45 protein-coding genes (1 of these 45 running past the window's edge) are annotated in these 57,671 nt (G+C 72.9%); 30 read left to right on the top strand and 15 right to left on the bottom strand.

The features are described 5' to 3' along the window. The 13 genes from ACIPPS_RS32120 to ACIPPS_RS32060 all read left to right on the top strand — a co-directional run. A protein-coding gene (locus tag ACIPPS_RS32120; protein ID WP_401439566.1) for a nucleotide disphospho-sugar-binding domain-containing protein crosses the window boundary here: on the top strand, positions 1 to 867 show its 3' portion. 423 nt of this gene lie to the left of the window's left edge; only the last 867 of its 1,290 coding nucleotides appear in the window; its start codon lies off the left edge, out of view; it ends in the stop codon at positions 865 to 867. Between the two features lie 70 nt (positions 868 to 937). Continuing rightward, positions 938 to 2,116: an acyl-CoA dehydrogenase family protein gene (locus ACIPPS_RS32115; RefSeq protein WP_401439563.1), complete on the top strand. Its 1,179-nt coding sequence runs from the start codon at positions 938 to 940 to the stop codon at positions 2,114 to 2,116. Positions 2,117 to 2,217: 101 nt separating this feature from the next. Beyond that, positions 2,218 to 3,678, top strand: a complete 1,461-nt coding sequence (locus ACIPPS_RS32110; protein WP_401439561.1) for a flavin monoamine oxidase family protein — start codon at positions 2,218 to 2,220, stop codon at positions 3,676 to 3,678. Between the two features lie 119 nt (positions 3,679 to 3,797). Next, positions 3,798 to 4,733, top strand: a complete 936-nt coding sequence (locus tag ACIPPS_RS32105) for an NAD(P)-dependent oxidoreductase (protein ID WP_401439558.1) — start codon at positions 3,798 to 3,800, stop codon at positions 4,731 to 4,733. Positions 4,734 to 4,906: 173 nt separating this feature from the next. Continuing rightward, on the top strand, positions 4,907 to 6,247 hold the full coding sequence (locus ACIPPS_RS32100) for a nucleotide disphospho-sugar-binding domain-containing protein (protein ID WP_401439556.1): 1,341 nt from the start codon (positions 4,907 to 4,909) through the stop codon (positions 6,245 to 6,247). A gap of 11 nt (positions 6,248 to 6,258) precedes the next feature. Continuing rightward, complete coding sequence (locus ACIPPS_RS32095; protein WP_401439554.1) at positions 6,259 to 6,867, top strand: dTDP-4-dehydrorhamnose 3,5-epimerase family protein; 609 nt, start codon at positions 6,259 to 6,261, stop codon at positions 6,865 to 6,867. A 2-nt stretch (positions 6,868 to 6,869) separates the two neighbouring features. Continuing rightward, entirely contained in the window at positions 6,870 to 7,937 is a 1,068-nt protein-coding gene (locus ACIPPS_RS32090; RefSeq protein WP_401439551.1) for a glucose-1-phosphate thymidylyltransferase, read from the top strand. Further along, positions 7,934 to 8,914, top strand: coding sequence for a dTDP-glucose 4,6-dehydratase (gene rfbB, locus ACIPPS_RS32085; protein WP_401439549.1), 981 nt, complete (start codon positions 7,934 to 7,936; stop codon positions 8,912 to 8,914). The genes ACIPPS_RS32090 and rfbB overlap by 4 nt, the downstream gene beginning before the upstream one ends. Further along, positions 8,911 to 9,816 carry an NAD-dependent epimerase/dehydratase family protein gene (locus ACIPPS_RS32080; RefSeq protein ID WP_401439547.1) on the top strand — a complete coding sequence of 302 codons (906 nt, stop codon included), beginning with the start codon at positions 8,911 to 8,913 and terminating at the stop codon, positions 9,814 to 9,816. Before rfbB ends, ACIPPS_RS32080 begins: the two co-directional genes overlap by 4 nt. Positions 9,817 to 9,851: 35 nt before the next feature. Then, entirely contained in the window at positions 9,852 to 11,156 is a 1,305-nt protein-coding gene (rfbH, locus tag ACIPPS_RS32075) for a lipopolysaccharide biosynthesis protein RfbH (RefSeq protein ID WP_401439545.1), read from the top strand. After that, positions 11,153 to 12,541 (top strand): NDP-hexose 2,3-dehydratase family protein, encoded by a 1,389-nt coding sequence (locus tag ACIPPS_RS32070; protein ID WP_401439543.1) that lies wholly within the window; start codon positions 11,153 to 11,155, stop codon positions 12,539 to 12,541. The genes rfbH and ACIPPS_RS32070 overlap by 4 nt, the downstream gene beginning before the upstream one ends. Beyond that, complete coding sequence (locus ACIPPS_RS32065; protein ID WP_401439541.1) at positions 12,538 to 13,563, top strand: Gfo/Idh/MocA family protein; 1,026 nt, start codon at positions 12,538 to 12,540, stop codon at positions 13,561 to 13,563. The genes ACIPPS_RS32070 and ACIPPS_RS32065 overlap by 4 nt, the downstream gene beginning before the upstream one ends. Continuing rightward, the gene (locus ACIPPS_RS32060; protein WP_401439539.1) at positions 13,560 to 14,918 is read left to right on the top strand and encodes an FAD-dependent oxidoreductase; all 1,359 of its coding nucleotides are present in this window, start codon (positions 13,560 to 13,562) and stop codon (positions 14,916 to 14,918) included. Before ACIPPS_RS32065 ends, ACIPPS_RS32060 begins: the two co-directional genes overlap by 4 nt. 79 nt (positions 14,919 to 14,997) lie before the next feature. Here ACIPPS_RS32060 and ACIPPS_RS32055 read toward each other — a convergent pair whose 3' ends face one another. The 3 genes from ACIPPS_RS32055 to ACIPPS_RS32045 form a co-directional block, all read right to left on the bottom strand. Then, positions 14,998 to 15,414, bottom strand: coding sequence for a YybH family protein (locus ACIPPS_RS32055; RefSeq protein ID WP_401439537.1), 417 nt, complete (start codon positions 15,412 to 15,414; stop codon positions 14,998 to 15,000). Between the two features lie 69 nt (positions 15,415 to 15,483). Continuing rightward, on the bottom strand, positions 15,484 to 17,076 hold the full coding sequence (locus ACIPPS_RS32050) for an aspartate aminotransferase family protein (RefSeq protein ID WP_401439535.1): 1,593 nt from the start codon (positions 17,074 to 17,076) through the stop codon (positions 15,484 to 15,486). A gap of 139 nt (positions 17,077 to 17,215) precedes the next feature. Further along, entirely contained in the window at positions 17,216 to 19,543 is a 2,328-nt protein-coding gene (locus tag ACIPPS_RS32045) for a BTAD domain-containing putative transcriptional regulator (protein ID WP_401439532.1), read from the bottom strand. A 337-nt stretch (positions 19,544 to 19,880) separates the two neighbouring features. Here ACIPPS_RS32045 and ACIPPS_RS32040 point away from each other — a divergent pair, with 337 nt between their 5' ends. Beyond that, positions 19,881 to 20,768 (top strand): NAD(P)-dependent oxidoreductase, encoded by an 888-nt coding sequence (locus ACIPPS_RS32040; RefSeq protein WP_401439529.1) that lies wholly within the window; start codon positions 19,881 to 19,883, stop codon positions 20,766 to 20,768. Positions 20,769 to 20,783: 15 nt separating this feature from the next. On the opposite strand, the gene ACIPPS_RS32035 is transcribed toward ACIPPS_RS32040, so the two are convergent. From ACIPPS_RS32035 to ACIPPS_RS32020, 4 genes are all read right to left on the bottom strand, one after another. After that, positions 20,784 to 21,779, bottom strand: coding sequence for a 3-oxoacyl-[acyl-carrier-protein] synthase III C-terminal domain-containing protein (locus ACIPPS_RS32035; RefSeq protein ID WP_401439527.1), 996 nt, complete (start codon positions 21,777 to 21,779; stop codon positions 20,784 to 20,786). Positions 21,780 to 21,809: 30 nt separating this feature from the next. After that, complete coding sequence (locus tag ACIPPS_RS32030) at positions 21,810 to 22,592, bottom strand: thioesterase II family protein (protein WP_401439524.1); 783 nt, start codon at positions 22,590 to 22,592, stop codon at positions 21,810 to 21,812. 133 nt (positions 22,593 to 22,725) lie between these two features. Continuing rightward, entirely contained in the window at positions 22,726 to 23,967 is a 1,242-nt protein-coding gene (locus tag ACIPPS_RS32025) for an IS701 family transposase (protein ID WP_401439521.1), read from the bottom strand. 204 nt (positions 23,968 to 24,171) lie between these two features. Then, positions 24,172 to 24,921: a ScbR family autoregulator-binding transcription factor gene (locus tag ACIPPS_RS32020; RefSeq protein ID WP_401439519.1), complete on the bottom strand. Its 750-nt coding sequence runs from the start codon at positions 24,919 to 24,921 to the stop codon at positions 24,172 to 24,174. Between the two features lie 307 nt (positions 24,922 to 25,228). Between ACIPPS_RS32020 and ACIPPS_RS32015 the strand changes: the two genes are divergently transcribed. The 4 genes from ACIPPS_RS32015 (at position 25,229) to ACIPPS_RS32000 (ending at position 28,214) form a co-directional block, all read left to right on the top strand. Next, positions 25,229 to 25,729: a peptidylprolyl isomerase gene (locus tag ACIPPS_RS32015; protein WP_401439516.1), complete on the top strand. Its 501-nt coding sequence runs from the start codon at positions 25,229 to 25,231 to the stop codon at positions 25,727 to 25,729. A 171-nt stretch (positions 25,730 to 25,900) separates the two neighbouring features. Beyond that, positions 25,901 to 26,701 carry a thioesterase II family protein gene (locus tag ACIPPS_RS32010; RefSeq protein WP_401439514.1) on the top strand — a complete coding sequence of 267 codons (801 nt, stop codon included), beginning with the start codon at positions 25,901 to 25,903 and terminating at the stop codon, positions 26,699 to 26,701. Beyond that, positions 26,698 to 27,546: a metallophosphoesterase family protein gene (locus ACIPPS_RS32005; RefSeq protein ID WP_401439511.1), complete on the top strand. Its 849-nt coding sequence runs from the start codon at positions 26,698 to 26,700 to the stop codon at positions 27,544 to 27,546. The genes ACIPPS_RS32010 and ACIPPS_RS32005 overlap by 4 nt, the downstream gene beginning before the upstream one ends. Next, the gene (locus tag ACIPPS_RS32000) at positions 27,543 to 28,214 is read left to right on the top strand and encodes a 4'-phosphopantetheinyl transferase (RefSeq protein ID WP_401439508.1); all 672 of its coding nucleotides are present in this window, start codon (positions 27,543 to 27,545) and stop codon (positions 28,212 to 28,214) included. The genes ACIPPS_RS32005 and ACIPPS_RS32000 overlap by 4 nt, the downstream gene beginning before the upstream one ends. A 27-nt stretch (positions 28,215 to 28,241) precedes the next feature. Here the strand turns inward: ACIPPS_RS32000 and ACIPPS_RS31995 are convergent, their stop codons facing one another. From ACIPPS_RS31995 to ACIPPS_RS31980, 4 genes are read right to left on the bottom strand one after another with little or no spacing between them, the layout of a single operon-like run. Beyond that, complete coding sequence (locus tag ACIPPS_RS31995) at positions 28,242 to 29,426, bottom strand: amidohydrolase family protein (protein WP_401439505.1); 1,185 nt, start codon at positions 29,424 to 29,426, stop codon at positions 28,242 to 28,244. A gap of 14 nt (positions 29,427 to 29,440) precedes the next feature. Then, complete coding sequence (locus ACIPPS_RS31990) at positions 29,441 to 30,571, bottom strand: MAB_1171c family putative transporter (protein ID WP_401439502.1); 1,131 nt, start codon at positions 30,569 to 30,571, stop codon at positions 29,441 to 29,443. Positions 30,572 to 30,573: 2 nt separating this feature from the next. Next, on the bottom strand, positions 30,574 to 31,089 hold the full coding sequence (locus tag ACIPPS_RS31985; protein WP_401439500.1) for a hypothetical protein: 516 nt from the start codon (positions 31,087 to 31,089) through the stop codon (positions 30,574 to 30,576). A 60-nt stretch (positions 31,090 to 31,149) separates the two neighbouring features. After that, positions 31,150 to 31,626: a helix-turn-helix domain-containing protein gene (locus ACIPPS_RS31980; RefSeq protein ID WP_401439497.1), complete on the bottom strand. Its 477-nt coding sequence runs from the start codon at positions 31,624 to 31,626 to the stop codon at positions 31,150 to 31,152. A gap of 443 nt (positions 31,627 to 32,069) precedes the next feature. On the opposite strand from ACIPPS_RS31980, the gene ACIPPS_RS31975 reads away from it, so the two are divergent. Then, entirely contained in the window at positions 32,070 to 33,518 is a 1,449-nt protein-coding gene (locus ACIPPS_RS31975) for a helix-turn-helix domain-containing protein (RefSeq protein WP_401439495.1), read from the top strand. An 85-nt stretch (positions 33,519 to 33,603) separates the two neighbouring features. Here ACIPPS_RS31975 and ACIPPS_RS31970 read toward each other — a convergent pair whose 3' ends face one another. The 4 genes from ACIPPS_RS31970 to ACIPPS_RS31955 all read right to left on the bottom strand — a co-directional run bounded on the left by ACIPPS_RS31970 (position 33,604) and on the right by ACIPPS_RS31955 (position 37,951). Further along, complete coding sequence (locus ACIPPS_RS31970; RefSeq protein ID WP_401439492.1) at positions 33,604 to 34,590, bottom strand: aldo/keto reductase; 987 nt, start codon at positions 34,588 to 34,590, stop codon at positions 33,604 to 33,606. Positions 34,591 to 34,618: 28 nt separating this feature from the next. Further along, positions 34,619 to 35,446, bottom strand: coding sequence for a thioesterase II family protein (locus tag ACIPPS_RS31965; protein ID WP_401439489.1), 828 nt, complete (start codon positions 35,444 to 35,446; stop codon positions 34,619 to 34,621). Then, positions 35,443 to 36,852: a cytochrome P450 gene (locus ACIPPS_RS31960; RefSeq protein ID WP_401439486.1), complete on the bottom strand. Its 1,410-nt coding sequence runs from the start codon at positions 36,850 to 36,852 to the stop codon at positions 35,443 to 35,445. The genes ACIPPS_RS31965 and ACIPPS_RS31960 overlap by 4 nt, the downstream gene beginning before the upstream one ends. A 319-nt stretch (positions 36,853 to 37,171) precedes the next feature. After that, positions 37,172 to 37,951 carry a LuxR C-terminal-related transcriptional regulator gene (locus ACIPPS_RS31955; RefSeq protein WP_401439483.1) on the bottom strand — a complete coding sequence of 260 codons (780 nt, stop codon included), beginning with the start codon at positions 37,949 to 37,951 and terminating at the stop codon, positions 37,172 to 37,174. A 355-nt stretch (positions 37,952 to 38,306) separates the two neighbouring features. Between ACIPPS_RS31955 and ACIPPS_RS31950 the strand changes: the two genes are divergently transcribed. From ACIPPS_RS31950 to ACIPPS_RS31900, 11 genes are all read left to right on the top strand, one after another. Further along, a complete protein-coding gene (locus ACIPPS_RS31950) occupies positions 38,307 to 38,492 on the top strand; it encodes a hypothetical protein (RefSeq protein WP_401439480.1) in 186 nt (61 codons plus the stop codon). 120 nt (positions 38,493 to 38,612) lie between these two features. After that, positions 38,613 to 40,313 (top strand): condensation domain-containing protein, encoded by a 1,701-nt coding sequence (locus ACIPPS_RS31945; RefSeq protein ID WP_401439478.1) that lies wholly within the window; start codon positions 38,613 to 38,615, stop codon positions 40,311 to 40,313. Beyond that, on the top strand, positions 40,310 to 43,807 hold the full coding sequence (locus tag ACIPPS_RS31940; RefSeq protein ID WP_401439476.1) for an amino acid adenylation domain-containing protein: 3,498 nt from the start codon (positions 40,310 to 40,312) through the stop codon (positions 43,805 to 43,807). The genes ACIPPS_RS31945 and ACIPPS_RS31940 overlap by 4 nt, the downstream gene beginning before the upstream one ends. Further along, complete coding sequence (locus ACIPPS_RS31935; RefSeq protein WP_401439473.1) at positions 43,804 to 45,096, top strand: cytochrome P450; 1,293 nt, start codon at positions 43,804 to 43,806, stop codon at positions 45,094 to 45,096. Before ACIPPS_RS31940 ends, ACIPPS_RS31935 begins: the two co-directional genes overlap by 4 nt. Position 45,097: 1 nt before the next feature. Next, entirely contained in the window at positions 45,098 to 49,222 is a 4,125-nt protein-coding gene (locus ACIPPS_RS31930) for a type I polyketide synthase (protein WP_401439471.1), read from the top strand. After that, entirely contained in the window at positions 49,219 to 50,658 is a 1,440-nt protein-coding gene (locus tag ACIPPS_RS31925; protein ID WP_401439469.1) for an MFS transporter, read from the top strand. Before ACIPPS_RS31930 ends, ACIPPS_RS31925 begins: the two co-directional genes overlap by 4 nt. Next, on the top strand, positions 50,655 to 52,106 hold the full coding sequence (locus ACIPPS_RS31920; RefSeq protein WP_401439467.1) for a cytochrome P450: 1,452 nt from the start codon (positions 50,655 to 50,657) through the stop codon (positions 52,104 to 52,106). Before ACIPPS_RS31925 ends, ACIPPS_RS31920 begins: the two co-directional genes overlap by 4 nt. 1 nt (position 52,107) lies before the next feature. Further along, positions 52,108 to 52,851 carry a thioesterase II family protein gene (locus tag ACIPPS_RS31915; protein ID WP_401439465.1) on the top strand — a complete coding sequence of 248 codons (744 nt, stop codon included), beginning with the start codon at positions 52,108 to 52,110 and terminating at the stop codon, positions 52,849 to 52,851. Beyond that, the gene (locus ACIPPS_RS31910; RefSeq protein WP_401439463.1) at positions 52,842 to 53,666 is read left to right on the top strand and encodes an SDR family oxidoreductase; all 825 of its coding nucleotides are present in this window, start codon (positions 52,842 to 52,844) and stop codon (positions 53,664 to 53,666) included. Before ACIPPS_RS31915 ends, ACIPPS_RS31910 begins: the two co-directional genes overlap by 10 nt. Positions 53,667 to 53,723: 57 nt before the next feature. Then, the gene (locus ACIPPS_RS31905; protein ID WP_401439459.1) at positions 53,724 to 56,624 is read left to right on the top strand and encodes an amino acid adenylation domain-containing protein; all 2,901 of its coding nucleotides are present in this window, start codon (positions 53,724 to 53,726) and stop codon (positions 56,622 to 56,624) included. After that, positions 56,617 to 57,354 (top strand): 4'-phosphopantetheinyl transferase family protein, encoded by a 738-nt coding sequence (locus ACIPPS_RS31900; protein ID WP_401439457.1) that lies wholly within the window; start codon positions 56,617 to 56,619, stop codon positions 57,352 to 57,354. Before ACIPPS_RS31905 ends, ACIPPS_RS31900 begins: the two co-directional genes overlap by 8 nt. Positions 57,355 to 57,671 lie beyond the last annotated feature (317 nt).

The raw sequence follows: 57,671 nt of genomic DNA, 5'->3' as shown, positions 1-57,671 counted from the left end.
GCCGGTCCGGTGGCGGCCCGGGTCAGCGGCGCCGCCCACGCACGGCTGATGTGGGGGGAGGACTACTTCGGCTGGGTCAAGGACCGCTTCGACGAGCGCCCCGAACTGGCCGAGCAGGGCCTGCGCGACCCGCTGGTCGAGATGGCCGAGCCGGTCGCCGCGCGGTACGGCCTCACCGTGGACGACGAGCTGCTGCTGGGGCAGTGGACCGTCGACCCCATCCCCCCGGGGATGAGGCTTCCGACGAGCACCAGGACCGTGTCCGTCCAGGCGCTCCCCTACGGCGGCGCGGACGTCCTGCCCGAGTGGCTGTACGGCCCCCCGGAGCGCCCGCGGGTGGCGCTGACGCTTGGCACCACCTCCCGGGACTACGAGTTCGGGGCGGACGAGCAGGCACGGCTGGTCGCGACGATGCTGGAGGTCGCCGGTGGCCTCGACGTCGAGGTGGTGGCGGCGCTCAACAGCCGGCAGTTGGCGGGCCAGCGGGTGCCGGACAACTTCCGGGTGGTCGACTACGTCCCGTACACCGCCTTGCTGCCCACCTGCTCCGCGGTGATCCACCACGGCGGGTACGGCATCTCCGCGGCCGCCGCGGCCTTCGGCGTGCCCCAGCTGCTCCTGCTCCAGGACCACAACTGGTGGCACTCCCGGTCGACCGCGCGGTACGTGACGGAGCGCGGCGCCGGTCTCGCGCTCGACCCGGCGAACTCGACCGTGGCGGACATGCGCGGGCAGCTGCTGCGTGTGCTGCGGGAGCCGGGATTCCGCGCCGGCGCGGAATCGGTCCGCCGCGACCTCCTGGCGACACCCACCCCGAACGACATCGTTCCGCAGCTGGAACGGCTGACCGCGGAGCACACGAAGTAGCCGTGGAGCACATCCCGCACGATCCCCACCCCCTCGTCTTTCCGCCACACCAACCGCAAGGAGAAACAGGATGACCGCGGCTGACACGGAGACCGCAGCTGTACTGAAGGCAGTGACGGACCTCGTCCCGAAGCTGAGGGAGAATGGCCTCGCGGCCGAGGAGCGTCGCTGGGTCCCGGAGGAGAACGTCGAGCTCCTGGAGAAGGCCGGGGTGTTCCGGGCCGCGGTGCCCCGGCGCTTCGGGGGCCTCGACCTGCCGCTGGCCGACCAGGTCGAGATCTTCACCGAGATCGCGCGCGGCTGCGGCTCGACCGGCTGGCTGTCGGTCGCCTGGGTGACCAGCGGGTGGATGGCCACGCTCTACCCCGACCGCACCCAGGAGGAGGTGTTCGCCGAGCCTTCGGTGCGGATCTCCGGCGGCTTCACCCCCAGTGGAATGGTGACGCCGACCGAGGGCGGCTACCTCCTCAACGGCAGCTGGCGCTTCAACTCGGGTTGCCGAGCCGCTCATTGGGACCTCCTGGCCGCGCTCCTGGAGCATCCGGACGGCCAGTACGAGCAGGTCTTCGCGATCGTGCCGATGGCGGAGCTGTCCATCGCCGACGACTGGGACGTGACGGCCGCGCAGGGTACCGGCAGCTCCACGGTGACCGCCGAGAACGTCTTCGTCCCCGCGCACCGGGTCGCCAGTGGCGAGGACGCCGTCAACGGCACGTCCGGGGACCGGTCCAACACCGGCGCCACCGGCCGGAACTACGGGCTCGTCGGGGTCGTCATGGCCGCCTCCGTGGGGGCGTACATCGGTATGGCCAAGGCCGCCCTGGAGCTGTTCGTCGGCCAGGTCAAGGGCCGGCCGATCGCGTACACGCACCACGAGGACCAGTCGCAGCACCCGCTGACCCAGATCAAGGTCGCCACCGCGGCCAACAAGATCGCCGCGGCGGAGGGGCTCGCCGCCGGATACCTGAAGGTCCTCCAGGACCGTGCCGACGCCGGCGAGCAGCCCACCCTCGAGGAGCGGGCCGCGATCCGCGGTCAGTGCGGTTACGCGCTCCAGCTCACCAAGGAGGCCGTGGCGGAGCTGCACTCGGTGAGCGGGGCGTCGGCCATCGCCCGCAAGGCCCCGTTCCAGCGGTTCTACCGGGACATGATGGGCCTCTCCCTGCACGGGATGATGGCGCCCCACACCAACCTGGAAGTGCACGGCCGCGTGCTGCTCGGGCTCGACCCGGACACCGAACTCCTCTGAAACCGGCCGCCGTCGGCGGTAGCGGACCTCATACCTCCGGAACCCCCAGCCGGGCCCGTCAGGCGGCCCGCCCGGGGGTTTCGGCGACCTGGGAAGGAATCATGGATACTGCACGGAATTTGCTCGCTCCGATACCCGGCCGGCGTCCCTCGCGGCGCTCGCTGCTCAAGGTTGCGGCCGGCTCCGCAGTGGCCGCCGGGGCCGGGGCGGTCGGCCTCGGGGCCGCGTCGGCTGCCGCGGCCGACGGTACGCCGGGATACGACGCCATCGTGATCGGCGCGGGATTCGCGGGGGTCACCGCCGCTCGCGAGCTGCAGGCGAACGGCCTGCGGACGCTGCTGGTCGAGGCGCGCAATCGGATCGGGGGGCGCACCTGGACCAGCACGTTTCTGGGCAAGCAGGTCGAGTTCGGCGGCACCTGGATCGACGAGATCCAGGTCAACGTCTGGCGCGAGGCGCAGCGTTACAGGATTCCGATCGTGTCGGACACCGATCCGATGGACCGGGCCATCTACCCCGGCCCCGAGGGCGTGGCGACGTACACGCCCGACGAGGTCTTCGCTCGCGAGGCGACCCTGCTCGGCAAGGTGATGGAGGGGACCGAGGGCTTCTTCCCGCGTCCGTACGAACCGTTCTTCAACCAGGCGGGCCTCATCGAGCCGGACAAGCTGTCGCTGCGCGACCGGCTCGACCAGCTGCGGCTCAGCGAGGAGGACGACCGCTGGGTCAGCGCCATCACCGGCGGCTACTCCGGCGGCAGCAGCACGTACGGCGCGTACACCATGCTGGCCCACTGGTGGGCGCTGTCCGGGCGGAACTACGGCGGGTTCATGGGGGTCAACGTGGACCGCCCCGCCACCGGGATGAAGGGCCTCCTGCAGGCCATGCTCGACGATGCGAAGCTCTCCGGGTTCCAGCTGAGCACCCCGGTCTCGCGCATCGAGAACACCAACGCGGGTGTGCAGATCACCACCCGTGCGGGGCAGCGCATTTCGGCCAAGGTCGCTGTGGTGGCGCTGCCGGCGAACGTGTGGAAGAACATCAACTTCGGGACGGCGGGGCTGCCGAGCGAGTTCCTCACCCTGTCCAAGGAAGGCATGGCGGTCCAGTCCGCCCAGAAGATCTACATGCAGCTGCGCGGCGCGAACATCGGCCGCTTCGTGGCCCAGGCGCCCGAGGGCTACAAGCTCGTGTCGATGCTGACCCAGCACATCCTGCCCGACGGGCAGATCGCGGTGGGGTTCAGTGCCGATCCGACGCTGGACGGAAACAACCTGGAGCAGGTGCGTGCGGCGGTGCGCCAGCTCGACCCGACCCTGAACGTGGTGTCGGTGAAGGCGCAGCACTGGGGCCGCGACGAGTTCTCGCTCGGCGGCTGGACGTTCCGCCGGCCGGGCCAGCTCACCACGAAGCTGCGTGCTGTGCAGCAGCCGGTCGGCCGGCTGACGTTCGCCACCAGCGACATCGCCACCGGCTGGGCGGGGTACGTGGACGGCGCGGTCGAGTCGGGTTTCCGAGCGGCGAAGCAGGCGCTGGAACTGGCCAGGAGAGTGGCCGTATAACGCCCTGGTGCCGACCTCCGACGTCAATCCAGGATGACCTGAAATCTCTCCAGGGCGCCTCACTTACTTTTTTGTAAGTACTTGAGGGGCGGCGAAAGCGCTGCCTACGATCTCAACGAATGGCGTCCGGATACCAATTTTCCACTAGGAGACATCGCTCTATGTCCAACAACAACGCTCCTGTGTCAGTCGTCGGTCTCGGTCTCATGGGCCAGGCGCTTGCCGCGACTGTTCTGAAGAATGGTCACCCGACCACGGTGTGGAACCGGTCCGCCGACAAGGCCGACGCGCTCGTCGCCGAGGGTGCGAAGCTCGCCGGCTCCGTCGCCGAAGCGGTCGCCGCGAGCGACGTCGTCATCGTGTGCGTGTCCACGTACGAGGTCACGCGCGACCTGATCGACCCGCTGGCCGCCGAGCTGGCGGGCAAGACCCTCATCAACCTCACCACGGGTACGCCCGACGACGCCCGGTCGACGGCCGCCTGGGCCGCCGAGCACGGCATCTCCTACCTCGACGGTGCGATCATGGCGATCCCGCCGCTGGTCGGTACGCCGATGGGGCAGTTCTTCTACGGCGGCAAGAAGGCGGTCTTCGAGGCCCACGAGCCGCTGCTGCTGGAGCTCGGTGGCGCGTCCGTCCACGTCAGCGAGGACACCGGGGTCCCCCTGATCTTCGACCTGGCGCTGCTCACCGTCCTGTACGCCGCCGGCCAGGGCTGGGGCCACGCGCACGCGCTGGTCAACACCGCGGGCATCTCCGCCCAGGAGTTCCAGCCCTACGTCAACACGTGGGTGCAGTACGTCGTCTCCGCCGCCATCGCGAGCCAGGACCAGGCGCGCGTCATCGACGAGGCCGACTACGCGACCGAGATCTCCAACGTCAACACCAACCAGCTCGCGCTCGGTCACATCCTCCAGGCGAGCAAGGAACTGGGCGTCGACGCCTCCTGGCTGGAGCCGGTCAAGGCGGCCGCCGACGAGCTCGTCGCCGAGGGCTACGGCAACGACTCCTTCGCCCGCACCTTCGAGAAGGTGAAGGCAAAGAACAAGAAGTAGCCTCAATCGGCCTTCTCCTGGGTCGGCTCGTCGCGTCGGAATTCGTTCCGGCGCGACGAGCCGACCCCTTTTTCGTTCTTATTCAAGCCCTTCTTCCTGATTACTCACCGATTACTCAGGGGTGCCGCCCGCTCGACTAGTTTGCAGATATGACGAGGGAACGGGGGAGGGTCATGCGGGTGTTGTTCACGGTGTGGCCCGCACAGGCACATCTTTTACCGACCTACTCACTCGCCGCGGCACTGCAGGCGGCGGGGCACGACGTACGCGTGGCGGGTCTGCGCACGACGGCCGAGAGCGCCAGGGCGATCGGCCTCACCGGGGTGTCGCTCGGCGGCCCGGAACTCTCGGTGGGATCTCTGGAGGAAATCCGCGCCCGGGAAACGTCCGCCGAGCGCTTCGAGGGGGAACTCGATCACCTGGAGAAGGAGTTGGCGCTCGACGAGGCCGACGGCCGGCACTGGCAGACCTTCCGTCAGTTCCCCCTGTCGGCGGCACGCATGTTCCACCCCGCCCACGGTGGCCCACACGACCACCCGGCCCTGCTGGACGAGCTGATCGACTTCGCCGACCGCTGGCAGCCCGACCTCGTCCTGTGGGACCCCATCTGGCCCTCCTCCGCGATCGCGGCACGGCTGACCGGCGCCGCGCACGCACGGCTGCTGTGGGGCCAGGACTACCACGCCTGGGCCCAGGACCGGATCGACGCCCGTACGGGGCCGGGCGCCCACGGGCCGCACGGCCCCCGAGGACCGCTCGCCGACCTGGTGCGGGGCCTGGCCGACCACCACGGCGTGCAGGTCGACGAGGAGCTGCTGTTCGGGCAGTGGAGCGTCGACCCGATGCCGGCCGCGATGCGCCTGTCGACCCGTACCCGGACCGTCCCGATGCGCTGGATCCCGTACACCGGGCCGGCCTCCCTCCCCACGTGGATGCGCGAGTCCCCCACGCGGCCGAGGGTGGCCGTGACCCTGGGATCCTCGGTCCGCACCTTCGCGCCCGGCAGCTGGACGCGGTGGGTGGACAACCTGCTGGAGACGGTCGACGGCCTGGACATCGACGTCGTCGCCACCTTCGACGACGAGCAGCTCGCCGGGCGCAAGGTCCCCGACAACGTCAGGGCGCTCGCCTACGTCCCGCTCGCGCCGCTGCTGCCGACCTGCTCGGCGCTGATCCACCACGGCGGCAGCGGCACGCACGGCGCCGCCGTCGCCCACGGCGTACCGCAACTGATCACGCTGGCGGACCGCGGGCCGGGGACCCCCGTCACCGACAACACGATGGGCGCGTGGAGCTTCGCGCGCCACATCGAGGAGCGCGGCGCGGGGCTGATCCTCAACCAGGACCTGCACAGCGTCTCCGAGATGCGTGAGCGGCTGGACCGGGTGGTCCACGACCCGTCGTTCCGCGAGGGTGCCCGCGCGTTGCGGCGGGACGCGCTGGCCGTGCCGTCCCCCATGGACCTCGTGCCCACACTCGAAGAACTCACCGCCCGCCATCGGGTCCCGGCGTAGGGGAGGGGCACATGCGGATCACTCCGACCAAGGTGCCCGGGGCCTTCCTCGTCACCCCGGACGCCCTGCGCGACGAGCGCGGAAGCTTTTACGAGGGATGGCGCGCCGACGAACTGGAACGCGCGACCGGATACCCGTTCATCCCGCGGCAGATCAATTACTCGGTGTCCCGCCGCAATACGCTGCGGGGAATTCACAGCGTGTCCCGACCTCCCGGACAGGCGAAGTTCGTGACGTGTGTCCGAGGAGCGCTGCGGGATGTCGTCGTCGACCTTCGAGTCGACTCACCCACGTTCGGCCGGTACGACTCGACCGTGCTCGACGCCGACTCGGGCACATCCGTCTTCGTGCCGGAAGGCGTCGGCCACGGATTTCTCACGCTCACCGATGACGCCTGTATCTGCTATGTGCTCTCCAGCGCCCATGTCCCGGGCACGCAGATCGACATCAACCCGCTCGATCCCGACCTCGACCTTCCCTGGGGTTTCACGGAACCACCGTTGATATCCGAGAAGGATGCGCATGCGATGAGCGTCGCCGACGGAATATCCCTCGGCACCTTCGCCCACTGGAAAGACACCAGCCCGGATGCGCTGTCCGCCGCCGCGAGGAGAACGTGACCATGAAAGCTCTCGTACTGTCCGGGGGCGCAGGCACACGGCTGCGTCCGTTCAGCTATTCCATGCCGAAGCAGCTCATCCCCGTCGCCAACAAGCCCGTCCTCGAACACGTCCTGGAGAACGTGGCCGCGCTCGGCGTGACCGAGATCGGGGTCATCGTCGGTGACTGGGGCGACGAGATCGCCGATGCCATCGGAGACGGCCTCCGATTCGGCTGCCGCATCACCTACATCCCGCAGGAGAAGCCGCTCGGCCTCGCCCACTGCGTGACGCTGGCCCGTCCGTTCCTCGGGGACGACGACTTCGTGATGTACCTCGGGGACAACATGCTGCCCGACGGGATCCAGGACATCGCCGACGCGTTCGCGGATCACCGACCCGCCGCCCACGTCGTGGTGCACAAGGTGCCCGACCCGACCGCCTTCGGCGTCGCCGAGCTCGACGCGGACGGCGCGGTACGCCGGCTGGTGGAGAAGCCCAAGGAGCCGCAGAGCGATCTGGCGCTGATCGGTGTCTACTTCTTCACGCCCGCCATCCACGAGGCGGTGGACTCCATCGTCCCCAGCGCCCGCGGCGAGCTGGAGATCACCGACGCCATCCAGTGGCTGGTCAGCTCCGGCGCCGACGTCCGGGCCAGCGAGTACGACGGCTACTGGAAGGACACCGGACGCGTCGACGACGTCCTGGCGTGCAACCGCAAGCTGCTCGCCGACCGGGTGCCGAAGGTGCTGGGTGACGTCGACGGCGCCAGCGAGCTGATCGGCCCGGTGACCGTCGAGGTGGGCGCCCGCGTGGTGCGGTCGCGTATCGAGGGCCCGGCGGTCATCGGCGCGGGCACGCTCGTCGAGGACTCCCAGATCGGCCCGTACACGGCCATCGGGCGCGGGTGCACGCTGCGCGCCACCCGGCTGGCCGACTCGATCGTGATGGACGACGCCTCCATCTCGCGGGTGCCCGGCCTGCACGGCTCGCTGATCGGCCGCTCCGCGGTCATCGGACCCAGCGAGCACGAGGAGTCCCACCACCGGCTCGTGGTGGGCGACCACACCCGAATCGAGGTCGCGGCATGAGGATCCTGGTCACCGGCGGCGCCGGCTTCATCGGCTCGCACTACGTGCGCACCCTCCTCGCGGGCGGATACCCGGGATACGAGGACACCCGCGTCACCGTCCTGGACAAGCTCACCTACGCGGGCCACCTGAGCAACCTGCCCATGGACGACCCCCGGCTCGACTTCGTCCGGGGCGACATCTGCGACCTGCCGCTCCTGCTCGACCTGCTGCCCGGCCACGACGCCGTGGTGCACTTCGCCGCCGAGTCCCACGTCGACCGCTCCCTCGAGGCGGCGGCCGACTTCGTGCGTACCAACGTCGGCGGTACGCAGAGCGTCCTCGAGGCATGCCTGCGCACCGGCGTCGAGCGGGTGGTGCACGTGTCGACCGACGAGGTGTACGGCTCGATCGCCGAAGGCTCGTGGACCGAGACGTGGCCGCTGGAGCCCAACACCCCCTATGCGGCGTCCAAGGCGGGCTCCGACCTGGTCGCCCGCTCCTACAGGCGTACCCACGGCCTCAACGTCTCCATCACCCGGTGCTCCAACAACTACGGGCCGTACCAGCACCCGGAGAAGCTCATCCCGCTGTTCATCACCAACCTGCTCGCGGGGGAGTCCGTTCCGCTGTACGGCGATGGGCGCAACATTCGCGAGTGGCTGCATGTCGACGACCACTGCCGGGCCATCCACACCGTCCTGACGCGCGGCCGCGCCGGCGAGATCTACAACATCGGCGGCGGCAACGAGCAGACCAACCGGCAGATCACCGATCGGCTCCTGGAGCTGTGCGGCGCGGACGAGTCGATGGTCCGGTGGGTCGCCGACCGGAAGGGCCACGACCTGCGCTATTCGATCGACGAGTCCAAGATCCGTGACGAACTGGGCTACGAGCCGCGGATCTCCTTCGAGGACGGCCTCGGCGCGACGGTGGCCTGGTACCGGGACAACCCCGGCTGGTGGAAGGCGATCAAGCACCAGCAGGACGCGGCATGACCGCCGTCGTCCTCGGCGGATCCGGATTCTTGGGGCAGCACATCGCCGCCGAGCTCCGTTCCACCGGGCGCCGGGTCGTCTCCGTCTCACGGACCGGAGACGCGGGCATCGACCTGACGGCCGACGAAGGGCAGCACCGGTTCGCCGAGCTGCTCGCCGCCGAGCGGGCCACCCTCGTGGTCAACGCCGCGGGGCGGGCGTGGCGGGCGACCGAGGAGGACATGGTCCGCGGCAACGCCGAGCTCGTCGAGCGGCTCGTCGCGGCCGTCCTGGCCGTGCCCGCACGGCCCCGCCTCGTCCAGCTCGGCTCCGTGCACGAGTACGGGCCGGGCACGCGGGGGACCAGCACCCCCGAGGACCACGCCGCGGCGCCGGTCACCCCCTACGGACGCACCAAGCTGCGCGCGACCGAGTCGGTCGCCAGGGCCTGCGCCGACTCCGGCCTGGAGGCCGTGGTGCTCCGGGTCGCCAACGTGGCCGGGCCCGGGGCTCCCGTCGGCAGCCTGCTGCGCACCGTGGCCGACCAGTTGGTCGACGTCGCCTCCGGCGCCCTCTCCGAGCTGCGGTACGGACCCCTTCGGGCGGAGCGGGACTTCGTCGACGTACGGGACGTGGCCGACGCCGTGCTGGCCGCCGCCGACGCCCCGAGCGAGGCGGTCGGCGGTCACGTGATCAACATCGGCAGGGGCGAGGCGGTGCGGGCCCGGTATCTCGTCGACCGTCTCATAGCGCTCAGCGGCCTGGCCGTTCCGGTCGTCGAGGAGACGGCCACCACCGGTGCCACCGCCCGGTCCGACGTCGAGTGGCAGCAGCTCGACATAGCCAAAGCACACCGCGTACTGGGCTGGAAGCCGGCCCGTGACCTGGACACGTCGCTGCGCGATCTGCTCCTGAGCCGCTGACGACGCAGACGCATTCGAGGAAGAGGAAGACGGACATGAGCGATCACAAGGCGCTGGTCCTGGAATACGCCCGGAAGTATCACCACGACGTCCATCCGTCGGGGCCGTTCGAGCCCGGGGTCACCGAGATCTGGCCCTCGGGCGCCGTCCTGGACGAGGAGGACCGGGCCGCGCTGGTCGAGGCCGCCCTGGAGATGCGTATCGCCGCGGGGCCCAGCTCCCGCAAGTTCGAGTCGGCCTTCGCCCGGAAGCTCGGGCGGCGCAAGGCGCATCTCACCAACTCCGGCTCGTCGGCGAACCTGCTCGCCCTGACCGCGCTGACCTCGCACGTCATGGGCGAGCGGCGGCTGAAGCCGGGCGACGAGGTGATCACCGTCGCGGCGGGCTTCCCCACCACGGTCAACCCCATCGTGCAGAACAACCTGGTGCCCGTCTTCGTCGACGTCGAGCTGGGCACGTACAACACCACGGCGGACCGGGTGGCGCGGGCGATCGGCCCGAAGACCCGGGCCATCATGATCGCCCACGCGCTCGGCAACCCCTTCGAGGTCGCCGAGGTCGCCCAACTCGCCAAGGACCACGACCTGTTCTTCGTCGAGGACAACTGCGACGCGGTGGGGACGCTCTACGACGGCAAGCTGACCGGCAGCTTCGGCGACCTGACGACGGTCAGCTTCTATCCCGCGCACCACCTCACCATGGGGGAGGGAGGCTGTGTGCTGACCTCCAACCTCCAGCTCGCGCGCGTGGTGGAGTCGCTGCGCGACTGGGGCCGGGACTGCTGGTGCGAGCCGGGCAAGAACAACACCTGCCTCAAGCGCTTCGAGTACCAGCTGGGCAACCTGCCCAAGGGGTACGACCACAAGTACATCTTCTCGCACGTCGGTTACAACCTGAAGGCCACCGACCTCCAGGCGGCGCTCGGCCTGACCCAGCTGACCAAGCTCGACGACTTCTGCGCCGCGCGGCGGCGCAACTGGCGCCAGCTGCGCGAGGGCCTGGCGGACGTGCCGCACCTGCTGCTGCCCGAGGCCACCCCGCGCAGCGACCCGAGCTGGTTCGGCTTCGTCATCACGGTCCAGCCGGACGCCCCGTTCAGCCGGGCCGCGCTGGTGGACTTCCTCGAAGGCCGCAAGATCGGTACGCGGCGGCTGTTCGCCGGCAACCTGACCCGTCAGCCCGCCTACGTCGACCAGCCGCACCGGGTGGTCGGCGACCTCGCCAACAGCGACCTCATCACCGACCAGACGTTCTGGATCGGGGTCTACCCCGGGCTCACCGAGGAGATGCTCCAGTACGTCATCGCCTCCATCAAGGAATTCGTGGGGTCCCACACGTGAGCGCACCCGCCGTGCTGCGGCCACGCGAGGACGACTCGGTCGCCACCCGGCTCACCCGCTCCGCCGCCGCGAAGGAGTCGGGTGCCTTCCTGCGTACCGGCGACTTCGCCGACTGGCTCGGCGCCCGGGGCCGGGCGCACCACTTCCGGGTGGACCGGATCCCCTTCGAGGACCTGGACGGCTGGTCGTTCGCCCCGGAGACGGGCAACCTGGTGCACCGCAGCGGACGGTTCTTCACCGTCGAGGGGCTGCGCGTCACCCGCGACGAAGGCCCGTTCCGCGCATGGGAGCAGCCGATCATCAAACAGCCCGAGGTCGGCATCCTCGGGATCCTGGCCAAGGAGTTCGACGGCGTCCTGCACTTCCTGATGCAGGCCAAGATGGAGCCGGGCAACCGGAACCTGCTCCAGCTCTCGCCCACCGTGCAGGCCACGCGGAGCAACTACACCAAGGCCCACCAGGGCGCCGACGTCAAGTACATCGACCACTTCATCCACCGCTCCGCGCGGCGCCGGGTGCTCGCCGACGCGCTCCAGTCGGAGCACGGCTCGTGGTTCCACCAGAAGTCCAACCGGAACATGATCGTCGAGACGGACGAGGACATCCCCGTCGACGAGGACTTCTGCTGGCTCACCCTGGGCCAGATCGGCGAACTGCTGCGCGCGGACAACGTGGTGAACATGGACGCGCGGACCGTGCTCGCCTGCGCCCCGGTGGCGTACGACGAGCCCGGCGCGCTGCGGTCGGACACCGAACTGCTGTCGTGGTTCACCGCCGAACGCTCCCGCCACCAGGTGACCACCGAGCGCATCCCGCTGCGGGACGTCGCCGAGTGGAAGCGCGGCGACATGGCCATCGAGCACGCCGGCGGCGGGTACTTCCAGGTCGTCGCGGTCTCCGTGGCCGCCGGCAACCGCGAGGTCACCGGCTGGACGCAGCCGCTCTTCGAACCGGTGGGCCTGGGCGTGACCGCCTTCCTCACCCGCCGCGTGGACGGGGTGCCGCACCTGCTGGCGCACGCGCGCGTGGAGGGCGGGTTCCTCGACACGGTGGAGCTCGGCCCGACCGTCCAGTACACGCCGGACAACTACGCGCACGTGGCCGGCTCCGGCTGGCCGCCGTACCTGGAATCGGTGCTCGCCGCCGATCCCTCGCGCGTCCGCTACGAGGCGGTGCACTCGGAGGAGGGCGGCCGCTTCCTGAACGCCGAGAGCCGTTACCTCTTCGTCGACGCGGACGAGGAGACGGCGCGCACCGACCCGCCTCCCGGCTACCACTGGGTCACCCCCGGCCAGCTCACCTCCCTGGTCCGGCACGGCCACTACGTCAACGTGCAGGCCCGCACCCTGCTGTCGCTCCTCAACTCCGGCTGCGTACGCCTGTGAACGCCGCCGCCCGCCCCGATCCCGTACGCGTCGCGGTCCTCGGCTGCGCCGACATCGCCCGCCGGCGCATGCTGCCCGCCTTCGCCGCCTCGCCGGACGTCGAGATCACCGCCGTCGCCGGTCGCGACGGCGACCGGGCGAAGGAGCTCGCCGCGCGGTTCGGCTGCCGGGCGATGACCGGATACGACACGGCCCTGGCCGACGACGAGGTACGGGCCGTCTACGTGCCGCTGCCCGCCGCGCTGCACGCGACCTGGGTGGAACGCGCGCTGCTCGCGGGCAAGCACGTGCTGGCCGAGAAACCGCTGACGCTCTCCCTGGCCGAGTCACGGGCGCTCACCCGGCTGGCCGTGGAGCGGGGGCTGGCGCTGATGGAGAACGTCATGTTCGTCCACCACGCACAGCACGACGCGGTCCGGGAACTCCTCGCCGACGGAGCCATCGGCGAACTACGCGCCTTCCAGGCGGCGTTCACCGTACCCCGGCTGGACGCGGACGACATCCGCTACCGCCCGGAGCTCGGCGGTGGCGCCCTGACGGACACCGGCGTGTATCCGCTACGGGCCGCGCTGCATCTGCTCGCACCGGAGCTGGAGGGGCCGGAGCTGGAGGGACCGGACCTGGAGGTGGTCGGCGCCCACCTCGTCCGCGGCGCCGGATTCGCCGTGGACACGGCGGGCGCGGCGCTGCTGCGCGACGCCCGCGGAACCACCGTGCAGCTGGCCTTCGGCCTGGACCACGGCTACCGCAACACCTACGAGCTGTCCGGGTCGACGGGCCGGATCACCGTCGACCGCGCCTTCACCCCGCCCCCCGACCACCGGCCGGTGATCCGCCTGGAGAACCGCGACGGCGCCCGGGACGTGGTCCTGGCCCCGGACGACCAGGTGGCCAACACCGTCGCCGCCTTCGTCGCCGCCGTACGGGCGCAGGCACCACCGGACGCCGCGATCCTCCGGCAGGCCCGCCTGCTGGACGACATACGCAGGCACGCAACCCCGCAGGAGGGGATCGAGCGATGACCGACCACGTCGGAGACCACGCCGTGGTGCTGGGCGCGGGGATGTCGGGGCTGCTGACGGCCCGCGTCCTGGCCGACGCCTTCGCCCGGGTGACCGTGGTGGACCGGGACGAGCTGCGGGACATGCGCGAGCCCCGCAGGGGAGTGCCGCAGGGCCGCCAGGTGCACGGGCTGCAGCCCCGAGGTGGTGAGATCCTCGAGGAGCTGTTCCCCGGCTTCACCGACGAGACGGTGGCCCTGGGGGCACAGCTCCAGGACACCGTGAACGACGCGCACTGGCACTTCGACGGGCGGCGCCTGAGCAAGGCGCCCAGCACGATGGCGACCGTGGCCGCCGGGCGTCCCTTCCTGGAGTGGTACGTCCGGGGCCGGGTCGAGACGCTGCCGAACGTGACGTTCCTCGAACGTCACGACGTCGTCGGCCTCGACACGACGCCGGACCGCGGCCGGGTCGTCGGCGTACGGGTGCAGCCCCATGGCGAGGAGACCGCCACCGAGCCGACCGTGCTGGCGGCCGACCTGGTGGTGGACGCCACCGGCCGGGGCTCGCGCACCCCCGTATGGCTGGAGGAGCTCGGCTATCCCGCGGTGCCCGAGGACCGGGCCAGGATCGGCCTGGGATACGCGACCCGCCACTACCGGATGCGCCCCGGCTCCTCCCACGACGGCCGCACGCTGGTCGTCGTCGCCTCCGCCGAGCAGCCGCGTGGCGCGGTCTGCACGAGGATCGAGGGCGACCGGTTCGTCCTGACCGCGTACGGCATCCTCGGTGACCATCCGCCCACCGACCCGGCGGGCTTCGACAGCTTCCTCACGTCCCTGGCCGTCCCGGACGTGGCCGCGTTCGCGCGGTCGGCGGAGCCGCTGGACGCGCCCGTGGCGTACCGCTTCCCGGTCAGCCTGCGGCGGCGGTACGAACACCTGGAGCGTTTCCCCGCCGGCCTGCTGGTGGCCGGCGACGGCGTGTGCAGCTTCAACCCGACCTACGCGCAGGGCATGACCGTCGCCGCCCTGGGCGCCCTCACCCTGCGCCGCCACCTCCGGCGCGGCACGGCGCCCCGGGCCCGCGCCTACTTCCGCGACCTCGCCCGCGACGCCGTCGACCCGTCGTGGGAGGCGATGAACCTCAACGACCTCGCCTTCCCCGGCGTCGAGGGTGAGCGCACCCTCAGGATCCGGGTCGCCCACGCCTATGTGGCGCTCGTCCAGAAGGCCGCGGCACGTGACGCGACCGTCGCGGACGCCTTCATCAGGGTGGTCTCCCTCATGAGCGGTCCCGGCTCGCTCATGCGTCCCCGCATCCTGCTCCGGGTGCTGCGCCACGCCGGCGGCGGCGCCGGCCCGGCGACCGGCTGATCGGGCCGCCCACGGCAGAGGCCCCGCACCCCCAGCGTTCTGCGGGGAGTGCGGGGCCTCTGCCGTGGCCCGTGCCCGACTACCAGGGCAGCTGGTCCTCGTCCTTCAGGACCGGGCGGTCGACCGCCATGTACCAGACGCCGTCCTCGTCCTCGCGCAGGACATCCGTGCAGCTGCCCTCCAGATGGACGTCCTGCCCGTCCGGCGTGGTGAAGTCGAGCGTGAACGCGACGACGACGAGCGCGGTGTCACCGGCCCGGTAGGCGTAGCGGACGCTGGAGTCCAGGCGGGGTCCCAGGGACAGCAGTTCCTTGATGGCCGCGGTCCGCGCCTCGCCGCTGAGCGGGGCTCCGGTGAGGTTCGAGATCGAGTCCTCGTGGTAGAGGGAGTCGAAGATCGCGCCATCGCCTGAGTTGAACGCCTTGAGGAAGACCTCGTTCTGCGTCTCGGCCTCAGCGGTGAGCACCAGACCGTACGGGTTGGGGCTGGCTGCCATGACGAATGCTCCAATGTTCGGTGACGGTGACGGTGACGGTGTGGGGTGGGGCGGGATGACGGTGAGACGTCAGGGCTGGAAGAACCGCTGCTCGTCCTGGTCCCGGAGAATGGCCGCGACGCTGCGCAGCCCCGTTTCGAGCTGCTGGATCTCCGCGTCGCTCAGGTACACGGACGGCTCGAAGCGCAGGGTGTTCACGGCGCTCGCCGTCGGGAACGTGCGGATCCGATGGCCGCGCAGCAGATGGCCGGAGAGCGCGTAGCCGAGGAAGCCCGCCTGGGCGATGCCCGCGATGCCCGGGGCCGAGGCCGTCGCCTGGTCGTGGAACTCCATCCCGAGCATCAGGCCCCGGCCCCGCACGTCCTTGACCACCTCGGGGAAGTCCGCGCGGACGCCCTCCAGCATCGACTTCAGCGCGTTCCCGCGCTCGGCGGCGACGCCGTACAGCCGTCCGCCGTCGGCCTCCAGCAGGTCCAGGACCCGATGGGCGACGAGACCGGAGAAGCCGTCCTTGGCGAAGGTCGAGCTGTGCAGCAGCTCGAACTCCTTGCGGTAGCGGGTCTGGCGCACGAGCATCACGGAGATCTTCGCGAGACCGCCGCCCAGGCTCTTGGCGAGCGTGTAGTAGTCGCCGCGCAGCCCGATCGACGAGGCGGCGAGGAACGCTCCCGTCCGGCCCATGCCGCTCTGGATCTCGTCCACGACGACGGGGCAGTCGATCGCCGCGCACTCGCGCTGGATCTCCTGCGCCAGCTCGGGTGTCACCTCCACGATGCCGCCCTCGCCCTGGATCGGCTCCAAGAGGAAGGCGCACACCGAGGGGAAGTCCCGCTCGACGACCCTGACCACACCGCCGTCGACCACCAGGTCGAGGACGGTCGCCCGCTCGGCCTCGATCGCCTCCCGGACGGCGCCCGGACGTCCCAGCGGTACGAAACGGGCCTGCGCGCCGAGCGCGGCGAACGGGGTCCGGTAGGCCGGGTTGTGGGTGAGCTGGACGCTGCCCATGAGCTTGCCGTGGAAGCCGCCCTCCAGGGTCAGGAAGACCGGAGGGCCGGTCAGTCGCTGCTCGTTGTGGCGCGACACCGCGGCGAGCAGCTCCTCGATCCCACCGGCGCCGCCGGCCGCCGCGGAGGCCGGCAGGCCGACACGGGCCCAGGCGTCGTCGCCGATCTTCGCCTCGCCACCGGCGACGGCCGCGCGCACGGCGCCGAGGTGGGCGCCGATCTCCTCGGCGAGCGCCTGCACCCGCAGGACACGGTCCAGTTCGGCGTGTTTCACGGCGGCCTCGATGGCCTCGGCGCCACTGTTGGCGAAGATCGCCAGATAGGGCTCGTCGGTCCCGGCCTCCCGCTGGACGATGTCGTTCAGGCGGGCCGCGAGCGTACTCGCGTGGGAATTCCTGGAGAACTGCGCGTGCACCGGCGCCCGGGCGTCGAGTATTTCTTTCGCGCGCGCCACTATCTCCGGGTTGTTGTGCCCGAGGAGAAGGGAACCGTAGCCGCCCGCGAAGTCGGTGACGGGAATTTCGTTGCCGCTCTCGTCCAGGTGGTAGAGCGTGTTCCCCTCGGCCCTCACATAGTCGACGTCCAGGCCGGCGGTGCCGAGCGTCTCACGCAGATGTGGCTCCGCCAGATCGCGTTCAGTGGACACGGTGCTCATGGAATCCCCATTCTCGACTGCCGGAAGAAAGACATCCTGATTCGGGCCGACGGGCCCCTCATGGCGGACCGTTGCGACCGTACCAACGCCTTTCTCGGCTCCTCTCATCGCGCAGTCATGACGGGGTAACCAGGAATTCTCAGACCGCGGAGAACTCCCCGTGCCGGGCGGGGCGGGACCTCTCGTTGCGTGACGTCGACAGCAGAAGATCCACCAGTTTCTCCGTGGTGAGCCGCTCCGGCCGGTGCAGCGTGACCGTCGTCATCCGGCTCTTGCCGCCCGCCCAGGCAGGGCGGCGCAGCAACAGCTCCGGCCCCGCCGAGGCGACGACGAACAGCGGCACCGGACCCACCGACTCGGCCAGGTCCTCCACGGCGTCCAGGACGAAGTCGGCCGCGCGATGCAGGTCGTCGACGCAGAGAACCACGGGCTGCCGCCTCGCCGCCTCGCCGAAGAAGACGCGCCATGCCTCCAGCGTCTCCCCCTCGTCCGCCACGTCGTAGCAGGACGCGACGGTGGCGGCGACGAGCGGCATGAGCCGGTACAGCAGCCGGTCGGCCGTGTCCCCGGACGGGAAGAGCGAGCGCACCGTGGCGGCGACTCGGCGCCGGGCGTGCTCCGCGGTGTCACCGGGCCCGACGCCGCAGTACGCGGAGAGGATCTGAGCCTGGGCCGTGAGGGGATCGTCGTGCGGGGTGGCGGGAGCGCGGCCGGTCAGGAAGACCGCCTGGCCGGACCCGGCCGGGCCCGTGACCCGGCGTGCCAGGGACCGCAGGAACCGGTCCCGGTCCGCTCCCGGATCCGAGAGCACGGTGACGAGATGGGGCACGGCGCGTCGCCTGGTCCGTTCGAACAGGCCCAGCAGGGCGTCCAGTTCGTGCGCCTGCTCGGGACCTCCCGCGCCGTCCCCCTCCTGCGACGGCTCACTCGGCCCGAGTGCCTGCCGGCCGGACGGCGCGTCACCGGGGGCGTACGCGATGGCGTGCCGCGTCTCCCGCCATACCGCCTCGCTGACGCGGACCTCACCGGCCGGTACGTGGGCGAGGAGCGCCTGCGACTCGTCCAGGACCGCGCCGACGACGACCGGCGGCGCGCCGTCCCCGTGTCGGGCCCGCAGCAGCACCTCGCCCCTGTTCACGGCGGCGTGCACGGTCAGCTGCGCGCCGTCGTGTCCGTCCCCCGGGGGAAGGTTGAGCACATCCCGGACGGCCAGGGCCGCCAGGACCGCCTGGTGGGTGTCGCCGTGGTCCGACTCGTCGAGGCCGAACAGGGCCAAGGAGGTGGACCCCAGGGAAGCCGTCATCGTCCCGCCGCGCCGCTCGATCTGTTCCCGTACCACCAGGGTGGCGCCGTCGAGCAGGTCGTCGAGGTGCCGGTCGCCCTCGCCGGCGAGCTCCGGCGCCAGCCGGGTCCGTACCGACAGCACGGTGACCTGCCGGCGCTCGGCGGCGGCCGGGTCCTCTCCGACGCGGTCCCGGGCCCCCGGCCCGGGGGTGGTGCGGGGGGCGGCCGGCGTCACCTCGGCGGGCGCGGCGGGCATCGGACTCGGCGTCATGGTCGACGGCGCAGTGGATGCGGCGGCGGACGGCGGAGGGGAGATCGGAGGGGACGTCGGCGGGGAGAGCCGCAGGGCGTCCCGGTGGCCGTCCGCGCCGGTCGCCGCCTCGCCGAGGAGGTCGCAGGTGGCGGTGGCGTCCCCGGCCAGGGACAGCGCGGGATCCTGCGTCAGGATCGCCTGCTGGAGCCGCTGGAGGCCGCGGCCGGGCTCCAGGCCGAGGTCCTCGACCAGTACCGAACGGGTACGGCTGTACAGGTTCAACGCGTCGGCCTGCCGCCCGCACCGGTAGAGGGCGAGCATCAGCTGCCCGCAGGAGCGCTCCCTGAGCGGCTCGTTCTGGACCATGGTCTCCAGCTCGGACAGGACCGCGTGATGGTGGCCGGAGGCCAGTTGCGCCTCGCAGTAGTCCTCCATCACGTCCAACCGCGTGTTCTGGACCGCCGTCAGCTCCGGCCAGTCGATCCCGGTCTCCACCAGGTCCGCCAGGACGGGCCCGCGCCACAGGCCGAGCGCGTCCTGCAGGAGCCGCGCCGCCGACGTCGCGTCGCCCTGGGCCAGCCTGTCCCGGCCGCGGGCGACCCGTTCGTTGAAGAGGTACAGGTCCACCTGGCCGGGGTCCACCCGCATCATGTAGCCGGGGGCCTGGGTCAGCAGGGTGGTGGCGGCATCGCCGTCGTGGGGGCAGGAAAGCACCCCGCGCAGACCGGAGATCGCGTTCTGGAGGATCTTGCGCGCGGTGGCCGGCGCGTCCTCCACCGACCACAGGGCTCTCAGCAGCTCGCTGGTGGCGACCACACGATTCGCCTGGAGCAGCAGGAAGCTCAGAGTGGCCCGCTGCTTGGTGCCTCCCAGCGCGACCGGACGCTCCTCGGTGACGACCTCCATCGGCCCCAACAACCGGAACTGCATGAATTCCCCCCACGATCCGCACGCTTGCCAAGATCCTCGGTCCATCGTGCCCGTGTGCACTCGAAGCCCACACAAACGACGGCCAAGGACGAGTCACAGCAGCGGAGTTCGGCCACCGTCCGGCGCCGAGGCGGCGACTCCGCTCCGATCTTGGGCAAGTCGCGCTTGTGCGTGACACGGCGGGCCAAGCAGGGTCGACAGACGTACGAACCACGGGAGGACGGCTTCACGGACCTGCGGACCTGCGGGCCCCGCGGCTTACGGACCTACGAACTCACACAGGGAGAGCACACATGACGCGCACGCACACCACCACGGAACACCGGAGCCCGGTTCTGTGACGGCCGCCGAGAACACCGGAGCGGTCACCGTCATCGGCCTCGGGCTCATGGGCTCCGCGCTGGCGCGCGCCTTCCTCGCGGGCGGCCACCCGACCACCGTCTGGAACCGGACGGTCCGCAAGGCGGATCCCCTCGTGGCCGAAGGCGCGGTCCGCGCGGACTCCGTCGCCGAGGCCGTCGCGGCGGGCGGTGTGGTGGTCCTCTCCCTCATCGACTACACCGCGGTCCGGGAGGTCCTCGCCACCGCGGGTGACGCACTGCGCTCCACGACCGTGGTGAACCTCAGCTCCGGAACGGTGCGGGAGGCGCGGGAGCTGGCCGCCTGGGCCGCCGAACGGAACATCCGCTACCTCGACGGCTCCGTCATGGCGGTCCCGCAGACGGTCGGGGGACCCGACGCCGTCGTCGTCTACAGCGGCCCCGGAGAGCTGCTCGACGAGCACCGCCCGGTGCTCGGGCGGCTCGCGGCCACCAGCCTCCACCTGGGCGACGACCCGGGCCTCGCCCTGCTGTACGAGAACGCGCTGGCCGGCATGCTCTGGACCACGCTCGGCGGCTTCCTCCAGGCGCTGGCCCTGGTCGGCACCGAGAAGGTCCCGGCGGCCGACTTCCTCGCGTTCGCGGCGCAGTGGCACACCACCCTGGGCGCGCTCCTGCCGGTCGTCGCCGAGGAGGTCGACGCCGGGAGGTACACGACCGACGTGTCGACCCTCGACATGAACAAGCGGGCGATCGCCCACCTGATCGAGACGAGCAGGGCCCAGGGCATCGGTGTCGACGCCCTGGGCGGCATGCGCTCCCTGATCGAGCGGCGCGTGGCCGACGGGCACGGCAGCGAGAGCCTCAGCGGTCTGATCGAGGTGATCAGGAACCCCCGCGGCTGACGGTGGGGCCAGGCGTCAGGTCATCTCCAGGACGGCGCAGCCCAGGCTTCGCCCGCACACACCGCCGACCAGCACCACCAGGTCCCCGGAGGAGAGCTCACCCGCCTCCAGCAGGTGTGCGAGCCCCGCCGTCTGGTCGCCCGAGCGCAGATGGCCGACGCCCGTGCCCCAGCCCCAGGTGGTCCGGTCCTCGTGGATGCCGAGGGCGGCACGCCGGCTCCACCCCTGGAGGTGGCGGCCGAGGTTGGGGAAGACGAAGCGCACGACGTCCGCCGGGCGGGCGCCCGCCTCGCTCAGGGCCAGCTCCAGCACCTCCCGCTCCCGCTCGGCGAGGACGGGCGCCGGGGCGTGCGGCGCGGGCCGGCCGCCGCCTCCTCCGGCGCGCTTCCACCGACGCGCGGGGGGCTTCGGCACCCGCCAGGCCAGATCGGCCCGCACCAGAGCGCCCTCGGGCGCGTCTCCGAGGACGGTCGTCGACAGCACCCGCGCCACACCGGTTCCCGTGGTGACCACGAGCCCCGTCGCACCGTCGCCGAGCACCGTGCCCCGCTCCGTGCGGTAGCTGTCGGTGCCGGGGCCGGCGGCGCAGTCGACCGTGGTCAGCAGTGCGGCCCGCATGGCGGTCGAGGCGGAGAGGTACGCCGCCACCAGATGCAGCGCCACCAGGCCGCCGTTGGACGCGTGGACCACCTCCATCGCGGTGGCCGACGTGCACGCCAGCTCCCGGCTGACGTGCTCGGCACGGCCGGCGTCCCGCGCCTGCCCGGCGAAGGTGTGCACGACCAGATCGATGTCGGACGCCGCCACACCCGAACGGCGCCGCGCGAGCCCCGCCGCCTGGAGCACCATCCGGGGCAGGGCGCCGCCCGGCGCCACCCGCACCGCCCGGTAGGAGTCCCGCTCGTGGTCACGGGCGTCGTACCGCCCGGCGGACACGGCGTGCCGCAGCTCCTCCGCGTCGCCGAGCGCGGCCGCGGCGGCACCGATGAAGACACCGTCCCAGCGGGTCACGTCGTCTCCCTCCCTGGAGATGCCCCACCGTCAGCGGGAGTGGCGGGTGCCCGTGGTGGCCGGTACGCGGGCGTCGAGCGTGCGGGAGACGGTCTCGGCCACCGCGGCGACGTGCCCGTCGAGGTAGAAGTGGCCACCGCCGAAGACCTTGAGATCGGTTCCCGCCGTGGTGAAGCGGCTCCAGGCGGACGCCTCCGGCACGGTCACCACCGGGTCGCTGTCGCCGACCATCACCGTGAACGGCACGCTCAGCGCCGGACCCGCCCTCCACGTGTACGAGGCCAGCGCCCGGTAGTCGGCGCGCAGCGTCGGCAGGACCATCGCCAGGATCTCCGGGTCGTCGAAGATGCCGGCCGTGGTGCCGCCCAGCCTGCGCACGGCGGCCAGCACCTCCGCGTCGGAGCGGAGCTGGTCGTGCACGAGGGGGGTCGGCCCGGGCGCGCCCCGGCCGGAAAGGAACAGGTGGACCGGGCCGGGACGGTCGCCGAGGCGGCGGGCCGTCTCGTACGCCAGGACGGCGCCCATGCTGTGCCCGAAGAAGGCGTACGGGGACGGGCCGGTGCGCCGCACCTCGTCGGCGAGCGCGTCGGCCAGCCGGCCGATGTCGGTGAACGGCTCCTCGGTCCTGCGGTCCTGACGGCCCGGATACTGCGCGGCGAGCACGTCCACGGCGGGTGCCAGCGTCCGCGCCAGCGCGATGAACGCACTGGCGGCCCCGCCCGCGTGCGGGAAACAGAACAGCCGCGTACCGGCACCGGCTGCCGGCCGCTCTCCACCGACAGGGCCGAACCTGCGGAACCACTCGCTGCCCACGCCATCTCCCCGATCGTCGGTCGCGCGGCCGCCCGGACGCGGGCGGCACGGGGCACCATCGTCCGGGCCGGCGGTCAAAGTCCGCCCAAAGCACGGACGAAGACGACCGGGGAGGCACCGCCGAGGTGCCCGATCAGGCCGTCGGTCGCCGGTCCCCGTCGTGCGGGCGGTCGCGGTCCTCCATGAGCCGGAAGCCGTACGCCGCGGAGACCAGCGTCATGTGATGGTGCCAGCCCGGGAAGGACCGGCCCTCGAAGTCGAGGAGGCCGAAGTCCTCCCCGAGCACCCGGACGCTCTCCTGGGCGCGCGGCAGCAGCCCGGCGAGAGCGAGGACGTCCTCCGGGTCGGCGCCGGTCACATTGGTGAGCCAGTAGCGCGGCGCCGACGGCGCGGTGGACTGCCGGGCCAGCAGCCGGTACGCCCCTCGGGCCGGGCCCGTCGCCGCGTCCGGTGGGCCGGGGAGGCGTACGTCCGCGGTCAGCGTGGCGACGGGGTGCGGCTCCCGGTGGTCCCCGCCGGGCCGGAACTGCCGTATCCGGCGGCGGCCGGCCAGGCGCAGGGCGTCGCGGGCGCTGATCGCTCCGCTCCAGGCCGCCGCCCGCCCCGCGCGGGACCCGGGGCGGGGCGGGTCGAGGAGCACCGGCTGGCCGGGCCCCACCTCGACGACGAACCGGACGTCGTGCTGGTTCATCCGGGCCACGAGCGCGGCGGTGTGCGGCACGTCCTTGAGACTGGCGACCAGTGGCAGCACGGGGGCGGGGGAGTGGGCCGCGGCCCACGCGGCCAGTTCGGGGACGTGGTCCTCCGGGGTGCGGTGTGCGATGCCGTCGGGCACCTTCGCCTTGGCCCTGCGGACCTCGTCGGCGGCCCACTCGCGGTCGACGAACAGCCGCCACTCCACCGGCAGCGCCAGGGGGCCGGTGGCGAGGAAGAGCCCCGTCGCCAGCTGGCAGGTGACGGTCCGTCCGAGGTGGGGGACGCGGCGGCGGTGCACCCCCGCGGAGGCCCGTCCGGACTTGGGGACGACGGCCAGGTCGACCACCCAGGCGGCGGGCGGCGCCGGGTGGGCCGTCGCGCGGTGGTCCAGCGCGCGGTGCGCCAGCCGGGTGCGAGCCGGTGCCCAGTCCCAGGGGCTCTGGTTGACGAACTGCCGCAGGGAGTCCGCCGCGGTGCGCGGCTCACGGAGCGCGGCGGCCATCCGCCGCGGCGACTTCCGGCCCGGGCAGAGCAGCAGGCCGCGGAGGTAGGCGTGGGCCCAACGACGCTGGTCGGCGCGGGGGAGATGGCCGAAGAGATCGTCCGCGAACCGGTCGAGGGCGGCCTCGTACGGCCGGGGCGACCGGTGGACCGTCCGAAGGCCCGACACCGTCGTCACTCGTCCTCCCGCCGTGCTCGGATGGTCGGACAATTAAACCGATCAATCGGTTTGCTGCCGCCCATCCTCCGGGCATCCGGCCACCGCCGAGGGAGCCTCGCCGCCGCCTGTCAGCCCCGCTCCCGGGCCCGGTACGCGGGTGGCGCGAGGCCCCGTACGTCAGTGGTGCGAGGCTCGTGCGTCGGTGGCGCGAGGTCCCGTACGTCAGTGGTGGGACACGGTGCAGGCCGAGCCCTCCGGCCAGACGAGCAGTTCGGGGTCCTCCGCGCCCTCGCCGTCCACGCCGCCCTCGTCGTCCCACACGGACGCCGCGTCGGCGGTCCCCGTGCCGACCTGGCACGTCTCCGTCCCGGAGGCGTCGATCCCGGCCCGGGCGGGGTCCGAGCAGAGTCGGGGCAGCATCAGCGCCCAGAACCGGGTGACCGACTGCCGCGAGCACCAGGCGCCGTCGGCCCGGCCGAGCACCTCGAAGCCGACGACGGCCGCGGTGACGGCCGACACCGCGTCGTCCAGCGCCACATCGGCCGACAGGTCGCCCTCGCCCGCGGCCAACGTGAGCATGAACCGCACCCAGTTCCGCCACGCCATCCACAGCTGCACGCCCGCCTGCCAGGTCGCGTCGTTGCCGAGGCGGAACCCGGCGCGCAGCACGACGTCGTCGGAGAGTCGCTGGGCGAGGATGTGCGAGGTGTCCACCAGGAGTTGGAGCGGCGCGTGGCGCCCCACGGGGCAGGTGCCCATGATGTGGTGCAGGGTCCGCGAGGCGGCGGACTCGACCGCCTCACCGAGTGCCCTCTTGTTGCTGAAGTGGAAATGCAGGGCTCCGTTGCTGACGCCGGCCCTGGTGCTGATCTCGGTGAGCGACGATTGCGCGAAGCCTCCTTGGTTGAACGCCTCGGCGGCGGAACGGATCAACTCCTGGCGCGTGCGTACCGCACGGTCCTGCTTGGCCATCGTGTCGCTCCGGGGATAATCAACGGCAGGTCAGCGCGCAAGCACTGTGCGTATCAAGGTGGGCACCTTAACAAACCGGATGTCTGGTTTAGTAGAGCGCTGTCAAGCGTGGCTCAAAACGAGTCAACCGTCGGCGAAGAATCCCTGATGGGAGCGGTGCCGCGAGGGCGCCGATCTCGACGGTCCGCCGGATCGGGAAAAGGCCGGAATTGATCATTCCGTACCCTCTGTACGCGGCTGAGAAGGGGTGATTGTAGATCATATAGGGTGGCCGCGATGGTGTGACGGCTCGCGGAAGAAGGCGACGATGAATCAGGTCGTACTGACCACCAACCTTGGTGTGATCAAGCTCAAGCTCGACGCCGAGAAGGCGCCGAAGACGGTCGAGAACTTCTTGGCCTATGTCAATGACGGGCACTACGACAACACCGTCTTCCACCGCGTCATCCAGACGTTCATGGTCCAGGGCGGCGGCTTCCTGGAGGACATGTCGCAGAAGCCGACCCGTGAGCCGATCGAGAACGAGGCGCGCAACGGGCTGCGCAACACCCGCTACACCGTGGCCATGGCCCGCACGTCCGACCCGCACTCGGCGTCGGCCCAGTTCTTCATCAACACGGCGAACAACAACTCCCTCGACCACACGGCGCCGTCCCCGCAGGGCTGGGGCTACGCCGTGTTCGGCAAGGTCGTCGAGGGGCTCGACGTCGTCGACAAGATCGCCGCGGTCCCGACCGGCCGCCGCGGCGGCTTCCAGGACGTCCCCGTCGAGCCCGTGGTCATTCTCAGCGCCAAGGTCGAGCAGTAGGCCGTGACCGTGCGCTGAAGACCGGCGGACCGAGGCTTACCGGCCGATTCCCCGGCAGTGGGCCGCCCGTAGGTCATGCTTGACGGGGTCGCCCACCGGTACGGGGTGCGGGAGTCGTCCCGCTCCCCGTACCGTTCGATCCGACCGTACGTGGGAAGCAGGGGGGAACTGATGGCGATCCGGTCCGGCTGGTCCAGCGACGAACGCAAGCTGTGGATGCGGAACTTCCATCCACCGACGCCCGGCGCACCGCGCCTTCTCTGTCTGCCGCACGCGGGAGGCTCCGCGAGCTTCTTCTTCCCGGTCTCGGCGGCCCTCTCGCCCGACGTGAACGTCCTCGCCGTGCAGTACCCCGGCCGCCAGGACCGGCGCGCGGAGCCGTACGCGGACTCCGTCGAGGCCCTCGCCGACGCGCTGCTGGGCGTACTGGACCCGCGGGACGACACGCCCCTCGCCCTGTTCGGGCACAGCATGGGCGCGGTCGTCGGCTTCGAACTGGCCCGCCGTCTGGAGGCCGCCGGGCGCCCGCCCGCCGTGCTCTTCGCCTCCGGACGCCGCGCCCCGTCCCTGGTGCGCGCCGACGGGACGGTCCACCGACGCGACGACGCCGGGCTGATCGAGGAGATGAGGAAGCTCGACGGCACCGACCTCGCCCTGCTGGACGACCCGGAGATGCTGCGCCTGATCCTGCCGGCGATCCGTGCCGACTACCGGCTCGTGGAGACCTACCGGCGGGCCCCGGGGCAGCGGTTGAGCTGCCCGGTGGTGGCGATGACCGGCGACGCCGACCCGAGGGTGACCCTCGACGAGGCGCGGAGCTGGGGCGCCGAGACCAGCGGCGCGTTCGAACTCCTGGTGCACCCGGGTGGCCACTTCTACCTGGTGCCGCGGCACCGCACCGTCAACGCCCAGATCCAGGAGTACCTGCGCAGGCTCGCCCCGCGCACCCGAGCCGAGGTGGCGGCCCCGTGACCGGCCGGCCGCCCGGCCGCCTGCTGGCGGTGAGCGACCTGCACGTGTCCCACGCCGAGAACCGGCGCATCGTCGAGGGACTGAAACCGGAGTCCGAGGGGGACTGGCTGATCGTCGCCGGTGACATCGGCGAACTGACCACGGACATCGAGTGGGCCCTCACCCTGCTGAGCGACCGCTTCGCCGAAGTGGTGTGGGCGCCCGGCAACCACGAACTGTGGACCCACCCCGCCGACCCGGTCCAACTGCGCGGTCAGGCCCGCTACGACCACCTGGTCGCCCTCTGCCGGAGCCTCGGCGTGCACACGCCGGAGGACCCGTACCCGGTCTGGCGCGGAGCCGGCGGCCCGGTGACGGTGGCCCCGCTCTTCCTGCTGTACGACTACACCTTCCGCGAGCCCGGACTCACCCAGGAACAGGCCCTGGCCCGCGCCTACGACGCCGGGGTGGTCTGCAGCGACGAGTTCCTGCTGCACCCGGACCCCTTCCCGAGCCGCGAGGCCTGGTGCCGCGCCCGCGTCGCCGCCACCGAGCAGCGGCTCGCCGCCTGTGACCCGGAGACCCCCCTGGTCCTGGTGAACCACTTCCCCCTCGTACGGCAACCCACGTCGGTCCTGTGGTTCCCCGACTTCGCCCAGTGGTGCGGCACCGAGCTGACCGCCGACTGGCACCGCAGGTTCCGTACCGCGGCCGCGGTCTACGGGCACCTGCACATCCCCCGCGACACCACCTACGACGGCGTGCCCTTCATGGAGGTCTCCCTCGGCTACCCCCGCGAGTGGAACCGCCGGGGCCTGCCGGAGACGCTGCTGCGCCCGGTCCTCCAGGAAAGGGGACGCGGATGATCGGCGAGATACTCCCGCCCGGCGTCCAGTACGCGGACTCCCGCACCGACCTGACGCACGAGCCGCTCCACCCGGACGAGGAACGGCACATCGCCCTGTCCGTCGCCACCCGCCGGCGCGAGTTCACCACCACCCGCACCTGCGCCCGCCGGGCACTGTCCCGCCTGGGCGTTCCCTCCGTACCGATCCTGCCAGGACCGCGCGGCGCGCCGCGCTGGCCGGCCGGGATCGTCGGCAGCATGACGCACTGCGTCGGCTACCGTGCCGCAGCGGTGGCCCACGCGGCGGACGCCCTCACCATCGGCATCGACGCCGAACCGAACGAACCCCTGCCGGACGGAGTCCTGGAGGCGATCGCCTCCCCCCAGGAGGCCGCGACCGTCCACGCGCTCGGTCGCGCCCGCACCGGCGTGTGCTGGGACAGGCTGCTCTTCAGCGCCAAGGAGTCGGTCTACAAGGCCTGGTTCCCGCTGACCGCACGCTTCCTCACCTTCGAGGACGCGACGGTCACCTGGGACGCCCCCTCCGACGCCCGGCAGGCCACCACGGGCACCTTCCACGCCGAACTCCTCGTCGAGGGCCCCTGGCCGACCGGCCGCCGCCTCCCCGGCCGCTGGACGGTCCACGGCGGCCTGCTCTGCACGTCGGTCGTCCTGCCGCCCCTCTGACCACCGACCACCGACCCGCGGCCGGCGTCACCCGTGCAGCCGGCCCCCCGCCATCACCAGGCGCACCTCGCGCAGTGCCTGGAGGTCCCGCAGCGGGTCGCCCCGGACGACCAGGAGGTCCGCCCGGTGGCCCGGGGCGAGGGTGCCGGTGTCGAGGAGACCGAGCGCCCGGGCCGTGTGGTGGGTGGCCAGGTCGACGATCTCCGGCGGGGTGCAGCCCAGATGGGCGAAGAACTCCAGGCTGGAGACGAAGTCGTCGAAGACCGCGCGGCTCACCCCGGCGTCCGTGCCCGTGATCAGGCTCACCCCTCGCTCGCGCATCCTGCGGAGGCCGCCGAACATCGTCTCCGCGCGTGCGGCCCCGAAGCGCTGGGCGAAGCCCCGCCAGTCCGGACTTGCCGCCGGGCAGACGTGGATGCCCCGGGACGCGATCTCGTCGACCACGTCGTCGAGCAGCCGGAAGCCGTCCTGGTCGATCCAGGTGCAGTGCTCGATCGTGGTCACGCCCGCCTCGACCGCCGCCCGGATGCCCTCGGTGCCGTGCGCGTGGGCCGCCACCGGAAGACCGGCGTCGGCCGCCTCGGCCACGACGACGCGGAGTTCCTCGGTCGTGAACTGGGCGGACCAGATCGGCGGACCGTCCTTGGTGATGCCCCCGCCCGTGGCCATGACCTTGATGACGTCGACGCCCATGGCCGCGTTCTGGCGGACCAGTTCGCGGATGGCCTGCGCTCCGGATACCTCGCCGCCCAGGAACCAGCAGTGTCCGCCCGGGCCCGTGACGGGCGTGCCGGCGGCCAGGATCCGGGGGCCGGGGAGCCGGCCGGACGCGACGGCGTCGCGGAGCCGTACCACCAGGCCGTTGCGGTCGCCGAGGTCGCGGACGGTGGTGACCCCGGCGTCCAGCAGGGCGCGCGCCCGCTCGGCCATCCCCTTGCTCACCGTCGCGTCGTCGGCCTCGCGCAGCGCCGTGACCGGGTCCGGGCCCGCGTCCAGCGCGAGATGGACGTGCGCGTCGATGAGGCCCGGCAGCAGCGTGCCGTCCGGGTGGTCGTGCCGTGCGATGCCGGCGGGGGCGCGGGCCTCCACCTCGGCGCGCGGTCCGGCGTCCGTGATCACGCCGTCGCGGACCAGGACCGCGCCGTCGGACAACCGGCGCTCGTGCGGGCCGATCACCATGTGCCCGGCCGAGATCAGCGCTTGAGTCTCCATCGGTGCTCCGTTCGTCACGCGCGCGAGGCCGCCAGGGCCTTCGACATCCGCGTCAATTGCCGTACGTCGTCTTCCAGTCCACCGTCCCCGCCCGCGTCGGGAAGGGCCACCGGCACCGCCTGTGACGGTGCCTCCTCTCCCGCCGCGTACGCCCGCAGCGCGGTCCGCAGGTGGAGTCCCGCGACCTCCGGCTCCAGGGCCACCTCGGTGTCCGCCACCAGCGCCAGATGGGGACTGATCCGCACCAGGCCGTCCCGGCACTCGATGACGCGCCGGTAGTAGCGGCGGTGCACGCTGCGCGGAGTCAGGACGTCCCACCAGCCGTCGGGCCGGGTGCGTTCGAGCGCGTCCTCGGGGAAGGCGGCGTGCAACTCCGTCCACAGCGGGGCGAGTCCGCGGTAGACGCGGCGGTGGTGCCACCACAACCGGATGCTCGCCCACCGCGTCACCAGGCCGGGCCAGACCACGCCCGCCACGAAGAGCGGGATCGCCAGGTCGAGCAGGAGCTTGGCCCCGACGATCACGGGGTGCGGGACCGTCCCGCCGAGCAGTCGTACGAGCGTCGCGGCCTCCCGGACCGCCGAGGCGAGCACCATGCCGGCCAGCGCCGCCGCCACCGTCCACAGGCCCGTCACCAGCGGCCGGCCCGCCAGCCTGGCGTACCGCACCGTCCACCACAACGCCGTCGCCAGGGCGTACGTGAGGTAGGCGCCGGCCGTGAGGTAGAAGACGGCGACGCCCGGCTCCCGCATGTCGGCCGTGGCGTACGTATGGCTCCGTTCGACCGGGGGTGTCAGCGCCATCGCCAGCGTGACGACGACCGCGGTCGCGGCGAGCGGCACCAGCTGCCGCCGGACCCGCGCGGCTGCGGTCGCGGCGTCCGAGGCCGCGTGGACGAAGAAGCAGCCGAGGAAGTAGACGGCGCCGAGCAGGCAGAGGTTCTGCGCCAGCTTGGCGGCGCCGTCGCCGATGAGGTCGTCGACGAGACGGGCACCGGCCGGGACACCGAAGGGGAAGGACACGCCCGCGCACAGCAGACACAGGAACACCGCACGCGGCAGCGGGTCGGACGGGTCGCGCAGGCACTGCCTGCCCGTCCGGAGCAGCGAGCCGTACAGGACGACGGCGAGCACCAGGGACAGCACGGTCAGAGCCACCCCTGCCGGTCGGCCAGCGCCGCGTGCACCCGTCGCGCCGAGGCGTCACGGGGGGCGCGGGGTGTGACCCGGTCCAGGACCGAGGCCCATTCGAGGATGATGGTGGCGACGAGCTCCGCCTCGCGCTCCCGTTCCTCGGCGTACGAGGTGCGCCGCAGCGCCCGGTTGATCGCCTCGACCGACAGGTCGGGCAGCAGCTCCTGCCATACGGCGTCGTCCGACGGGTCGCCCGTGTGGTCCGCGAGGATGTGGCCGACCTCGTGCAGGACGATGTGGTCCTGGTGCGCCTGGCTGGTTTCCTTCTGGAAGAAGATGTAGTCCGCCTGGGAACCGGCGATCCACAGGCCGTACGGCCCCGGGACGGGCAGGGAGTACGGAACCAGTCGGATCGGCCGCCCCCGGTGTTCACCGAGGAGTCGGCACAGCTCGGGTACGTGCAGTGGGGGTGTGATGCCGAGCTCCCGGAGGATGCCGCGGCACCGCTTGCGTAACCGTCGTTCGTTCAAGGACCAACTCCGCTGGTGGATCGCCCGCGTCCAGGCCTGTCATCCAACGGTGTCGCACCGTCATGATCCAGAACGGTTTCGGCCATCCTCTCCCGGCGCACCGCCGCGTTCCGCCTGCTCCAGGCGGTAGACGATGTCCAGCAGGTCCATCACCTGCTTGCGGTGCTCCCGCGTCAACTGGCCCGCCCGCATGGCCATCAGCTTCACGTCGCTGCCCTGGGACGCCTCGTGCAGCCGGGCCTGCTCGGCGGCCAGCGCGGAGAGCTGCTCCTCGATCCGGGCACCGGCCGCGTCGTCGACGAAGTAGGCCGTCGGCACGCCGAAGTACGCTGCGAGCGCCTGGAGGTGACGGAGCGTCGGGTTGGTTTTGCGGTTCTTGCGCAACTGCCAGATGTAGCTCTGCGAGATGGAGACGCCGGTGTCCCGGATGGCCGACGCCACCTGCTCGTTGCTGTACTCGTGAGCGGGGTCCGGTCGGACGGTCTCGAAGAGCCGGTTCAGCTTGTCGGCGAAGCTGTGATCGGCTTGCTCCGGCACGGCGTCCACCCCCTTCGGGCCTGATGCGGGGGGCTCCCGCGCGTGTTCCTGTACGAGATCGATGCGGAATCCGACAGGAATTCCGTTACGGCTTCCACTGAGGTGAATATCCTCAAGACCCACTCTGACCGAGCCGGTTGAAGACCGTCAAGCTCCTGGTCACGGTAGCGCCACGGGTAGGGAGGAGAGGCACGCAGGGGGCGACGCCCTCGGGTGCCCGCCCGTACGGCACCGCACCCGCACCGGAATACGCTCCGTCGAGGCGAGGCGAGGCGAGGCTCGCGGACGACGCGGGGAAGGCCATCGCGAAGGAGGCCGGCTCCCTTTCGGCCACGGGCGTGGGGGCCGGCGGGCCGGCGACCGCGGCGTGCTTGGATGACACGGCGTGCGAAGGTCCGTCCCGCTCACCCTGCGGGGGCGGGACGCGGGAGAGGGGGGACACGGTGGTCGGCGACGAGTTCGCGACGCTGCTGGGACAGCTCAAGGAGCGGTCCGGACTGAGCTACGGAACGCTGGGCAAGCGGCTGCACATGAGCGGCTCCACCCTCCACCGGTACGTCAAGGGGGAGGCGGTACCGGCCGACTACGCTCCCGTCGAGCGGTTCGCCCGGCTGTGCAAGGCGTCCCCGGACGAACTCGTCGCGCTCCACCGGCTGTGGGTCCACGCGGACGTGACCCGTCGACGCAAGAACGCGGCACCGGAACCGACCGCGGCTCGGGCACCCGAATCGGGTCCGGCACCCGAATCGGGTCCGGCACCGGCACCGGCACCGGGTCCGGCACCTGAATCGGGTCCGGCACCGGCACCGGCACCGGGTCCGGCGGCCGTCGAAGCCCCCGCCTCCGTCGAAGCCGCCGCCCCCGCCTCCGTCGAGACCCCCACGCCCGCCCCCGGCCCCGCGGACGAACTCGTCGTGTCCGGGCGCGCGACGGCGGTCGCGCCCGTCGCCAGGCGCGGGTGGCGACGGCGGACCGTCGCGATCGCCGGTGCCGCCGTCGTCGCGGCCGTCGTCTCGGTGGCGCTCGTCCTGAACCTCGCCTCCGACCCGGACGGCGACGCCGACCGGACCGCCGGATCCTCGTCCGTCTCCGAGCGCCCGGACACCGCCCCCGCCCCCAGGGCCCCCACCGCCACGCCCTCCGGCACGGGCGGCAGCAGCCCGACGCCCTCCACCCCCGCGACCGGAGCCGAGACCGGCGCGAGCCCGGGCACGAGCGCGGAGGCGGGTGGGGGCGGGGGCGCGGGCACGGAGGACGGTGGCGGGGCCGCGGAGGCCACCGCGCCGACCGTCGCCACCAACGCGTACCGGTGGGAGAGCCCGTGCAGCCAGCACTACCTGGTGAACCGCGAGCCCGAGCGGGTGACGCCGCCGCCCACGGAGCCCGACGCGCCCGGCTGGGTGGCCGCGCTCGGCGGCGTCGCTGCCGGGGAACAGCTGCTCGCGCTGACCGTCCAGGGGGCCGGGCCGCACACGGTCGTCGTCGAGGCCCTCCACGTCCGCGTGGTGAAGAGGGGCGCGCCGCTGCCCTGGAACGACTACAGCATGGGCGTCGGCTGCGGCGGCAACGTGTTCACCCGGTCCTTCGCCGTGGACCTCGACTCCCCCCGCCCCGACGTGGCCCCCGCGTCCGGACAGCGGGACTTCCCGTACAAGGTCAGCGAGTCCGACCCCGAGGTCTTCTACGTGACGGCGCGGGTCGAGGCGCACGACGTGAGCTGGTACCTCGAAATGGACTGGTCCAGCGGCAAGAAGCGGGGCACGCTCCGCGTCGACGACAACGGCAAGCCGTTCCGTACCAGCGGCAACATCGGGCGGCCCGGCTACGACCATCCCCTGGGCGGCGACGCGTGGATCGACCGCCCCACGGAGGACGGCGACCAGTCCCCGTAGGGCATGCCGCACCCCCGCGCCCCGCCCGTGACCGGGTCACGGCGCGGGGCGCGGGGGTGCGGTGCTCCGCGACGGGAGCCCCGCCTCAGTTGACGGAGTCGAGCTTCGCCCGCTGCTCCTCGGTCAGTTCGAGCTCGACGGCGCCCAGGTTCTCGTCCAGCTGCGCCACCGACGAGGCGCCGACCAGCGGCAGGACCGGGATGTCGCCGCCCATCAGCCAGGCCAGCACCACCTGGTTGACCGTCGCGCCGGTCTCCGCCGCCACCTCGCGGACCGCCTTCAGCCGCGGCTCGGTGCCCGCGTGCTCGAAGCCCGCACCGAGCGGCTTGTCCTCCCGTACGTACGCGCCCGAGATCAGCGGCGAGTACGAGACCTGGGTCAGCTCGGGGTTGGCGCGCAGGTAGCTGAGCAGGTCACCGCTGACCAGGCCCTGGTTGCCGTCGGGGGAGCGCAGGCTCGGGATGTCCATGCGCTGGCGAAGGTAGCTGTGGTGGTGCTGGAGCACCTCGTACCCGGGCACGCCCGCGGCGGCGGCCAGGGTGCGGGCGCGCTCGACGCGCCAGGCCCAGTGGTTGCTGGCGCCGAGCAGACCGGCGACGCCGTCCGCGACGACGTCGGCGAAGCCCTGGACGGTCTCCTCCAGCGGGGTGTGCTCGTCCATGATGTGCGCGTACAGCAGGTGGATCTTCTCGATGCCGAGGCGCTCGCGGCTGCGCTCCGACGACTCGCGGATGACCTTGGCGGAGAGGCCCTCGACGTCCAGGCTGAAGCCCGAGGTGGGCTGGTTGGGGCGGGCGCCCAGCTTGGTGGCGACGGTGATCTCGTCGCCGATGCCTCGGCTCTTCAGCCAGCGGCCGACCAGCTCCTCGCTCTCGCCGCCCTGGGTGCCGTTGACCCAGAAGGCGTAGTTGTTGGAGGTGTCGATGAACGTGCCACCGGCCTCGACGAAGCGGTCGAGGATCGCGTAGGAGGTCGCCTCGTCGACCGTGGTGCCGAAGGTCATGGCCCCGAGGCTCAGCACGCTGACCTCGCGGCGGGTGGCGGGCGAACTTCCGATGACGCGGTACTTCATGACGGTCCTTTCGGATCAGGCGACCTGATCAGGGGTGGGTGGGTGCGCCGGTGCGGTCGGTCTCCGCGGCGCCGGCCGGCAGATCGGCGAGCAGCTCGGACACGATGGCGTCCAGATGGGGTACGAGATAGAAGTGGCCGCCCGTGTACGCGCGCAGCCGGAACGCGCCCGTGGTGTGGGCGCGCCAGGCCAGCGCCTGCGGTGCGTCGACCCGGGGGTCGACGTCGCCGATCAGCGCGGTGACGGGGCAGGCCAGGGGAGCGGCGCCACGGAAGCGGTACGTCTCCGTGGCCACGTAGTCGCTGCGGACGGCGGGCAGGATCGCGGCCAGCAGCTCCGGGTGGTCGAGCATCCGCTCGTCGGTGCCGCCGAGCAGCTTCATGTCCGCGATGAGCTTCTCGTCGTCGGCGAGGTGCACCGCGCCCGGCGCGGGGATCGACGGGGCGCGCCGGCCGGAGACGGCGAGCGCGGCGGGCGGGAAGCCCGCGTCGCGGAGCCGGCAGGCCACCTCGAAGGCGAGGGAGGCGCCCATGCTGTGCCCGAAGACGGCGAACGGCCGGTCGAGGAAGGCCCCGGGACCACCGGCGTCACCGAGGAGTTCCGCCGTCACCAGGTCGGCCAGCTCGTGCAGGGACTCCACACACGGCTCGCCGAACCGCTCCTGACGGCCGGGGTACTGCACGACCAGTACCTCGGCGTGGTCCGCCAGGGCGGCCGAGAGCGGGAAGTAGTAGGACGCGTTGCCGCCCGCGTGCGGGAAGACCAGCAGGCGCGGCGCACCGGCGGGAGCGGTGTGGAAGCGACGCAGCCACGGTGTCCCGCTCGGCGCCACCGCCGTCCTGGCCGCGGTCGTCACGCCGCCCTCCTCGCCCGGCGTCCGTCGCCGCCGCGCGCGGGCCGGGCGGTGATCGGGATGTGCTTGTAGCCGGAGACGAAGTTGGAGCGCAGCCGCTCGGGGGTGCCGGCGGGACGGAAGTCCTCGAAGCGGGTGAACAGCTCGTGGTACAGCGTCTTGAGGGTGACGCGGGCGACGCTGTGCCCGATGCAGTAGTGCGGGCCGATGCCGAAGGCGAGGTGCTTGTTCGGCTTGCGCCGGATGTCGAACTCGCTGCCGCGCGTGAAGACCCGGTCGTCGCGGTTGGCGGAGCCGAGCCAGACGACGACCGCGTCCCCGGCCCTGATCCGCGTGTTGCGGATCTCGACGTCGCGGGTGGCGTACCGCAGGAAGTGGTTGACGGGCGAGGCCCAGCGCAGGGACTCCTCCAGACCGGTGGCGTCGGCCTCCGGGTGCGCGGCCCAGTCCTGGAGCACGCCGGACTCGATGAACTCGGCCATCACGAAGTTCGGCGCGTGCGGGGTGGTGACGTTCGCGCCGAGCAGCAGGCTGTAGCAGTTGGCGACGATCTCGTCGGGCGCCATGTGCCGGCCCTCGAACTCGGTGGAGATCAGTACGCTCAGCAGGTCGTCGCCCAGGTTGTTGCGGCGGAAGCGGACCAGGTCCTGGAAGTAGGCGAACAGGTCGCGGTGGGCCGCCTTCAGGGTGGTGTTCCGGCCGCCGGCGTCCTGGTACTCGGGGTCGTCGGCGGCGATGCAGACCGTGGTGAGCCGGTTGAGCCAGGACCAGTCCGAGGTGGGCAGGCCCATCATCGTGCCGGTGACCGACATCGGCATGGCGAGCATGGCCTGCGCGAAGTCGAACGTGCCGCCGTCACCGAGCGGTTCGACGAGCGGCACGATCAGGTCGCGGATCATCTCGCGCTGCCGGTCGACCGACTTGATGGCCAGGGCCTTCTTGAGCCGGCCCTGCATCTCGGTGTGGCGGGGCGGGTCGGTGGCCGCGAGCTGCTTGCCGCTGGCCGGGTCGTCCTGGCCCAACAGGTCGAGCATGGTGCCGCGTTCGGAGGTGAAGGTCGCGGTGTCGCGCAGGACGCGGTCGGAGTCGTCGAAGCGGACGACGTTCCAGAACCAGCGGTCGGCGTCGACCTCGTGACGGGTCAGGGTGTCCAGCGAGCGCATGTGGCGCCAGACCGGGTGCGGGTCGCCGTCGCTGTAGAGGCGCGGGTCGACCAGGTCGAGGGCGTCGGCGGGGCCGGTGGCGGCCGCGTGCATCGGGCAGCCGGGCGGGGGCACGAGCGACGGTACGGCGGAGGTGGAGGCGGGTGCGGGCGTCGCGGGGGACGCGGGCGTGGGCCCGGAGGTGGGCGTGGGCGTGGCTGTGGACGGCGGTGTGGGCGTGGCTGCGGTGGTGGCGTGGACGGTCAAGACCCGTCTTCCTTTCGCCGGGGCGGGCGGTGGGAACGCGCCATGGCACGCGGGCTCGCGGCGTACGGAAAGGACGCCGCGGGGCGTGTGCGGAGTGACGGGCCGCAGGCCACCGGGAGGGACGACCCGGGGCAGGGCCCTTGCGTGGCGCGACGGGGAACCAGCCGGTCTGCGCCGCACGGCGGCCGGAGACGGCCGCGTGGGGGTGGTGCTGTGGGCACAACGTACATGACACCGACGGGAACGTGAAGCTCCCCCCACGCCGGACCCGTTGGCCCCATCCGCCCCGCCGCCACCCCCCGCCCGCCCCCGGTGCGCCTCACTCCGGGGCGTCCTCCAGGAAGCCGCTCTTGGCGATCAGGTAGGCCAGCTGGGCCCGGCTGCGGCTGCCGAAGAGCTCCGCCGCCCACCGCATGTGGTTGGCCACGCTGCGCGTGCTCATGCCGAGCCGCGCCGCGATCGCGTCGTCCGTGTAGCCGTTGACCATGTGCCGCAGGATCGCCCGCCGCACCTCGTCCGTCAGCAGCGGAGGCAGCCGCGTGCTGGGGAAGTTGCGCAGGGGCGAGGCCCGCTGCCAGGCGTGCTCGAACATGCCCACCAGGTACCGGACCACCCCGGGGTGCTCCACGGCGAGCGCGATCGCGCTCCGCTCCGAACTGGGGTCGGGGATGAAGGCGATCTTCCGGTCGCAGACGATCAGCCGGTCGAAGACCTCGTCCAACGTGCGCACCTCGCCGCCCGCCCGCGCGATGTGCTCGACGTACGTCAGCGTGGGCTGGTGGGAGCGGATGGTGTGCTGGTAGATCGTCCGCTGCGTGACACCCCGCCCGATCGCCTCCAGATCGCTGGCGAGCGCCTTGTCCAGAAGCTCCTGCGGCCGGCCCCCGCCCGGCTGCGCCGTCAGCAGCTCCTCCTGACAGGCGTGCACGGCCGCCGACAGGGTCGCGCTGATCGCGTCGGCCCCCTGCACGACGCGGATCAGGTGCGAGTCGCCCTGGCCGTAACTGTCCAGATAGATCTCCTGCGCCTGCGCGATGGACGCGCGCATGGCGGCGAGGGCGGTCCTCTTCTCCTCGATGGCCCGTTCCATACGGTCCATCTGCGCCCCGGACGCCAGCCGCGGCGGGATCGGGGCGAGGCTCCCCTCCGGCACCCGCTGCACGAGGCCCAGGTCAAGCAGGCATGGAGGGCATTCGCCCGCCGTGGGGCGGTTCGCCAGGGCGTCCGCGTAGTACCGAAGCCCGTTCGCGCAGATCTCGACGGTGCGGTCTTCGCTTCCAATGTCCGCTCTCGTGCACATTTCCCCACCCTGCTGGTTTCCGCATTGCAGGATCATCCTCTCCGAACCCAGGTGACCCAGCGTGTTCCGACGACGCATGATTCCGGACGGGGAACCACATAGGTCTAAACCATGCACCGACACTCCGACCACAGTGAAAAGGCAAGGTATAGAGATGCTCAAGCACGCTTCCGTTCGCGCTCTGGCCGTACTCGCGCTGACGATTCCGGCCATCGCGGGACTGGCCGCCACGCACACCACCGGCTCCGCTCCCGCCGGCACCGTTCTGGCCGATTCGCAGTGGGGACCGACCCCGCCGCACGCCCCCGTCGCTCCGCTCGACGACTCCCAGTGGGGCTGAGACCCCGCACCGGCAGACCGTGCCGGGCTGAGATCCCGCACCGGTAGGCCGGCCGGGCCCCGATTCCACGGCTCGCCTCCCTCCCTCTCACCCGCCCCCGCAGATTTCGGAGGTCCATTCGTGCTGCCCGCAGCGCCGTACGGTACGTCACCGACCGGACACGTCTGGTATCCGGCCACGAGGGTGCAGCAAGGCATCTGGGTCCTGGACCGGGACGAGCTGCTGCGCCCCACCCAACTGGTCCCCACGGTCGTCGAGTTCGCCGGCCCCGTGGACCACGCGGCGCTGGTGTCGGCGGTCGGGCGGTCCCTCTCCCGGCACCCCTCGCTCCGCGCCCGCTTCCGGCTCGACGTCAAGCGCCGCCAGGTCGAGTACACGACCGAAGGGCCGCCCGCCGAGCCCGGCTTCCTCGACGCCGAGGCCGAGGGCTGGACCGAGGAGGAGGTCGACAACCTCGTACGGGCCCTGTGCTCGGCGCCGTTCGACCTCGCGAAGGACGCGCCCGCCCGGGCGGAGGTCCTGCGGCTCGGACCCCAGCGCACCCTCCTCGTCCTCAACGTGCACCACATCATCTTCGACGGGGTCTCCCGCGGCATGCTCCTCGACGACGTCCGCGCCCTCTACCGGGCGGCCGTCGACGGGGTCGAGCCGCTCCTGACCACCCCGCCGCACCCCGCCACCGTCGTCGCCGAACGCGACCCGGAGGAGGTCGCCGAGCAGGTCGCCGAGGTCGTCGACCGGCTGCGCGGCGCCCCCGCCGAGGTGCGCCTGCCCTTCGCCCGGACCGCCCACGACGGAACCGAGGAATCCCTCCTCGGCGCCACCGTCGCCACGTCCTTCGACCCGGCGACCACCGCCCGGATCATGGAGATCGCCGCCCGCCAGGGCTGCACCCCCTTCATGGTCGGCGTCACGCTGCTGGCCGCCACCCTCGCCCGCACCGGCCCCCAGCGGGACTTCCTCATCGCCTTCGCCTGGCCGGGCCGCGACGACCCCGCCACCGCCGAGGTGATCGGGATGTTCATGACCACCGTCGTCCTCCGGGTCACCGTCGGGGCCGAGGACACCTGGCACGACCTGCTCGGCGCCGTACGGATCGGCGGCATGGAGGCCTTCGTCGACAGCGACGTGCCCCTCGACGCGGTCTCCGCCGCCCTCAACCCCGACCGCAACGCCCTGTGGCCGCCGCTGTCGCCGGTCCTGGTCAACCTCGACGAGGCGCCCCGGTCCCTGGACCTGGTCCCCGGCACCACCGGCCGACTGCGCCCGCTCGACCCGATGTTCATCAAGTACGACCTGGCGCTGTTCGTCCGCCTGGAGGACACGCCCGACGGACGACGGCTCGGGCTGTCCCTCGACTACCCGGACCATGTGTTCGCCGCCGGCGACGTCCAGCACTTCCTCACCGATCTGCGGCACAGCGCCGCGGACCTCGCCACCTTCCCGGAGAATCCCGTGCTCGAAGAGTCCGCACGCCCCCACGCCACCGCCCCGGCCGTCGACCTGGACGACCCGGAGGCCCGCCTCGAACTCGTACGCTCCATCTGGCGCGAGGTCCTGGAGACCGACGAGGTCGCCGACGACGTCAGCTTCTTCGAGTCCGGCGGCGACTCGCTGCTCCTCGTCCTGCTCGTGGAGCGCCTCGGCCAGGTCTCCGGCCGCGAGGTCCGCACCATGGACCTCTTCCGCTCGCCCACCGTCGAGGGCCAGGCCGAGCTGGTCGCCGCCGCCGCTGCCCCGGCCGCCGCGCCCGGTGCCGGCGCCGACCGCGCCGCGCTCCTCGCCGCCGCCCGCACCCAGGGCGCCGGAGCCGCCCGATGACGGCCCGGGCGCTGGCCGCCGAGATCCTCGACCTCCCGGGCGGCCCGGACACCTTCGGCGACGAGAGCTTCATCGCCCTCGGCGGCGACTCGCTGCGCGCGATGCGCCTCGCCGCCGTCCTGCAGGAGAAGCTCGCCCTGCGCGTCGCCCTCATGGAGCTGCTCGGCGACGCCCCGCTCGGCCAGGTCCTCGACGGCGCCACGGCCCTCGCGCCCACCCAGCCGGCCCCCGCCGACCTCCTCACCGGCAGCGCCGAACAGGCCCTCACCCCCGCCCAGCGCGGCATGTGGCTGATCGAGCGGGTCGCCGGCGGCTCTCCGTACAACCTCGTATTCCACTGCTTCACCGAAGGCGGCCGGCTCGACCGCGACCTCCTCACCAAGGCCCTCGCCGCCACCGTCGCCCGTCACGAGGGGCTGCGCACGGTCTTCCGCGAGACGGCCGACGACGTGGTCCAGGAGATCCTGCCCGCGTACACCCCCGAACTCGTCGAGCACACCTACGTCGGCCCCGCCGAGGGCTTCGAGAACCAGGTCCGCCGCGAGGGCGCCGACCTCGGCCGCGAGCCCTTCGACCTGGCCGCCGCCCCCGCCTACCGGTTCGGCCACTGGGCCGCCGCCGCGGACGAGGAGCGCGGCGCCCTCGTCCTCGCCGCGCACCACATGGTTCTCGACGGGTACGCCGTCGGACACCTGCTGCGCGAGATCTTCGAGAGGTACGCCGAACTCGCCGCCGAAGCGGTCCAGGCAGGCGGACCGACGGCGGGCGCCCCGGCCGGCGGGACCGCCCCGCGCGACCCCGGCACCCCGCTGGCCGCCCTCCGCCGCCACCAGGAAGAGGCCCGCGCGCGCGGCGCCTGGGACGAGCAGGCCGTGTTCTGGCGCTCCCACCTCGACGGCGTGCCGTCCATCCTGGAACTCCCCGCCGACCAGCAACGCCCGGCCGTTCAGGACGGCGCCGGCGACCGCCTCGGCCTCGACCTCGGCCCCGGCGTCACCGGACGGGTCGCCGCACAGGCACGCGCCCTCGGCATCACCCCGTACGCCTTCCTGCTCGGCGCCTTCGGCCTCACCCTGGCCCGCCGCAGCGGGGCCAGGCGGCTCCTGGTCGGCGTGCCCCTGCTCGGTCGCGGCTCCTCCGAACTGCGCCGCCTCGTCGCCGTCGCCGGCAACCTCGTGCCGGTCCGGGTGGACGTGGACGACGACCTCGACGTCGCCGACTACCTGCGCGGAGTGCACCGTTCGCTCGGCGCCGCCATGGACGCCGGTGACCTGCCCTTCGAGGAGCTCGTCGGCCGGCTCGGCGTCGAGCGCAGCCTCGGCTGCCACCCGCTCGTCCAGGTCTGCTTCGGCATGCACGACCAGCTCGTCCCGCGCGAACTGACCGCGGGACCGCTGCGCGTACGCGTCGAGGAGAGCCACGGCGGCGGCTCCCAGTTCGACCTCACCATGCTCATCGGCCACGCGGACCCGTCGTACGCGGGCCACCTGGAGTACGCGACGAGCGTCTGGCGCCAGGCCGAGGCCGAGGCCTTCCTCGCCGACTTCCGCGCCGCCGTCGGCCAGCTCGCCGACGCGCCCGAGGCCCGGCTCGAAGACGTCCGGGGGCTCTCCGAGGAGAGCCGGGCGCTCCTGGACGAGATCAACGCGAGCGGCCGGGACTTCCCGGCCACCTCCCTCGACGCCCTCTTCCGCGAGGTCGCCGCGCGCCGGCCCGGCGCCGTCGCCGTCCGCGACACCGGGCACACCCTGACGTACGGTCAGCTCGTCGAGGCCGCCGCCGAGCAGGCCCGGCTGCTGCTCGCCGCCGGCGTACGGCCCGGTGACCGGGTCCTCGTCGGCGTCGACCGGTCGGTGGCCGAGGCGGTCGCCGTCCTCGGTGTGGCCTGGGCGGGCGCCGCGTACGTCGGCATCGACCCGGCGCTGCCCGACAGCCATGTGACCAAGATCCTGGAGCGGGCGCGGCCCACCGCCGCGCTCACGGGCCCGGTCGACGGCACGGTCGCCGCGCGCTTCGCCGGCCTGGGCGTCCCCGCCGTCCCGACCTGGGAGCCCGACTGGCGGCCCGGTCCCGCCGACGCCGTACCCGCGCCGCCCGCCGACCCGGCGCGCCTCGCCTACGTCGCCTTCACCTCCGGCTCGACCGGACAGCCCAAGGGCGTGTGCGTACCGCACCGGGCCGTCATCCGCCTCGTCCACGAGGCCGGTTACGTCCGGCTCGGCGCGGACGAGCGGATGCTGCGGCTCTCCCCGCTCTCCTTCGACGCCTCCACCCTGGAGCTGTGGGGCGCCCTGCTCACCGGCGCCTCCCTCGAAGTGCACCCGGCCGGCCTCGCCTCACCGACCGAACTGGGCGCTTTCCTCCAGGAGCGCGGGGTCACCGTCGCCTGGCTGACGGCCGGACTCTTCCGGCTGGTCGAGGAGTTCGCCCCGGACTCCCTCGGCGGTCTGCGCCAGCTGCTCACCGGCGGCGACGTCGTGCCCCACGAGCACACCGCCCGCCTGCTGGCCCGGCACCCCGGCATCGTCGTCACCAACGGCTACGGCCCGACCGAGAACACCACCTTCACCACCACCCACTCGGTGGCCCGCGTGGAGGACGTCGACGGACCGCTGCCCATCGGCCGCCCGGTCCCCGGCACCCGCGTCCACGTCCTCGACGCGCGGCGCCGCCAGCTCCCGCCCGGCGCGGTCGGCGAGCTCTACACCAGCGGCGCGGGCCTCGCCGACGGCTACCTCGGTGACGAGGCCGAGACGGCCCGGGTGTTCGGTCACCTCTCCCCGGACGTGCCCGAGCGCCTCTACCGCACCGGCGACCTCGTACGCGTCGACACCAGCGGCCGCGTCCGCTTCCTCGGCCGCGCCGACGACCAGGTCAAACTGCGCGGCTACCGCGTCGAGTTGAGCGCCATCAGCGACGTCCTCGCCGCGCACGCCGAGGTGCAGGACGCCGTGGTGATCGTGACCGACGGCGACGGCGCCGAGAAGCGGCTCGTGGCCGCCGTGGTCCTCGCGCCGGACGCGGCCGTCGACGCGGTGGGCCTGCGCGCCCTGCTCGCCGAGACGCTGCCGTCCTACATGGTGCCGAACCTGTGGGCCGTGGTGGACCGGCTGCCGGTGACGGCGAACGGCAAGGTCGACCGCCGCGCGCTGGCCGCCGTGGCGGGCCCGGCGAAGCGGCCCCCTGCCGCTGGGGGCGTCGCTGCTCCGGCCGAGAAGGAGCCGACCGAGGAGGTGCCGACGGCCCCGGCACCCGCCGGTGTGTCCCTGGAGCGCATCGCCGAACTGTTCGCCACCGTCGTCGACGGCGAGCCCCTCACGGGCGTCACCGAGGACACCGACTTCTTCATGGTCGGCGGCAACTCCCTCGGCGCCGTACGCCTGATGCGCAAGGTCAAGCAGGAGCTCGGCGTGAACGTACGCCTGCGGGACTTCCTGCTGTCGCCGACGCCCGCCGGGCTGAGCGCCCTCATAGCGAAGGCCGCGGTCCGATGACCCGTACCGCGGCACCGCTCCCGGCGCCGGCCACGGCGCCGGTCGCGGCATCGGGCCCGGCGCCGTCCCCCGCGGACGGCGTCCGGGCGCCGGAGTGGGACGAAGGGCTGGACTGCTGGGTCGTCGCCGACCCGCGCCTGGCCCAGCAGGTCCTCAACCACCCCGGCTTCGCCTCGGGAACCTTCGAGCGCTCCTTCCAGCTCTACATGACCGACGCGGCCCGCGCCGAGTACCGGGAACTCACCGAGTTCCTACGGCTCTGGTTCGTCCAGGCCGACGCACCCGAGCACATGGCGCTGCGCCGCCCGGTCCAGCGGATGCTCTCCGCCTCGTACGTACGGTCGCTCGCGCCGCGCGTCGAGGAGATCACCGACGCGTGCCTGACCGAACTCGCCGCCACCGACCCGCAGGATCTCGTGCCGGCCGTGGCCGAGGGCATCTCGGGCAAGGTCATGGCGCACGTCGTCGGCGTCGACGTCGAGCCGCCCGTCCTGCACCGGTGGTCGCGGACCCTGTCGCTGTTCATCGGCGCCATGTACCGCCGCGACCACGCGCTGGCCGCGCACCGGGTGATGGAGGAGATGTCCGAGGCGCTCGCCGGCGCCCGGGCCCTGGAGGGCTTCCCCACCGACACCCCGGAGGACCGCGCCCGGACCACCGCCACCTGGGCCATGTGCCTCTTCGGCGGCCTGGAGACCACGGCCTCGCTGCTCGGCTCCGCGGTCCTGACCGCCCTCGGCGACCCGGACCTGTGGGAGACCGTCAAGCGCGACGAGCCGGGAGCCGTGGCCGACCTCGTCGAGTCGGTGCTCGTCCGCAAGCCACCGCTGCGCCACCTCGGCCGGGTCGTCGCGTACGACCAGGAGTTCGCGGGGGCCCGACTGACCGAGGGCGACCTCGTACTGGTGAGCCTGACGGGGCAGGGCCCGCTGGACGAGGTGGAGGCGCAGGACGCGTCCGCCCAGGCGGGCCCGGCGGTCTGCCCGGTCACGGGAGCGGTCGCCGCCGAGACGCCAGGTGCGGCCTCGACCGGGCCCGGTGCGGCCTCCGTCGCGTCCGGTGCGACCCCCGCCGCGCTCGCGGCCGGGGAGCGGAACCTCGTCTTCGGCCACGGTCCGCACTACTGCGTGGGCGCGCCGCTGGCCCGTCTGGAGGCGGCCGTCCTGCTGCGCCGTCTGGCGGCCCGGTTCCCGCACGCCCGACTGTCCGACGAGGCCGCCGTCTGGGGTCCCAACCTCAGCTACGTCGGCCTCGACCACCTCTACGTCGACCTGGGCGGAGAAGACTGACATGTCCCTCGAAGACGCCGTCGCCGTCGTCGGCATGGCCTGCCGGCTCCCCGGCGCACCCGACGTCCGCGCCTTCCGCGCCCTGCTCCGCACGGGCCGGGACGGCATCAGCCGGCCCACCCGCGAGGAACTGCTCAGGCGCGGGGTGGACCCCGCCTACGTGGGCCGGGAGAACTTCGTCCCGGCGATGGGCGTCATCGAGGGCTCCCGCCGCTTCGACTGGTCCTTCTTCCGGTACAGCCGGGCGGAGGCGGCGGCGATGGACCCGCAGCAGCGGGTCTTCCTGGAGTGCGCGGCGACGGCCGTCGACGACGCAGGTCTCGATCCCGTACGGTTCCGGGGCCGCGTCGGCGTCTACGCGGGCGCCGACCGCTCGGGGCCCGGCCGCAACGACGCGGCCCTGGGCGAACTGGCCCGGTACATCGGGCGGGAGAAGGACTTCGTCGCCACCCGGGTGGCGTACAAGCTCGGCCTGCGCGGCCCCGCGATCACCGTGCAGACCGCCTGCTCCACCTCGCTGACCGCCGTCCACCTCGCGGTCTCCGCGCTGCGCGGCGGCGAGTGCGACGCGGCCCTCGCGGGCGGCGTCACCGTGATGCCGGACGGCGAGTGGGGCTACCTCTTCGAACCCGGCGGGATCCTGGCGCCGGACGGACACTGCCGTCCGTTCGACGCCCGCTCCGCCGGGACCGTGCCCAGCGAGGGCGTGGGCGTGGTCGTGCTCAAGCGACTGGCCGACGCCGTACGCGACGGCGACCGGATCGTCGCCGTCGTCGCGGGCACCGCCGTCAACAACGACGGCGCGGACAAGATGGCGTACACCGCCCCCTCGGCCGGCGGCCAGAGCGAGGTCGTCCGGGCCGCCCTGGACGCGGCGGGGCTGCCCGCGACCGCCGTCGGACACGTGGAGGCGCACGGGACGGCCACGCGGCTGGGCGACCCCATCGAGGTGCAGGCGCTCACCGAGGTCTTCGGACCCGGGAGCGAGGACACCGGCTGGTGCGCGCTCGGCGCGGTCAAGGGCCACGTGGGGCACACCGGCGCGGCGGCCGGGGTGACGGGCCTGATCAAGACGGCCCTGATGCTGGAGCACCGCGAGATCTACCCGACCGCCCACCACACCTCCGCCAACCCCCTGCTCGAGCTGGAGCGTTCGCCGTTCCGGGTGACCGGGTCCTTCGGCCCGTGGGAGCTGCGGGCGGGGCAGGAGCGGCGGGCCGGAGCGGTGAGCTCGTTCGGCGTCGGCGGCACCAACGCGCACGCGGTGCTGACCGAGGCGCCGACGGCCTCGCTGTCGCGTCGGCGCGCCGGGGGGCGCGTCGGCGGGGCGTCGGTGCCGGTCGCCGGGCCGCGTCTGCTGCCGCTGTCCGGGTACAGCCCGGCCTCGCTCGCCCGCCTGGACGAGGCCCTGGCGGAGCGTCTCGTCGTCGCCTCGACAGCCGGGACGCCGCTCGAACTCGACGCGGTGGTACGGACCTTGGCCGGGCGGCGCGTCCACCGGCACCGGCAGGCCGTGGTCGTACGCGACCACGCCCACGCCCCCGGGGCACTGCGCGCGGCAGGCGGCGCCGCCGAACGACTGCGCAAGCCTGGGCGGTTGGGGAAGGTGGCCTTCCTCTTCCCGGGGCAGGGCACCCTCAAGAGCGCCGTGGGCGAGGCCGCGTACCGGCTGCTGCCGGAGTTCCGGGCGGCCTTCGACGAGATCCGCAAGATCGCCCACGACGACTGCGGCGTGGACCTGAGCCCGGTGATCGCCCCGGTCGAGCCGCGCCGGGAGACCGGCGGGCCCGGGGCGGGCGTGGATGGCGTGAACAGGGCCGGGGCTGACAGGTCCGAGGCGGCCGGGTCCGGGGTGGACGGCTCTCGGGTGGACGGGTCCGGTGCTGACGTGGATGGCGTGAACAGGTCCGGAGCGGACGGTTCAGGCGCCTCCGGGGCCGGCGCGGTCGGGGCGGTCGGCGCGGTCGGGGCGGTCGGGGCGGGACAGGGTGTCGACGGGCCGGGTGCCGACGACTGGTACGCGGACACCGTCCATCAGCAACTCGGCCTCTTCGCCCTCGGCGTCGCCTTCGGACGCCAGCTCGCCGTCTGGGGCGTCACCCCGCACGCCATGCTCGGCAACAGCATCGGCGAGTACGCGGCCGCCGCGCTCGCCGAGGTGTGGACCGTGTCCGACGCCGTCGGTCTGGTCCATCGGCGGGCCGTGGCCATGCGCGACGCGGCCCCGGGCCGGATGGCCGTGGTCGAGGCGGCGCCCGACGAGGTCGAGGCCAGGCTGCCCGTCGACAGCGGTGTCACCGTCGCCGTACGCGGAAACGGTTCGGCGGTCCTCTCCGGCCCCGAAGCCGCCATGGACTCCCTCCTCGCGGGTGGCGCGCTGACCGGACTGCGCGTCACCCCCGTCCACACCCGGCGGGCCTTCCACTCGCCGGCCATGAACTCGGCAGCCGAGGTGGTGCGGGACCATCTGTCGTCGATGCCCGCCCGCCCGCCACGGCTGCCGTACATCTCCAACACCACGGGCGACCTGGCCGACCCCGAGGCCGTGGTCACCCCCGGCCACTGGGCCGCGCACCTGCGCGAGCCGGTCCTGCTCGACGCCGGGAGCGCCACCCTGCTGGCCGCCGGCTGCACGACGTACCTGGAGCTCGGCCCCGGCGGCTCGATGACCGGCTCCCTGCGCGTCGCGCCCGGCTGGAACCCCGGCCACCGGACCGTGCGGCTCGCTCCCGGCGGGCGCGTCGAGGCCGAGGCCGGGCTGCTCGACGCGATCGGCGCGCTCTGGGAACTCGGCGTGGACCGGGCCCTGGAGACGCTCCTGGAGAGCCGGTACGCCGACCCCGAGACCCGGCCCGTACGGTGCTCGCTGCCCGCGCACCCGTTCCTGGGCGAAGACCCGGACCCGGACCCGGATCCGGTACCTGGACCGAACCCGGAGCCTGAGGCGTCTCCGCGCCCCGCCGAGCCGGCGGGCACACCACGCACGGACACCACCCGCGCACGCGCCACGCTCACGGCCGCGGCTGCGATCACGACCACAGCAACGCCGGCAGCAATGACCACAGCAACGCCGGCAGCAATGACCACAGCAACGCCCACAGCAATGACCACAGCCATGGCCACGGCCCCCGCCACGCGGTCCGTCCTCGAAGAGATCTGGCGCCAGACGCTGGGCGTCGCCGCCGCAGGCGACGAAGACGACTTCTTCACCCTCGGTGGCGAGTCGCTGCTCGCACTCGCGCTCACCACCGCCGTCCGTGAACGCCTCGGCGCGGAGCTCTCCGTCACCGAGTTCAGCCTGAAGGGCACCTTCGCCGGGCTCGTCGAGCTGGTCGAGCGGCAGCTTCCGGGCCCGGCCGGGCGACCGGCGCATGGCGCCCACGCCGCTCTTCCGCCCGGCGTGGCCACCCTGCGCGAAGGCACCGGGCGTCCGGTCTTCCTCGTCGTGGACGCTCTCGGAAACGCCCTGCCCTACCGGGAGTTGGCGGCCCGGCTGGCCCCCTCCGGTGACCGCCCCGTCCTCGCCCTGGAGCGGCACGCCCGCCGGGGCGGCACGATCCGCGCCCTCGCCGCCGCGCACGCCCGCACCCTGCTGCGGGCCCAGCCGACGGGGCCGTACACGCTGGGCGGCTGGTCCTTCGGCGCCGTCGTCGCGCACGAGACCGCCCGGCTGCTCAGCCGCCGCGGGCGAACGGTGGACCTGCTGTTCTCCCTGGACGGCTACGTACCCGACACCCGACCGCTGCCCGTCGCCGCCGCCCCGGACTTCCTCCTCGGCGGGGTAAGGGCGGGCCTCGACACCCTGCTCGGTGTCGGCCCCACGGCGGGCCCGCTGCGCCGCGACCCGGACGCCCGCCGCAGGTTCCTCGCCGGCCAGGCCGCCGTACTGGCGCACCGGCCGGGCCCGGTGGAGTGCCCGGCCGTGCTGTTCAAGGCGGACACGGAACCGGGAGCGGCCGCCCGGCTCGCCCGACGGCTCGCGGGGCTGTACCCGGCCGGGCTGCGCGTGGTCCCGGTCGCGGGCGACCACTGGTCGATGCTGCGGCCCCCGTACGTCGACCAGCTCGCCGCACGCCTCGGCGAGGCACTCACAGCGGACGAACACAAGGAGAGGGAGGACTCATGACGGTCTCGCAGACACCGCCCGGCAGTACGGCGGACGAGGCGCCGGCGCCCGAGGACGAACAACGGGCACAAGGGCAGGACGGCGGGCAGGAGGGCAAGGAGTCTGCCGAGAAGCCGCTCCTGAAGAACCGCGACTTCCAGGCGCTGTGGACCAGCGAGGCGTTCGCCGCGCTCGCCAAGGAGACCGCGGAGGTGGCGTATCCGCTGCTCATCCTGGCCGCCTCGGGGTCCGCCTTCTACGCGGGCGCCGTCGGTTCGGCGCAGCTCATCACCGCCAGCCTGATGTCCATCCCGGGCGGCACGCTCGCGGACCGGATGGACCGCCGACTGTTGATGATCATCTGCAACCTGGTCCGGGTCGTCCTGCTCGGCGTGTTCAGCCTGCTGATCTTCGCCGACCAGACCCACCCCGTCCTGGTCTTCGCCGTCGCGGTCGGTTCGGCCGCCTGCCTCGGCATCTCCAACCCCACCGGACTCGCGGCCATCAAGCAGCTCGTCCCGCCCTCCCAGCTCACCCAGGCCACCGCCCAGAACCAGATCCGCTACTTCGCGGCGACCATGGGCGGCCCGCCCGTCGGCGGCGCCCTCTTCGGTGTGGCGCGCGCGTTCCCGTTCCTGAGCGCGTCGATCGGGTTCCTCGTCTCCACCGTGCTGCTGCTCTTCATCCGCAAGCCGATGAAGGTGGAGCAGATCTCCCCGGGGGAGAAGCGCAACACGGCCGAGGGCTTCCGGATCCTGGCCAATCAGCCGGTCCTGCGGCTGCTGATCGTCTGGATCATGGGCTCGAACATGGCGTTCACCCACTCCGGCGTCTTCCTCGCCCTGATCGCCACCGCCGAGAGCCGGGGCGCCTCCGCGAGTTTCACCGGCATGCTGCTCTCCATCGCCGGCGTCGGCGGACTGGTCGGCTCGCTCGTCGCGGGACCGGTCATCAAGAAGGTCGCCCCGGCGAAGCTCTTCCTGATCGCCGCGTGGATCGGGCCGGTGGCCGCGATCCTGCTCGCCAACGTCTCCGGGCTCGTCCCGCTCGGCGTCATCGTCGCCTGCGTGTTCCTGCGGGGCCCCATCACCAGCGCGCTCTTCCTCGCCTACCTCGCGGCGATGGTGCCCGACAAGGCGCAGGGCCGGGTCCTCGGCGCGGTGATGTTCATGTCGATGATCGCCGCACCGGTCGGCGTGTTCGCCATCGGCACGGTCTTCGACACGGCCGGCCCGGTCTGGGTGTTCACCGTGATGGCCGTCATCTCCGGCCTGGCCGCCCTGCCCACCCTCAGCCCGCGCATCCGCAACCTCGCGCCCCCGGAGGCGTACGCGGACACGGCTCTCCCGGACGCACCGCCCTCCGCGGGCGTCGCCGTGCCCGATCCCGACACCGACACCGACACCGCTCCCGCCTGCGACATCCCGCGTTCCGACAAGGAAGGAGAAACCCGATGACCACCGAGCTTCCCCGCACCACGGACCAGCTTCCCCCCGAGTTCTTCACCGCCCCCGAGGGCGACGACCTGCACACCGGCAACGCCAAGCTGCGCGCCAGCGGGTGCCCGGTCCACGCGATCAACTACCCGGTGGGCGGCGTGGGTTACGTCGTCGCCGACTACGAGACCACGCTCAAGGCCTTCAGCGACCCCCGGTTGTCGAAGCAGATCGACAACGCCCCGGACTGGTTCCGGGACCTCGTCAAGGATTCCAGTCCCGTACTGATCCGCAACATGCTCACCGCCGATCCGCCGGAGCACACCCGGCTGCGCAAGCTCGTCAGCCGGGCCTTCGTACCGCGCCGGATGGAGCTGCTCCGCCCGCGCATCCAAGAGATCACCGACGAGCTGATCGACGCGCTGCCCGAGCACGGCGAAGCGAACCTGATGGAGTTCGCCTTCTCCCTGCCGATGCGTGTCATCTGCGAGTTCCTCGGCGTCCCGGTCGCCGACCGGCCGCAGCTGCACAGCTGGGGCAACTGGCTCAGCGGGGCCCCGTATCCGGACGCCGAGTCCAACGAGAAGCTCAAGGACGCCAGCGAGAACATCGAGCGCTACCTGCTCGACCTGCTCGCCGACCGGCGCGCCGACCTCGGCGACGACCTGGTCAGCATCCTGCTGCGGGCCGCCGACGAGGAGGGCCGGTTCACCGACGACGAGCTGGTCTCCACCCTCGTCCTGCTGATCATCGCCGGACACAAGACCACCGCCAACCTCATCGGCAACGGCGTCCAGGCCCTGCTCACCCACCCCGACCAGCTCGCTCTGCTCCGCTCCCGGCCCGATCTGGCGGGCTCGGCCGTCGAGGAGTTCCTGCGCTTCGAGTCGCCGGTCTACCGCGGCACCCTGCGGGTCGCCGCCGAGGACATGGAGCTCGCCGGCTGCCCGATCCCCAAGGAGGCCTTCGTCCACCTCCTCATGGGCTCCGCCAACCGCGACCCGGAGGCGTTCGAGGACCCGGACCGACTCGACATCACCCGCACCGCCAACCGCCACCTCGCCTTCGGCCAGGGCCCGCACTTCTGCGTCGGCGCGCCGCTCTCCCGGGTCGAGGGCCAGATAGCCTTCACGACCCTGCTGCGCCGCCTGCCCGGCCTGCGTCTGGCCGTCCCGGCCGAGGAGCTGGAGTGGCTCTTCGACAACTCCACCAGCCGTGGCCTGGTGAAGCTGCCGGTCACCTACGACGTCCGCCTGTCGGCCGACGCCCCCGAGCCCGCGCCCACGGACACGCCCGTCGCCGGGGCTGCCCCCGCGACCGCCGCCGGGCCGCCCGCTGAGGCGTCCGTCACCGCGCCCACGGACACGCCCGTCGCCGGGACCGCCCCCGCGCCCTCGGACGCGCCCGCCGCCGGGCCGCCCGTCTCGGCGCCCGCCACCGCGACCGCCGACCACGCCGGGGAGCGCTGACATGGCCGACCGCACCACGCTCGTCTGCCTGCCCTTCGCCGGCGCCGGCGCCTCCTTCTACCGTCCCTGGCAGCGCCACGCCGAGCCGCTCGGCCTCGACGTCCTGCCGCTCCAGCTCCCGGGCCGCGAACGCCTCATCGACGAGGAGCCGTTCCGCGACGCGCACGCCGCCGCCGACTCCCTGCACGCCGACCTTCTGACCGCCCTCGCCCCGGCCACCGGTCCGCACCGTGTCGCCCTCTTCGGCCACAGCCTCGGCGCCGTCCTCGCGTACGAGCTCGCCCGGCGCCTCGCCACCACCCCGGACATCCGGCTCGTCCGGCTGTTCGCCAGCGGCTCCCCGCACCCGGCCGAGCCGCGCGCCGCCCGCGCGACCGGTCTCGACGACGACGCCTTCCTGGCGCGCGTCAACGAGTTCGCCGGTTACACGGACGAGGCCCTCGACGACCCCGAGCTGCGCGAGCTGGTCCTGCCGACGCTCCGCGCCGACGTGGAGATGCACGAGTCGTACGTACCCGCCGACGACCGGCTCCTGTCGGTCCCGGTCACCACCCTGCGCGGCACGGCGGACACCCTCGTGGGCCGCGCCGAGGCCGAGGCGTGGGACCGCACCACGGACGCCGGCCACCGCCACGCGGAACTGGACGGCGGCCACATGTACCTCACCGAGTCGGCGCCGGCGCTCCTCCGGGTCGTCGCCGAGGAGCTGGCGCAGTCGGTCGAGGGGGCGGAGCTGTGCGTCTGACCGGAAAGACCGTCCTCGTCACCGGGGCGGCCAGGGGCCTCGGCCGGGCGACCGCCGTCGCCTGCGCCGCCGAGGGCGCCGACCTCGCGCTCCTCGACCTGTGCGAGGACCTCGACGGCGTGCCGTACCCGCTGGGCACCCGCGGCCAGCTGGAACACACGGCCACGCTCTGCCGCAAGAACGGCGCCGCCGTGCTCACCGCCGCCTGCGACGTCCGCGACCTCGCCTCCGTCGAGACCGCGGTGGCCCGCGCGGAGGACCGCTTCGGTCGGATCGACGCCGCCGTCAACAACGCCGGGATCGCGGCCCCTTCGGGCCGCCCGGCGCACGAGATCGGCGAGGACGAGTGGGCGTTGATGATCGACGTCGACCTGTCCGGCGCCTGGCGGGTGATCCGTACGGTCGCGGGGGCGATGAGCGCCCGCCGCGCCGGCTCCATCGTGAACATCGCCTCGACGGCCGGGCTGGTCGGCTACCGGCACTTCGCGGGTTACGTCGCCGCCAAACACGGCCTGATCGGACTGACGAAGGCCGCGGCGCTCGACTACGCGCCCACCAAGGTCCGCGTGAACGCCGTCTGTCCCGGCTCGGTGCGCGACGACTCGACCGCCGAGGGCCGGATGCTCGCGGAGATCGCCCGCGCCCTGGAGGTGGAGGTGGGCGAGCACGAGCAGACGTTCACCGAGGCGCAGCCGATGAACGCCCTGATCGAGCCGGAGGACGTGGCCGCCGCCGTCGTCTACCTCGTCTCGGACGACGCCCGGCAGGTGACCGGCTCCGTGCTGACCGTGGACGGCGGGTTCACCGCGCGCTGACCGGCGCGGAGACCAGCACCAGATGTGACCGTTGTGAGAGAGAGGGAGGACACCCCCATGGTGGGTGAGCGTTGCCACGCCCTACGGGTCCGGCTGAGCAGTCGGGTGACCGCCGCGGAGCTGACCGCCCGCCTGGGCGCGGCGGGCCCCTGGCGCCTGTGGGTGGAGGACGTCACGGCCGGCTCCGATGAGCCGGAGGCCCTGCGCCGCCGCCGGACCGAACTGAACCGGCCGACCCCGTCCGTACGGTGCGTGCTGCTGCGTCACGCGGACGGCGTCGCGGATCTGGTCGTCGTGGCCGACCGCGCCGTACTCGACCGGGACGCCCTCACCCGCCTGACGCTCGCGCTGGCCGACGGGGTGGGCGAGGCGGAGGGGGCGATGGAGGCGGAAGGGGCGGAGGCCTCGGTGGGGGCTGCGGCCTCGGTGGGAGCGGCGGCCGGCGAAGGCCTGCCCGCCCCCCGCCCCGTCAGCCCCGGCCCGGCGCCCGACTGGGGCGGGGGTACGAAGGGTGCCGACGGGTGGGAGAGCCGCTCCCTCGGTCTGCCGGTCGGCGCGGACCCGTCCGCGCTGCTCGCCGCCCTGGCGCTCACGCTGCACCGCTACGAGGGCCACGGCGCCACCGGTGACGTCACCGTCGCCACCGACCGGCGCGGAGCCCTCGGCTGCTCGGTACCCGCGGACGCCTCCCTCGCCTCGCTGCACGCGGCCGTCCCCACGCCGACGGACCACCCGGTGACCGTGGGGGTGATCGAACCCGCCGCGGAGGGTGACCCGTTCGGGGAGGCGGGGGAGTACCTCCCCTGCCTCGCACCGCCGTTCCCGCTCACCGTCACCGTGCTGCCCCGCGCGACGTCCGACGCGGACGCCCAGCAGAGTGGCCAACGCGGCCCGGGTGGCCGACACGGCCAGGGTGGCGGCCAAGGCGACCAGAGCGGCCGACGCGGTCCGGGCGACCAGGGCGACCAGCGCGGTCCGGGCGACCAGGGCGACCAGGGCGGCGGCCGGCTCTGGGTCGCGTACCGGCGCAGTCACTTCGCGCCCGAGGTCGTCGACGGCTTCCTGCGCCATCTCGCCCACGTCCTGCGCCAGTTCGGCGAGTCCCCGGCGGTCCACGCCGACGACGTCGAACTCCTCGACGCCGCGGAGCGCCGGCGCGTCGCCGCCCTCGGCCGGCCGGACGCCGTCCTGGCCGGTACGCCCGAGCACCTCACGACCGCCTTCGCGCGCGTGGCCGCCGCCCGCCCGGACGCCCCGGCGGTCGGCGACGGCACGACGACCCTCACGTACCGCGAACTGGACGCCCAGGCGGACCAGGTGGCCCGCGGCCTCGTCGCGCGCGGGGTCGCGCCCGGCGACCGGGTCGGCCTCTGCCTGGAGCGCGCCAACGAGCTGGTCGTCGCCATGCTCGGCATCCTCAAGGCGGGCGCGGCCTACGTGCCCACCGACCCGGCCTACCCGGCCGACCGGCTGGCCCACACCGCGCGGGACGCCGGCCTCGCGCTGGTGATCACCCGGCACGCGGAGTACCCGGCCGGGGCGGGCACGCCCGTCACCCCCGACGCCCTCCTCGCCGACGGACAGCGCGCACACGAACTCCCGCGCGCCGGCGGCCCGGACGACCCCGCGTACGTCATCTACACCTCCGGATCCACCGGCCGCCCCAAGGGCGTCGTCGTCCCGCACCGCAACGTCGTCGCGCTCGTCGACGCGACCCGCGAACCGTACGGTCTCGGCCCGGACGACGTGTGGACGTTCTTCCACTCCGGCGCCTTCGACTTCTCCGTCTGGGAGATCTGGGGCTGCCTGCTGACCGGCGGGCGCCTCGTGGTCGTCCCGTACGTCGTCTCCCGCGAGCCCGACGAGTTCCGCGACCTGCTGCGGCGCGAGGAGGTCACGGTCCTCAGCCAGACGCCCTCCGCCTTCTCCCAGCTCCTGGAGACCGACCACGCCGCGCTCGCCGTACGGCTGGTCGTCTTCGGCGGCGAGCCGCTGGACGCCCGCATGCTGCTGCGCTGGTTCGACCGGCACCCCGAGGACGAGTGCCGCATGGTCAACATGTTCGGCATCACGGAGACCACCGTGCACGTCACCGCGCAGACGCTGACCCGGGAACTGGCCCTCGCCGGCTCGAAGTCCGTCGGCCCGGCGCTGCCCGGCTGGCACCTGTACGTGACCGACGCCCGCGGCCGCCTCGTCCCGCCCGGCGTCACGGGCGAGATCCGCGTCGGCGGCGCCGGCGTGGCCCTCGGCTACCTCGGACGTCCCGAGCTCACCGACGCCCGCTTCACCGCCGACCCGTACGCGCCGGGCCGCCAGTACCACAGCGGCGACCTCGGCCGGCTGCGCCCCGACGGCACCCTCGAACACCTGGGGCGCATCGACAGCCAGGTGAAGATCCGCGGCTTCCGGATCGAGCTGGACGAGATCCGCGCCGTACTCCTGGAGGACCCCGACGTCCGCGCGGCGGCCGTCGTCGTCCGGCGGGACGACCCGTCGGACCCCGCGACCGCCCGCCTGGACGCCTACGTCGTCCCGGCGGACCTCGATCCCGTAGGGGTACGGAAGCGGGCCGCGACCGTCCTGCCCGCCTACATGCTCCCGGCGACCGTCACCCCGCTCGACTCGCTGCCCCTGACCACGAACGGCAAGCTGGACGCCGCCCGGCTGCCGGAGCCGACCCGGACGGCGACGCCCGCCCCCGCCACCGCCTCGCCCCACACCACGGCGGACGGACCGGGGGAGGGCAAGGCGGCCGTACTCCAGGACGTCTGGTCGACGATGCTGGGCACCCCGGTCGGGCTCGACGACGACTTCTTCGAGCTGGGCGGCAACTCCCTGCTGGCGGTGCGGATCAGCGCCGCGCTGCGCAGCCGGGGCCTGCCCGCCGTACCCCTACGGGACCTGTTCCGCACGCCCACCATCCGCGAACTCGCCGGAGCCGGCGACGATGCCTGAGACCCTGCCCGTCCTGCTGCCGGTCGTGCGCGCCCTGCACCTCGGGGCGGGCCCGGTTCCGGACCCGGGCCCGCCGCCCACGGGCCGGGACGTGGCCCTGTGGTGGCTGGACACGGACCGCGAGATCGTGGGCGGTCACCCGGTGGCCGCCGAGGGCGTCCCCCTGAGCCCCGAGGAGCAGGACCGGTCGGCGCGCCTGCGCCGCCCCGGTGACCGACACCGCTTCCGGGCCGCGCACATCGGGCTGCGCCTGGTCCTCGGCGGCTACACGGGGCTCGCCCCCGAGGGGCTCGGCCTGGTCCGCGAGGACTGCCCGTGCTGCGGCGCGCCGCACGGACGCCCCGCGCTGGCCGACGGCGGCCCGCACTTCTCCCTCTCTCACAGCGACGGGCTCGCCCTGATCGCCGTCTCCGGCGCCCGGGTGGGCGCCGACGTCGAGGGCCTCCCGCGCCCGGCCATCACCGACGAACTCCTGCCCTCCCTGCACCCGCGCGAGCAGAGCGTCCTGCGCGCACTGCCGGACGAGGCCCGCCCGGGGGCACTGGCCCGGGTGTGGACGCGCAAGGAGGCGTACCTGAAGGCGACGGGCGTCGGGCTCGCGTACGGCGTCGCCGACCCGTACGTGGGCGTGTCCGACGTACCGGCCGAGGTGGACGCCTTCACCCTCCACGACGTACCGACACCGCTTCCGGCGTACGCGGCGGCCATCGCCCTCGCCACGGCGGGCTGAGCGGCGCGCGTGGCGTCGGGCCGAGCGGCGCGTGGCGCGTCGGGCTGAGCGGCGCGCGGCGTGTCGGGCTGAGCGGCGCGCGGCGCGTCGCCCTCCCTCGTCCTCTCCCACTTCCCCTCCCTCTTCCCCTCCCGAGCCCATAAGGACCTTCCCCATGACGCTTCTCGACCCGGCGGACGCCGAGGTGTTGAGCGAGCGGGCACCGATCCGCAAAGAGGTGCACCGACTCGATCGGGTGATTATTCGGTTCGCCGGTGATTCCGGTGACGGTATGCAGTTGACGGGTGACAGGTTCACTTCGGAGACGGCGTCCTTCG

Source organism: Streptomyces sp. NPDC090127 (genome assembly GCF_044746945.1).
Taxonomy (GTDB): Bacteria; Actinomycetota; Actinomycetes; order Streptomycetales; family Streptomycetaceae; genus Streptomyces.
This window is presented reverse-complemented; position numbering and strand designations above follow the sequence as displayed.

What these genes read in the sequence shown, in the direction of transcription:
- ACIPPS_RS32115 (WP_401439563.1), top strand. Translation starts at nt 938, where the DNA reads ATGACCGCGGCTGACACGGAGACCGCAGCTGTACTGAAGGCAGTGACG.
- ACIPPS_RS32110 (WP_401439561.1), top strand. Translation starts at nt 2,218, where the DNA reads ATGGATACTGCACGGAATTTGCTCGCTCCGATACCCGGCCGGCGTCCC.
- ACIPPS_RS32105 (WP_401439558.1), top strand. Translation starts at nt 3,798, where the DNA reads ATGGCGTCCGGATACCAATTTTCCACTAGGAGACATCGCTCTATGTCC.
- ACIPPS_RS32100 (WP_401439556.1), top strand. Translation starts at nt 4,907, where the DNA reads ATGCGGGTGTTGTTCACGGTGTGGCCCGCACAGGCACATCTTTTACCG.
- ACIPPS_RS32095 (WP_401439554.1), top strand. Translation starts at nt 6,259, where the DNA reads ATGCGGATCACTCCGACCAAGGTGCCCGGGGCCTTCCTCGTCACCCCG.
- ACIPPS_RS32090 (WP_401439551.1), top strand. Translation starts at nt 6,870, where the DNA reads ATGAAAGCTCTCGTACTGTCCGGGGGCGCAGGCACACGGCTGCGTCCG.
- rfbB (WP_401439549.1), top strand. Translation starts at nt 7,934, where the DNA reads ATGAGGATCCTGGTCACCGGCGGCGCCGGCTTCATCGGCTCGCACTAC.
- ACIPPS_RS32080 (WP_401439547.1), top strand. Translation starts at nt 8,911, where the DNA reads ATGACCGCCGTCGTCCTCGGCGGATCCGGATTCTTGGGGCAGCACATC.
- rfbH (WP_401439545.1), top strand. Translation starts at nt 9,852, where the DNA reads ATGAGCGATCACAAGGCGCTGGTCCTGGAATACGCCCGGAAGTATCAC.
- ACIPPS_RS32060 (WP_401439539.1), top strand. Translation starts at nt 13,560, where the DNA reads ATGACCGACCACGTCGGAGACCACGCCGTGGTGCTGGGCGCGGGGATG.
- ACIPPS_RS32055 (WP_401439537.1), bottom strand. Translation starts at nt 15,414, where the DNA reads ATGGCAGCCAGCCCCAACCCGTACGGTCTGGTGCTCACCGCTGAGGCC.
- ACIPPS_RS32050 (WP_401439535.1), bottom strand. Translation starts at nt 17,076, where the DNA reads ATGAGCACCGTGTCCACTGAACGCGATCTGGCGGAGCCACATCTGCGT.
- ACIPPS_RS32045 (WP_401439532.1), bottom strand. Translation starts at nt 19,543, where the DNA reads ATGCAGTTCCGGTTGTTGGGGCCGATGGAGGTCGTCACCGAGGAGCGT.
- ACIPPS_RS32020 (WP_401439519.1), bottom strand. Translation starts at nt 24,921, where the DNA reads ATGGCCAAGCAGGACCGTGCGGTACGCACGCGCCAGGAGTTGATCCGT.
- ACIPPS_RS32015 (WP_401439516.1), top strand. Translation starts at nt 25,229, where the DNA reads ATGAATCAGGTCGTACTGACCACCAACCTTGGTGTGATCAAGCTCAAG.
- ACIPPS_RS32010 (WP_401439514.1), top strand. Translation starts at nt 25,901, where the DNA reads ATGGCGATCCGGTCCGGCTGGTCCAGCGACGAACGCAAGCTGTGGATG.
- ACIPPS_RS32000 (WP_401439508.1), top strand. Translation starts at nt 27,543, where the DNA reads ATGATCGGCGAGATACTCCCGCCCGGCGTCCAGTACGCGGACTCCCGC.
- ACIPPS_RS31995 (WP_401439505.1), bottom strand. Translation starts at nt 29,426, where the DNA reads ATGGAGACTCAAGCGCTGATCTCGGCCGGGCACATGGTGATCGGCCCG.
- ACIPPS_RS31970 (WP_401439492.1), bottom strand. Translation starts at nt 34,590, where the DNA reads ATGAAGTACCGCGTCATCGGAAGTTCGCCCGCCACCCGCCGCGAGGTC.
- ACIPPS_RS31955 (WP_401439483.1), bottom strand. Translation starts at nt 37,951, where the DNA reads ATGGACCGTATGGAACGGGCCATCGAGGAGAAGAGGACCGCCCTCGCC.
- ACIPPS_RS31950 (WP_401439480.1), top strand. Translation starts at nt 38,307, where the DNA reads ATGCTCAAGCACGCTTCCGTTCGCGCTCTGGCCGTACTCGCGCTGACG.
- ACIPPS_RS31940 (WP_401439476.1), top strand. Translation starts at nt 40,310, where the DNA reads ATGACGGCCCGGGCGCTGGCCGCCGAGATCCTCGACCTCCCGGGCGGC.
- ACIPPS_RS31935 (WP_401439473.1), top strand. Translation starts at nt 43,804, where the DNA reads ATGACCCGTACCGCGGCACCGCTCCCGGCGCCGGCCACGGCGCCGGTC.
- ACIPPS_RS31930 (WP_401439471.1), top strand. Translation starts at nt 45,098, where the DNA reads ATGTCCCTCGAAGACGCCGTCGCCGTCGTCGGCATGGCCTGCCGGCTC.
- ACIPPS_RS31925 (WP_401439469.1), top strand. Translation starts at nt 49,219, where the DNA reads ATGACGGTCTCGCAGACACCGCCCGGCAGTACGGCGGACGAGGCGCCG.
- ACIPPS_RS31920 (WP_401439467.1), top strand. Translation starts at nt 50,655, where the DNA reads ATGACCACCGAGCTTCCCCGCACCACGGACCAGCTTCCCCCCGAGTTC.
- ACIPPS_RS31915 (WP_401439465.1), top strand. Translation starts at nt 52,108, where the DNA reads ATGGCCGACCGCACCACGCTCGTCTGCCTGCCCTTCGCCGGCGCCGGC.
- ACIPPS_RS31905 (WP_401439459.1), top strand. Translation starts at nt 53,724, where the DNA reads ATGGTGGGTGAGCGTTGCCACGCCCTACGGGTCCGGCTGAGCAGTCGG.
- ACIPPS_RS31900 (WP_401439457.1), top strand. Translation starts at nt 56,617, where the DNA reads ATGCCTGAGACCCTGCCCGTCCTGCTGCCGGTCGTGCGCGCCCTGCAC.